Raw genomic sequence first — 55027 nt, forward strand, 5'->3', positions numbered from 1 at the left:
GGTGACCTCGGTGGTCTGCCCGGCCGGCTGATCCTGGTGGACCCGCGTGGTTCGGACGGGCAGGGCGATCCGGAGAGCTGGCGATGCGACCGGCAGGTAGCGGAGCTGGAGGCCGTGCGCGAACACCTCGGGCTGGAGCGGATGACGCTGCTGGCACATTCGGCCGGCGCGAGTCTGGTGACTCAGTACGTCGTGCAGCATCCGGAGCGGATCGCGAGACTCGTGCTGGTGACGCCGAGCCCGTCCTCGGTCGGCATCCAGCTGACCGCCGAACGACGCCGTCGAGTGCTCGAACTACGCAAGGACGAGCCCTGGTACGACGAGGTCGCGGCCGCGTTCGAAGCGCTGCAGACGGGTGGTGACGTGGAGCGGTCCGCGCTGAACCCGATCGGGTATGCCCGCTGGGATGAGGAAGCGCAAGCCCAGCAGGCGTTCGAAGACGGGCTGGCCGTTCCGGGTGCGCTGGGTGCGTACTACGCCGACGGGGCGTTCGACCCAGTCGAGACCCGGGCTGCGCTGGGGCGACTCGACGTACCGGTGCTTGTCATCGCCGGGGCGCTCGACCTCGCGCTGGATGCGGCCGCTGGTGCGGAGTTCGCCGGGCTGTTCCCGCGAGGGGAGGCGGTCGTGCTCGAAGGCGCCGCGCATCATCCTTGGCTGGACGAGCGCGACGCCTTCGTGGGGACCGTCGAGAGGTTCCTGACTACGGGTTGACGCCGTGCTTGCGGAGCCACGGGTCGGGGTTGATCGGGTTCTGACCGTCGGGCAGGACCTCGAAGTGCACGTGCGCACCGGTCGTGTTGCCGGTCAGGCCGATCGCGCCGACCTTCGTACCGGCGGAGACGCTGTCGCCGACGGAGACGTCGAACTCGGCCATGTGGCTGTACGACGTCACGGTGCCGTCGGCGTGCCGGATCTTCACCTGGCGGCCGTACGCACCCTCGAAGGCGGCCTGGATGACCTCGCCGGCCATCACCGCGCGGATCGGAGTCCCGTACGCCGCGGCGAAGTCGAGGCCGGTGTGGTTGCGGGACCAGCGTCCGCCCGCCTGGCCGAAGCGAGCGGTCAGGTGGTAGCCGGTGGTCGGCAGGACGACCTTCGGGGCGGCGGCCCGTGCCTTGGCCTCCGCTTTGGCGAGCGCGGCCTCCTTGGCGATCGCGGCGGCCTTCGCTGCCGCGACGGCCTTGGCATTCGCGGCGGCGTTCCGCGCAGCCTTCGCCTTGGCGGCGGACAGCGCCAGGGCGCGGCGCGAGGTCAGGGTGCCCCTGGCCTGGCGCTCTTGGTACGCCTTGGCCTCGGCCAGCGACAGGTCGATCCGGTTCGCGTCCCGGGAGCCGAGGTCACGACGCTCGACACGGGCTGCGGTGAGAGCGTCGGCCTGTGAGGGGCTCAGTCCGGTGCTCGCGGTGGAGGCCTCGCCCAGGGAGGCGGTGAAGCCGATGGTGCCCGCGGTCGCGGCGAGGGCGGCGGTGAGACCGACCAGCTGCGTCCGGCGGCTGGTACTTCGTTGCTTGTTACGGGCCTTTGACCGGTGTCTGGCCACAGGGTGAGAGGACACGATGGCCTTTCAGAGGGGGATAGCCACCGGGCGGAGTCCTCGGCAGCTCATCGACCATAACGACCAGATCACGGTGGCCTCAAACGCGGATTGCAACCGGATCTCGGAATTCGGTGACACTGAGCGACTGCCGTCCTCCGCCTTGTACGCGCTCAGGCGTGGCCGCAGGTGCTTGAAAGGGCGATCATCGCGTGACCGGGATCACCCGTGAAATGGCGCGGAGGGACCCTCCGGAGCCGCTATAAGGCGTCCACATAATGAGAGGTTTGTCGACCAACTTACTGATCTTTCAAGTTCGTCCCATACTGGGTGAGACCGCAGATCCAGTGGCAAAAGGAGGCGACGGAGATGACGCGCGCACTGCCGTACTACCGCCTCCACATCGACCTGCTGCGGGTCTCCAGCGCACTCTGTCGGCGCTGACCGCTCTCTAGTACCGCCGTTCGGCGTCCGGTTCCGGACGTCCGCGTCAGCCTGCCCACCGCCAGGGAGAACACGTGTCGACCACCTCACTCACGTCCGCACAGGACACCGCCGATCCACCGGCATCCGGCGCGCCGGCCGATGCCGATCTACCCGTCATCGCCCGGCGCCACCCGTGGCGCTGGGTCGGTGTGGTGGTCGTCCTGACCCTGCTCGCGATGTTCGTGCATGGCCTGGTCACCAACCCTGGCTGGGATTGGCCGACGTTCTTCCAGTTCTTCACCACCCGGACGATCTTCTCCGCGCTCTGGGTGACCATCCAGCTGACCGTGTACGGGACCGTGCTCGGCTTCGCGCTCGGTGCCGTGGTGGCCACGATGCGCCTGTCCAGCAGTCCGTTTCTGCAGGTCGTTGCCTGGGGCTACATCTGGGCCTTCCGGTCGATCCCACTGATCGTGCAGCTGCTGTTCTGGTTCAACATCGCTTACCTGTATCAGGAACTGAGCCTGGGCATCCCGTTCGGGCCGGAGTTCGTCCACTTCAGTACGAACAACCTGTTCGGTCCGCTGGGCGCCGCCGTACTGGGGCTGGCGTTGCACCAGGCGGCCTACGCGGCGGAGATCATTCGGGGCGGGATCATCTCGGTCGATGCCGGTCAGGTGGAGGCCGCCGCAGCGCTGGGGATCCCGAAGCTGCGGCAGTTCTTCCGGATCGTGCTCCCGCAGGCGATGCGGTCGATCCTGCCGAACGGCGCCAACGAGGTGATCAGCCTGTTCAAAGGAACGTCGATCGTCTCGGTGATGGCGATCCCCGAACTCTTCTACCAGGTCCAGGTGATCTACGGCCGGAACAGCCGCGTCGTCCCGCTGCTGATGGTGGCGACCGTCTGGTACATCGTCCTGACCACGCTGCTGTCGATCGCCCAGTTCTACGTCGAGCGGCACTTCGCCCGCGGTACGGCGAGATCGTTGCCGCCGACACCTATCCAGCGGGTACGACGGCTGCTGGCGGGGGTGACGCGATGAGCGCGATGGTCGATATCAAGGGTGTGCACAAGAGCTTCGGGGAACTCGAGGTTCTCAAGGGAGTGGATCTCGAGGTCCGGGCCGGCACTGTCACGGTGATACTGGGCCCCTCCGGTTCGGGCAAATCCACTTTGTTGCGGTCGATCAACCATCTGGAGAAGGTCGATCGTGGGCTGATCCGGATCGACGGCCAGCTGATGGGTTACAAGCGGCGTGGCGACAAGCTGTACGAGCTGCGTGAGCGGGAGATCCTGCATCAGCGTTCGCAGGTCGGGTTCGTGTTCCAGAACTTCAACCTGTTCGGTCATCTGACCGCTTTGCAGAACGTCGTCGAGGCGCCGGTGTCGGCGCAGCGTCGCAAGCGCAGTGAGGTCGAGCCGTTCGCGCGCGAACTGCTGGAGCGGGTCGGCGTCGGCGACAAGGCCGACGTGTATCCACGGCAGCTGTCCGGTGGTCAGCAGCAGCGGGTCGCGATCGCCCGGGCGCTCGCGCTGCGGCCGAAGGTGCTGCTGTTCGACGAGCCGACGTCGGCGCTGGATCCCGAGCTGGTCGGCGAGGTGCTTGATGTGATCAAGGAGCTCGCCCGCGACGGTTCCACGATGGTCGTCGTCACCCACGAGATCGGCTTCGCCCGGGAGATCGCCGACACGGTGGTCTTCATCGACGGCGGCGTGATCGTCGAGTCGGGCCCACCGCACCAGGTGCTCGACAACCCCGTCCACGAGCGCACGCGCGCCTTCATCTCCAAAGTCCTCTGAGGAAGTTGCCATGAAACATCGTTTCTATGCCGTTGCCGTCTTGTTGCTAGCGGCAACCTCCTGCACTGCCGACCCGACGGCCAAGGTCGCGGCCGAGACCGGTGGGGTGAACACCTCGGCCGATCAGAAGCGGGTCGAGGTGAAGAAGAACGAGGCCGCGGCCGCGCTGCTGCCGGCGAAGGTCCGTGAGCGCGGCACCCTGATCGTCGGTGGTGGCTACGGCAGCGGGAGTGTGCCGCTCGGCTTCTACGCCGACGACAACAAGACGCCGATCGGGCTCGAGGTCGACATCGCCTACCTGGTCGCCGGCGAGCTCGGGCTGAAGCCGGAGATCGAGGTGACGAGCTGGGAGAACCTGTTCGTCGGGATCGACTCGGGCAAGTACGACGTCGGGTTCAGCAACATCACGGTCACCGAGAAGCGCAAGCAGAAGTACGACTTCGCGACGTACCGCAAGGACGACATCGCGTTCGAGGCGAAGAAGGGTGGGACCTGGAAGGTCACGTCCGGTAAGGACATCGCCGGGAAGACGATCGCGGTCGGGTCCGGGACGAACCAGGAGAAGATCCTGGTCGACTGGAACGAGGAGAACGTCAAGGCCGGGTTGCCGGCGGCAACCATCAAGTACTTCCAGAAGAACACCGACACCTACCTGGCGCTGAGCTCGGGCCGGATCGACGGCTACTTCGGGCCGAACCCGTCGATCGCGTACCACATCAAGACGTCCGGGGAGACCGAGTCGATCGGCAAGTTCTCCGGTGCCGGGCCGACGCTGCAGGGGCTGATCGCGGCGACGACCAAGAAGGACAACGGACTCGTCGAGGCCTACCAGGCGGCGTTGAACGCGGCGATCGCCGACGGCAGCTACGCCAAGGTCCTGGAGCGCTGGAACGTCTCCACGGAATCGGTCGAGAAATCCGAGATCAACCCGCCCGGCCTACCGATTACCGATTGAGAGCAGTCCATGGTGAAGAAGATTCTGGTGGGCATTGCGTTCCTCTCGCTGGCTGCGTGTGCCGATCCGGTTGCCGAGGCGCCGAAGAACGACGCCTCGGTGGTGTCGTTCGATACGTCGGGCAAGCAGGCGCACATCACGTCGACGAAGGTGGACGCGATCGCGGGTGAGCTGCCGGCGGATGTGAAGGCCAGCGGGAAGCTGGTGGTGGGCAACGGGTCTGCGGGTGGTGGGCAGCCGCCGCTCGGGTTCACGGCGGACGACAACAAGACACCGATCGGTGTCGAGATCGACATCGCGTACCTGGTCGCGAGTGTGCTCGGGCTGCAGGCCGAGGTGCAGACGACCAGCTGGGAGAACCTGTTCCTCGGGCTGGACTCCGGCAAGTACCAGGTCGGCATCTCCAACATCGGCGTTTCCGAGCTGCGCAAGGAGAAGTACGACTTCGCGACGTACCGGCTCGGTCTGCATGCGTTCGAGGCGAAGACGGGGTCCGGGCTGAAGATCACCGGCCCGGCCGACATCTCCGGGAAGAAGGTCGCGGTCAGCTCGGGCACGCTCCAGGAGGCGATCTTGCTGGAGTGGAACAAGCAGAACGCGGCCGCCGGTCGTTCGGCGGCCGATCTCAAGTACTACCAGCAGTCCGCCGACACCTTCCTCGCGCTGCAGTCCGGCCGGATCGACCTGTACCTCGGGCCGAACCCGAACGCGACGTACCACGTGGCCACTCAGCGCAAGACCGAGATCGTCGGCACGGTGTCGTCCGGCTACCCGATCCAGGGGCTGGTCGGGATCACCACCAAGAAGGACAACGGCCTGGTCAAGCCGCTGGCCGACGCCCTGAACGCGGCGATCGCCGACGGCAGCTACGCGAAGGTGCTGGCCAAGTGGGGCCTCAGCGACGAGGCCGTTCCGAAGTCGTTGATCAACCCTCCCGGCCTTCCCAAGCCTCCAGCCAAGTAGTGCACGAGTAGGAGAAACATGGCGACCATCGCAACGATCTCCAGCAGCCCGTCGGTACCGTCCCGGACCGACGCCGTCCTCGACTACGTCACCAAGCGTCTGATCAGTCACGGGCACGAGGTCACCCCCATCGTGCTCCGCGACCTCCCGGCCGAGCCGTTGCTGCACGGCGATGCCGACGACCCCGGTATCGCGGCCGCGGTCAAGACCCTGGAGTCGGCCGACGCGGTCGTCGTCACGACTCCGGTGTACAAGGCGGCGTACGCCGGTCTGCTGAAGGTGTTCCTGGATCTGCTGCCGCAGTACGCGTTGAAGGGCAAGACTGTGTTGCCGTTGGCAACGGGTGGGACGCCGGCGCACGTGCTGGTGATCGACTACGCGTTGCGACCGGTGCTGTCGAGTCTCGGTCCGAGTGCGATCACGCAGGGGTGGTTCGTGCTGTCGTCGCATATCAACCTGTACGACGGCGGCGGCGTACTGCTGGATCAGGTCGCGTCGGTGCCGCTGTATCAAGTCACCGAGGCGTTTCTGACGACTGTCGAAGGCGGTGAGCCGGTCGACAGTCCGCCGGTGCAGGCCGCGGCGATCGAGGTGCTCCGGGCCCGACCCGAGGACCCCGAGGCTGCGCCGCTGCTTGCGGATCTGGTGGTTGAGTACAGCACCCGCTACGGACGCACGAACGAGAACACCCAGCTCACCGAGGTTCCACCGACCGACTTCCACGCCGACAGCGGCGGCGCCTTCGTCCTGCTCCGGTACGGCGGTCAGACCGTGGCCGGCGGTGCCATTCGCCGGTACGACGACCAGACCGCCGAGGTGAAGCGGATGTGGACGTCGCACCTGCATCGCCGCCAGGGCCTCGGTCGCCGGGTGCTCGCCGAGTTGGAGCAGGCGGCGGTCGATCTCGGCTACCGCAAGCTCTACCTCACCACCGGCCCACGCCAGCCGGAAGCCGCCGCCCTCTACCAAGCCGTCGGCTTCGAACCGCAGTTCGACGTCGACGCCGACCCAGAGTCGATCGGCCCACTGCCCTTCACGAAAGACCTAACTCTCGCTCTCAAGGTGGCCTCATGAGTCGACTGATCACCGCTGTCGAGATCGACGGCGCCGGTGGACACCCTGGTGCCTGGCGAGGAGCGGACGTTGATCCGGGAGCGATCCTCACGGGCTCGTTGGCTCTGCGCGCCGTCCAGCGTGCCGAAGCCGCGGGCATCGACATCGCCACCTTCGCGGACACGTTGGAGGCGCCCGCCGACCACGCCGGCGCGGTGAGCGTGCGGCTGGACGCCCTCGGCCTGGCGGCCCGCATCGCGCCCGCCACCTCACGCATCGGCCTGCTGCCGACCATCACGGTCACCCACACCGAGCCCTTCCACGTCCAGGCCTCGGTCGCCACCCTCGACCACGTCTCCTCCGGCCGAGGCGGCTGGATCGCCGACGTCTCCACCTCCGCCGAAGCCGCCGCCGTCATCGGCCGCCGCGAACCAGCCCCCGCCACCGACCTCTGGCGCGAAGCCCGCTACGTCGTCGACGTCAGCCGCCACCTCTGGGACTCCTGGGACGACGACGCCATCATCCGAGACGCCCCCACCGGCCGCTTCATCGACCGAGACCGCCTCCACTACGTCAACTACCAATCCCCCACCTTCACCATCAAAGGCCCCTCCATCGTCCCCAGACCCCCACAAGGCCACCCGGTCACAGCAGTGCGGGTGAACACCCCGGAGGCACTCGAAGCAGCTGCTGGCGCCGAACTCGTCCTCCTGCCAGGACCCGAGAACCTGGCGGAACGAGTGGAGACGATCCGAGCGGCGGCCCGTGGCGAAGCTGTTGGGCGACGAGGCGCGGCAAGCTCCAACCGAGCGGGGGCTGCGGTGCTGGTGTCGGTCGGCGTACTGCTTGATGAGGATCTGGCTGCGGCTGAGCGGCGGGCGGAAGGGGGGTCTTTCGATTACGTGGGTGGGGTTGACGGCCTGGCGGAGCTGGTTCGGGAGTGGCAGGCGGCTGGGGTGGATGGGGTGCATTTCCGGCCGGCCTCGTTGGAGGTCGACGTACCGGTGATTGCGGAGAAGCTGATGCCGTTGCTGCGGGCAAGTACGTCGGAGTGGGTGACGACTTTGCGGGGCCGGTTGGGATTGGGGCGGCCGGCGAACAGGTATGCGGAGGGGGCTCGATGACGAAGGAGATTCATCTGGCGGCGCACTTTCCGGGGGTGAACAACACGACGGTGTGGGCTGACCCGGAGTCCGGTTCGCAGATCGACTTTGCGTCGTTCAGGCATCTGGCGACGACGGCGGAGCGTGGGACGTTCGACTTCTTCTTCCTGGCCGAGGGATTGCGGCTAAGAGAAGTCAAGGGGCGGATCCACGACCTCGACGTGGTCGGGCGGCCGGAGTCGCTGACGGTGCTCAGTGCGCTGGCCGCGGTCACCACTCATCTCGGCCTCGCGGCGACCGTGAACTCGACGTTCAACGAACCGTACGAACTCGCCAAGCGGATCGCCACCCTCGACCACCTGTCCGGCGGTCGCGCCGCCTGGAACGTCGTGACCTCCTGGGACGCGTTCACCGGCGAGAACTTCCGGCGTGGCGGCTACCTGGCGAAGGCCGACCGTTACGTCCGGGCGCAGGAGTCGCTCCGGATCGTCCGGAAGCTGTGGGACTCCTGGGCCGACGACGACCTCGTACTGGATCAAGAGGCGGGCGTGTTCGCCCGTGAAGGCACTGGGGCCTTTGCGGACGAGGGTGCGCACTTCGGGATCCACGGCCGGTTCGGATTGCCGCCGTCGCCCCAAGGGCGGCCGGTGGTGATCCAGGCCGGTGACAGCGATCAAGGCCGGGACTTCGCGGCGGCCGGCGCGGATGTGATCTTCAGCCGGCACGGTTCGTTCGCGGCTGGGCAGACCTTCTACAAGGACGTGAAGGACCGCCTGGCCAAGCACGGCCGCACCGAGGAGTCGCTGAAGATCATGCCCGCGGTCACGGTCGTCGTCGCCGACACGGACGCTGAGGCGGTTGACAAGGCGAGGTACATCCGCGAGCAGCAGGTCTCCGGTCCGACCGCGATCGTGCTGGCCGAGCTCATCTGGGGACGCGACCTCTCGTCCTACGACCCGGACGGCCCGCTCCCCACGGAGGATCCGGTCATCGGTTCGAACGTGACCCAAGGCCGGACCGGCTTCAACGATCCGGCGGCGATCATCAAGGAATGGCGCGAGGCCGCCGACGCGAACGGCTGGTCCCTGCGCCAGACGGTGATCAACCAGCAGAACCGCCAGACCTTCATCGGCTCCCCGGAGACCGTCGCCACCGAGATGAACCGCCACGTCCAGGAGAACGCGGCCGACGGCTTCGTCCTGGTCCCGCACCTGACCCCAGGCGGCCTCGACGACTTCGTCGACCGCGTCGTCCCGCTGCTCCGCGAACGCGGCGTCTTCCGCTCCGAGTACGCCGGTACGACGCTCCGCTCGCACCTCGGGCTAGCCCAATGAGCGTCAGCACGATCCACCGCAGACCGACCGTGGTTTTCGTTGGCGGGGGACCGCGGACGGTCGGCCTGCTCGAGCGGTTCGCAGCCAACGCGGATGAGCTGCTCGCCGACGGGCCGGTCGAGATCCATGTCGTGGATCCGTTCCCCGCTGGTGGCGGCCGGATCTGGCGGCGGGAGCAGTCCCGCCTGCTCTGGATGAACTCGATGACCTCGGACGTGACGATCTTCACCGACGAGTCGGTCGAGTGCGAAGGCCCGATCCGGCCAGGCCCCGACCTCGCGACCTGGGCCGCCGGTGCGGGCGCGACCATCCTGGAGCGAGCCGGGATCGAGCAGCCCGGCCCGATGGACTTCCCGCCGCGACTGGTCCAGGCGGAGTACCTGTCCTGGGTGTGGGAACGAGTCGTCCGTGACCTACCGGCCACGGTGACCACGCATCTCGAACGAGCGGTCGAGCTCACACCCGACCAGCGAGTGATCCTGGCGTCGGGCCGGGAGATCCAGGCGGACCTCGTCGTACTGGCTCTCGGGTATCTCGATCGGTTGCCCACGGCATCGGAGGCCGCCTGGGCCGCGCGAGCTGCGCAAGCTGGTCTCACCTACATCCCACCCGGCTACACGGCCGACGTCGACCTGGGCGGCCTGCAACCCGGTGAACGCGTCATCGTCCGCGGCTTCGGGCAGGCCTTCATCGACCTGATGGTCCTGCTCACCGAGGCCCGCGGTGGCTGGTACGACGAACACGACGGCCTGCTCACGTATCACCCGTCCGGCGCCGAACCGATCCTGTACGTCGGCTCCCGGCGCGGCGTGCCGTACCACGCGAAACTCGGCTACACCGTGGCCGGAACCAAGCCGGTGCCGACCCGCTACCTGACCAAGGCTGCGCTCGACGCCCTCGGTGACGGTGTGCTCGACTTCGACAGTCAGCTGCAGCCGTTGATCGACAAGGAACTGGCCTTCGCGCATTACCAGCAGCTGTTCACCGCGCACCCCGAACGGACCCGCTGGGAGTGGACGCTCTTCCGGGACGTCCTCGACCGATCGTTGCCCGACGCACCGGATTTCGTGGCTGCGGTGGAGACCGCCGTACCGGATCCGTTGGATCGGTTCGTCCGGTCGGCCGTGGATCGGCCGCTGCACGGGCGGTTCTTCGACGACTGGTACACGTTCGAGCAGTTCCTGACCGAGCTGATCGAGAACGACCTGCTGCGCCGCGCCAGCCCGGAGTACTCGGCCGATCTCGCCGTCTTCAACGCGTTGCTGAGCATCTACAGCGTGCTGTCGGTCGCGATCACCGAGGGCAGGTTGTCGGACGAGGACCGGGTTCGCCGGGTCGAGACCGAGTGGCACGGGTTCTTCTCGTTCGTCGCCAGCGGTCCGCCGCCGCGCCGGCTCGAGGAGCTGCTCGCCTTGCATCGCGCCGGAATCGTCCGATTCGCCGGGCCCGATCTGGAAGTTGCCATCGACAACGATCACTTCGTGGCGCAGTCCCCGGCAGTGGCCGGCAAGATTCAGGCCCGCGCCTTTGTCGAGGCACGGTTGCCGCGGCCCGACGTACTGGCTGCGACGGATCCCTTACTGCGTGGGCTACTCGCGGACGGAACGCTGGCGGCCGACGAGTTGTTCGCCGCGGACGGGACGAGTCTCGGCGGCGGTCAGCTGAAGGCGGATGCGCAGAGTCGTGCGATCCGCGCTGACGGTTCGGTCCATCCGCGGCTGTTCCTGCTCGGGCCGTCGGTCTCCGGTTCAGCCGGCTCGTCCGGCTTCTCCCGCCCGCACTTCAACGGTCCCGGCTTCCGGCAGAACGACGCCGTCGCCCGGAATCTGCTCGCCCTGCTCGCACCCGCCGTACGGAAGGAAGAACGTCATGCCAGTTGAGTTCCTGGGCATCGCCGGGACCAACCCGGCCAGTGAGGTCGAGCCGCGCACAGGTGGTGCGCTCGATCTGGAGTACACCGCGAAACTGGCCCGCGCTCACGAGGACAACGGCTGGGACCGGATCCTGTTCGCGTACCACTCGGGGTCACCCGATCCGGCGCAGGTCGCGGCGTACGTCGCCGGCCGGACCGAGCGGATCAACCTGGTCGTCGCGCATCGGCCGAACGTCGCCTACCCGACGCTGACCGCCAAGACCTTCGCGACGCTGGACCACATCAGTGGTGGGCGTTTCGAGGTGCACGTCATCACTGGCGGGTCGACCGCGGATCAGGCTGCCGAGGGTGACTTCCTGAGCAAGGACGACCGGTACGGGCGGACGCAGGAGTTCATCCAGATCCTCAAGCAGGCTTGGACCTCCGACGAGCGGTTCGACTATGCGGGCAAGCACTACCAGTTCGAGCAGTTCGTCGCGGATATCAAGCCGCTGCAGCAGCCCCGGCCGCGGATCTCCTTCGGTGGCTCGTCGGCCGCCGCGTACGCCGTCGGTGCGGCCGAGGCGGATATCTTCGCGCTCTGGGGTGAGCCACTGGCCGGGACGCGCGAGCAACTGGCCACGATCGACGCCGAGGCTTTGCGTTCTGGACGGGTTGATCGGCCGACCATCCAGATCGCCTTCCGGCCGATCATCGGCGCGACCGACGAGCTCGCGTGGGAGAAGGCCGAGCGCATCCTGGGCCGGATCAAACAGGTCCAGGCTGGTACGCCGTCGCCCAAGGCCCGACTGCGCTCGCGGACCAGCCCGGAGAACGCCGGTTCGCAGCGGCTGCTCAAAGCCGTGGCTGAGGGGGAGCGGCACGACCGTGCCCTGTGGACCGGGCCGACCGGTTTGACCGGCGCCGGCGGTAACTCGACCGCACTGGTCGGCACGCCGGACACGATCGCCGCTGCGCTCCTGGACTACTACGACCTGGGCATCCGGATCTTCTCCGCGCGTGGCTACGACATCTACGACGACGCGGTCGACTTCGGCCGCTACGTCATCCCGCTGGTCCGCTCCGAAATCGCCCACCGTGAATCCCGGAAGGACCTGGCCTCATGACTGTCGTCTCTGACTTGGAGCAGGACTGGCACACGTGGCATGCGGCGCGTGAGCAGGACCTGAACACGGACTACGGCTGGCTGACGATCGTCGGGTTCGACTGGCTTCCTGCTGAGCCGGGGGAGCTGTCCGGACTACCAGGGAAGTGGTGGGCGGCCGATGGCCGTGCGCACGTGGTGGCTGACGGCTCGTTGACGCTGAACGGTGAGCCGGTGCACGAGACCTCGGCGACGGTCGCTGAGGCTGGGTCGCTCAGCTGGCTGCTGTTCGGCAACCGCCTGGTTGAGCTGGTGCTGCGGGGCGGCCGGTACGCCGTCCGCCAGCGCGACCCGGGCGCTGCGACACGACAGGGGTTCACCGGAGTACCGACGTACCCGCTGGACCCGGAGTGGGCGGTGCGCGGCTGGTACACGCCGTACGGCGCTCCGGAGCGGGTCGAGGTGTCCACTGCGCGCGATGACCTGCGTCAGCACGTCACTGCGGTCGGTACGGTCCACCTGGCGCTGGGCGACTCGGCGTACGAGCTCGTGGCGACGGCTGCCTCGGACGGACGGCTCTCGCTGTCGTTCCACGACGCCACGAACGGCTCCGAGACTGCACCCTGGCGCACTGTGACCACTGGGGTGGTGGAACGCGACGGGTCGGTCCTGATCGACTTCAACCGCGCAATCAACCTGCCATTCGCCTTCACCGCCTTCGGCACCTGCCCGGCACCGGTGACAGGCAACCGCCTCGGAGTGCCAGTCGCCGCCGGCGAGAAGAAGGTCCGGTGAAGTTCTGTACCTACACGCTGATCGACAACTCCCCAGACCCGATCAGCGGCGTGCAACTGACGACGTACGAGCGTTTTCAGCACGTGGTTCGGCAGGCGCAGTGGGCCGAGGAGCTCGGGTTCGACGGGTACGGCGTGGGGGAGCGGCATGCACAGCGGTTCATCTCGTCGTCCCCGCCGGTGGTGCTGTCGTACCTCGCCGCAGTGACGTCGCGGATTCGGCTGTTGACGACAGTGACCGTGCTGTCGTTGCTGGACCCGGTGCGGGTCGCTGAGGACTACTCGACGCTGGACCAGCTGTCCGGCGGGCGTCTGGACATCATCATCGGCAAGGGGAACGACCCGGACCAGAACGCACTGTTCGGGTACGACCTGGATGGGCAGTGGGACCGGAACCGGGAGAAGTACGAGCTGCTCCGGCGACTGCTGCGGGAGACCGGGGTGAGCTGGTCCGGGACGTATCGGCCGGAGCTGGTGGAGGCGACCACGCAGCCACGGCCGTTTCGCACGGACGGCATTCCGTTGTGGCACGGGTCTGCGTCGTCTGAGGAGTCCACCGAACTTGCCGCGCGCTTTGGCGACCCGCTGTTCTCGGCCAACGGGTTCCACCCGCTGGCGAAGTACGCCGGTCTGATCCGGCACTACCGGGAGCGCTGGGAGGCGTACGGCCACGATCCGGCCGATGCTGTGGTTGGGGCAGGGTTCAACGGGCTCTACGTCCGCAAGAGCTCCCAGGATGCGCTGGACGGCTACCGGCCGATCTTCGACGCCTTCATGGACTCACCTGGCGCGCGCCACAACCAGCTCCCGTTCAAGACACTGGAGGAGTTCCTTGAGCAGGGGTCGGTGCTGGTGGGGTCGCCGGAACAGGTGATCGACAAGTTCGGCCGCTACCAGGAGGCGTTCGGGCATGAGTTGTCCGGCGTCTCGCTGGAGGTGCCGGGTCTCCCCGAGGCCGAGAACCGCGCCTCGGTGGAGACCTTCGTCACAGACGTGATGCCGGTACTGCGTTCGTCGTACCCGTCCCGGGTCTGGGACTAGCCGTAGGTCGGGTGCTGTGGCCAGCCGGCGGGGGAGTCCTCCCACTCCTCCTGCCGGCCGTACGGCGCCAGGTCGAGGATGTTGTTCTCGAACAGCAGGCGGTCGACGCCACGCGAGTAGGTGGAGTACGTGCGGTAGACGGTGTCGCCGTCTCGGAGGAAGACGCTGAGCAGGAAGCCGCCCCCGGCGCCAGAGTCGGCGGAGAACGTCGTACCGGCCGATGAGGCGTACGGGACGCTCCAGCCCATCTGCTCCCAGTAGCCCGTCATCTGGGCCAGTGGCATGTCCGAGACGGTCGCCCAGGCCACTCCGCGCTTGGCCAACCCGGCCAGGTTGGCCACGTTCTTGGTGAAGCCCGTGCAGCCGGGGCAGAAGTGATCCGGGCCGTTGTTCATGAACTGGTAGAGCGCGAGCTGCTGCTTGTCGCCGAACAGCTCCAGCAGCGTCACCGGGCCAGTGGGCGACTCGAACGTGTAGTCGTCGAACCGGACCATCGGGAGCCGGCGGCGTTGGGCCGCCAGCTTGTCCTGGGCCCGGGTCGCCGCCTTCTCGGCCGTGAGTAGCTCAGCTCGCGCCTTCTCCCACTCCTCGGCCGAAACCACTGTCGGTAGTGCGGTCATCTCGTCGTCCTCTCATCGTGCCGGTGTCTACCTGTACGACGGAGCCGGGTCGCTGTTCTCGACATCGGGGACCTGGTCAAAACCACTACCCAGGACCCGGTATGATTTCCGGGTCGGACAGAGGGGGGCACACAGTGCGCCCGGCTCGATTTCACATCGAGGCGGCAGACCGTGTAATCTCTCTCCTCGGCCCGCCCCTTTAGCTCAGTCGGCAGAGCGTCTCCATGGTAAGGAGAAGGTCTACGGTTCGATTCCGTAAAGGGGCTCTGAGATCGACAACTCATCCGGTTCGCCGGATGAGTTGACGAACTCTCCTGGCGGGGTAGCTCAGGTGGTTAGAGCACACGGCTCATAATCGTGGTGTCGCGGGTTCGACTCCCGCCCCCGCTACCACGCGACGCAGTATTCGAGAGTGCGATCACCCAAGTTGCGCACTCATGAGGTAAAGAGGCAGCAGTGGCCAAGTCGACCGACATCCGCCCGAAGATCACGCTGGCGTGCACGGTGTGCAAGGAGCGCAACTACATCACCAAGAAGAACCGGCGTAACGACCCGGACCGTCTGGAGATGAAGAAGTACTGCGCACGTTGCAACGACCACACGGACCACCGCGAGACCCGCTGACCTCAGCCAGTCTTTCGCGAGGGCCGCTCCGGGTGACCGGGGCGGCCCTTTCGCTGTTTCAGACCGAGACGATCGGCCGGCCGGCTTCGTACGCCGCCAGTCGCTCGTCGCGCGGCGTCAGACAGCAGGAGCCGCAGAGCGCCCCGTCGCCGGACTCGCTCGTGTAGTAGAGACAGCAGGTCTTCCGTAGGTAGACCAGCTTCCCGCCGGCCAGCTCCACGTCCCCCAGCTTGGCGAGCCCGGCCGGAGCCTTCGCGACGAACGTCTGCCAGCGCTCCAGCAGGAAACCCGGGTCAATCGACTCCTCCTCCCGCGTCGCGGCGCAGAATGCCATGGCGCAGCCCGCCGCCACTCCACCGTGCACCTGGCGCAGACCGGCTCTGGTCCGGCGGTGCAGCTCCTCCGAGAGCGGGAGCAGGTGCTGACGCAGGACTACGTCGTACAGGGTCTCCAGACCGCCGGGGAGGTAGTCGGCGGACCCGATGGCGACTGCGGCCAGCCCGTGGCCGTCGTGTGGCCTTACCCACAGGTTCTGCGGCCGGATGTCCAGGACGTGGCCTTCGAGGGCCCACAGGAGCAGCGCGGCCGCTGGTGCGCGGCCTGCGTAGAAGGACATCAGGCTCAGCGCGTTCGCATGCGCCGAGACATGCCCGCTCGCGTCGTTGTCCCGCTTGAGCAGCTCGGTCAGCTCCGGACCGTCCGGCTCCAGGAGGTGGTCAACCCGCAGCCATTCCGGGCCGCTCGGCGTACCGATCTCCAGCTTGTAGCGGGGCGCGTACCTGGCCAGCGCCGTTACTGCCGTCACGTTCGACCTTCCCCAGTCGGGTCTCAGGGTTTGCTGGGTGGCGGCTTCCCGGAGATCAGTCTGCCAGTAGGCTCTGACGATATGACGATCGACGCCACGATGGTCGGCCGGAGCTACGCGGCCGCCGAGAGCTACCAGGTCGGCCGGGAGAAGATCCGGGAGTTCGCCGCCGCGATCGGCGACGACAACCCGGCGTACACCGGCGACGACGCGGTGGCACCGCCGACGTTCGCGTTCATGCTCGGCAGCCGGGCGCTGGAGCAGCTGCTGAACGACGAGGAGCTCGGGCTGCGGCTCGACCGGATCGTGCACGGCGCGCAGAAGTTCAGCTACACCCGCCCGATCAAGGCCGGGGACGACATCGCCGCGACCGCGACCATCACCACCGTCCGCAAGGCCGGTGACGTCGAGGTGATCATGTACGAAACCGCCCTCACCACGGTCGACGGCGAGCCGATCGCCACCTCGACCTCCACGATCTCGCACAACCGGGCGGATTCATGAAGTCTGTTGAGGTGGGCACCGAGCTGCCCGCGCTGACCGTGACGTTCCGCCGCGAGGACCTGGTCCGGTACGCCGGTGCCAGTGGCGACTTCAACCCGATCCACTGGAGCGACCGGATGGCGGCCGCCCTCGGTCTGCCCGGCGTGATCGCGCACGGCATGCTGACGATGGCCTCCGCGGTCCGCGTCGTCACCGACTGGCTCGACGACCCGGCCGACCTGGTCGAGTACGGCGTACGGTTCACCAAGCCGGTCGTCGTACCGGATGACGCCGACGGCGCCGAGGTGACGTTCTCCGCCAAGGCGGACAAGGTCGCCGACGGGCTCGCCGAGTTCGACATCACCGCGATCTTCGGTGGCGAGAAGGTCCTCGGCCGGTCCCGGGCGGTCGTGCGCGTCTCGTGAGAACCCAGGTACCACTGGCCGGCTTCACCACCCTGCGGATCGGCGGGCCGGCCGACAAACTCGTCGAGGTGACCACCGAGGACGAGCTGATCACCGCCGTCCGCGACGCCGACGCGGCGGGTGAACCCGTCCTGCTGCTCTCCGGCGGCAGCAACGTCGTGATCGGCGACGACGGCTTCCGCGGCACCGTGATCAAGATCGCCACCAAGGGCATCAAGGCCGACGCCGACGCCTGCTCAGGCGCGATGGTCCACATCCAGGCCGGCGAGGACTGGGACGCCGTCGTCCAGCGCGCGATCGCCGAGGAGTGGAGCGGCCTCGAGTCGATGTCCGGCATCCCCGGCCTGACCGGCTCGACCCCCGTCCAGAACGTCGGCGCCTACGGCCACGAGGTCGCCGAAACGATCGCCTCGGTCCGCGTCTGGGACCGGGCCGAGTCCCGGATCCGCACCATCTTCGCCGCCGACTGCGGTTTCGCCTACCGGTCCTCGATGTTCAAGTCCGCGCCCGAACGCTTCGTCGTCCTCGAGGTCGCCTTCCAGCTGAAGCTCGGCAACCTCTCCGCCCCCATCGGGTACGCCGAACTCGCCCGCGTCCTCGACGTCGACCCCGGCACCCGCGCCCCCATGACCGAGGTCCGCGAAGCCGTCCTGGCCCTGCGCCGCAGCAAAGGCATGGTCCTCGACGCAGCCGACCACGACACCTGGAGCGCCGGCTCCTTCTTCACCAATCCCCTCCTCGCCACCCCCGCCGAGGTCCCCGCCGGCGCCCCCCAATGGCCCCAGCCCGACGGCCGCACCAAAACCAGCGCCGCCTGGCTGATCGAACACGCCGGCATCCCCAAAGGCTTCACCCTCGGCGCCGCCGCCGTCTCCACCAAACACACCCTCGCCCTCACCAACCGAGGCACCGCCACCGCCAAGGACCTCCTCTCCCTGGCCACCCACGTCCGCTCCCAGGTCCACCAAGCCTTCGCCATCACCCTCATCAACGAACCAGTCCTGGTGAACTGCACCCTCTGAGCGGCAGTTGGACAGCGTTCAGGTGCCTTAGTAAGCTGGTGACAGCAAAGGCTTCGGCTTCTCACCCTCGGTGAGTGAGCCAGGTTGGCCCTCGGTGTAGCTACGGCAGCCGGGGGTTTGCTGTTTCTAGGGGAGCTGTACGACGTGTGCGAGGTCCTCGATCACCGCGAACAGGTCGCCGCGTCCGCCCACCGTCTTCTGGCGGTAGGCGCTGCAGGCCAGGTCGGGCAACCACAGCAGGTGCTCCGAACCAGGGGAGATCGACACCAGCGCCATCGACTGAGCGATCGCCCCAGAACCGATCAGGTCCGCTCGGACAGCGCGGTCGTAGTTGTTGATGCGCGCCACCCGATGCTCCTCGATGACCGCGAGCTCCACCGGCGGGTGACTTCCGCTCTCGGCGGTGTGCAGCGCAGTCAGGAGCCGTCCCAGGACGCTCCCGCGAGCACGCGTCCCGTCCTTGTCGTCATCGTCGGCGACTGAAGCTTTGTCGACGATCAAGCACGTCTCCTCCGGAAACCGAAGGGTCTCCAGCAGGGTTCGGACGTGTGCCCGGCCGCTTGTGGAGCGCAGCTCGTTGGTGGTGTGCCACCAGCCAGTGGGGACGAGGTCGTCGAGTTCGTTGCGTAGGGCATCGCGATCGGGCTCGAGCACGACGACGGCTGCCATGACGTAGAAGCGAGACCGGCCGTCCTTCTCGACGTGGTAGGTCTCATCGAGGTATGCGACCGGACCGGCGCCGATCTGCTCGTAGTGTGCCTTCAGGACGCCGCGTTGTCCCGGCCCGGCCGGCGGCGTCATCGGACTGGGCCAGGCGTCGTCGGGGTCAGTAGCGCCATTCGTAGAGGTGGTTGTGCATCCAGTTGTAGAGGTGGGTGGATGGGGGTGTGGGGTTGCCGTTTGCCTTGCTGAGGAGGTCGGCGAGGACTTGGGCTGGGGCGGCTAGGCGGAGGCCGGTGGGGGTGCTGCGGCGGCGGAGGTAGACGACGTCGATCGGGGGTTCGGCGAGGACGACGTTGCCGGTGGGGGTTGGGGTGAGGCCCCAGGCGGTGGCGGCGGTTTGGGCTTCTGGGGTGTAGATGAGGGTGTCGTCGTCGGCTGGTGTTCTGGTCCAGAAGGCGGCTGCGTGTGCGCCGGTGAGGGCGTATCTGAGGGGGCTGGTGGCTAGGCGGTCGGGAAAGTTGCCGGGGGCCTTCCAGCGGGAGAGCTGGCTGGTTGTCGGTATGGGGTAGTTGGTGGCCCAGCGGCTGAGCAGGAGGGACCAGTCCGGTACGCCGATGATGCCGCCGCGGCGACGGTCGACCAGGGACTGCGACTGCAGGTCGTCGACGACGCGGCGTACCTCGAGGGCAGGGGCCTGGCTGAGTTCGACGAGGTCGTGGGTGGTCCAGATGGAGCGGTAGTCCAGGAGCGCGCGGATGATGCGGGCTGCGCTTTCCTCGGCTGACATCGGCGCGTCAGTCATGTGGGCGGCCGAGGGTGACGGTGACGTACGGCGTCCATTGGTAGCAGAGGTGGTCTCGGTTCAGGTCGATCAAGGTGACCTCGTTGAGGTAGAGCTGGGTGGACTTGTCGCCGAACTCGGCGACGCGCTTCCGGAGCGGTTCTGCCGGTGCGGACTGGTTCCAGTAGCCCAAGGAGATGTGCGGATCGAGGTCGGGGAACGCGGGGAGCGAGTCTTCGCCCCAGATCTCCTTGATCGCGTCGCGGAGCAGGATCCGGAGCTTGCGGAGTTCGTTCGCGGGGCGGACCGGTAGCTGAAGGCTCTCGAGTTCGACGACTGCTGGGCCGACGGTCACGCTGAACGGATCCATTGACCCGAGCCGGCGGCGAGTGGCGTCGACGATCGGCGTCAGGTCCTCAGGGGTGAGCTTGTCGGCGAAACCGACGCCCTGCACTGTCAGGTGCAGCCATTGGCGGGGGACGGGCGTGAGCTCGGGGAGCGAGGACAGGAGGGGGTCGTAGCTGCTGCGTAGGGCCGCGAGTGCTGACGCGTAGCGGAAGGTGATGTGCCAGGTGTAGAAGGATCGTCCCTGTCGCCAGCCCGGACGCCAGTACCAGTGATCGCGGACGTCGTCGATCATGTGGCTAGGACTCCTTTGCGGTGAGAGAGGGCGGTCGGTAGGCGGTTCGCCGGCCGGGCAGGTCGGGGCGATAGATGAAGTCCCGGATGCGTTCGCGGAGCTGCCGCGCTCTTGCGACCCGGGTGAACGGCGCGGTCAGGGCGGCGACCTCACCCATCCGGTGGATCAATGGCCGGACCCGATACTCCAGGGCCGTGTCGAGGACGGGCTCGACAGCGGCGATGGCACCGTCGAGCTCCCCGAGCGTCAGATGCGCGATCGCCTGCTGGAGCCTGACCATCCGCTCGGAACCTGGATTGCGCAGGACGTGCGGTCTGGACTCGAAACACGCCACCGAACGGTCGGCGTGGACGAGCGTTTCGTGAGCATCACCCAGCGCCAGTTGGGCATGCGCCCACAAGCCCTCGGCGCGTTCCGGGGTACACAGCAACGGTCCGCCGAGCTCGGGAACCGACGGCATGCCCGGAACCTCCTGGGCAGCGGCCAGCGCCGTACGGGCCTCGCTGATCTGTCCGGATCGCGCGAGGTCGACCGCCAGGGCACTGGACAAGAACAGGCGGGACGTCCCCGCGGCGTACCGCAGGCCGTCCTGGGCATGGTCGGCGGCCCGGACGAACTCGTCCTGCCAGAACGCGGCCGTGTGCTGGGTCGCGCGGATCCAGCCGCGGAGCTCGTTGTGGTCGGCCGCTTCGGCACAGGCCCAGGCCGTCCTGGCGTGGCTCTCGGCCACTTCGGGGCGGCCGAGGTCGACCGACATCCAGGCCAGCAGGGTGATCGCCCAGCCCGCGGCGGCGTACAGGTCCCGGGACTGCTTCGGCGACTGGCGGCCCTCGAGCAGGACGAAGGCGCGGTCCCGGACGGCCCGGCTGCGTTCGAACAAGGGCTTCGTGGGGGTGTGCAGGTAGAGCTGGGCGATTCGCTCGATGTCCGCGTGCAGTTGCTCGACCGTGAGCTCACCGACGTTCGACTCCTCGGCGAAGGTCAGGAGCGCGATCGACTCGTCGCCGGCGCGCCCGACCTCCTCGTCGATCCCGAGGGTCGACGGTGGCTCCAGCTCCGGCTCGGTCGTCGGTGTGCCGGGCGGCGGCACGAAACCCAGTTCGTTGTCGGAGGCAACGTTCAGGATGTAGCGCAGGCCGGAGCGGTAGGCGGCGCCGGGCCAGCGGACCGCGCCCCGCTCGAGCTTCGCGATGTAGTGGCCGTCGAGTTCGTAGCGGACCTCGGTCGTCTCCCAGAGCCACGCGCAGACGGCGTCCGCGAGCTCGACGCGGGACATACGTTCGCCGGGTGCGCGCCGAGAGGGGGTGCGCTCTCGTGCGCTGCGCAACAGGTCATTGGCGGCTGGCATGGCGGTAACTGTAGGTGTGCGAACACCCTCCGCAACGACGGAAAGTGCGGCTGCGGACGATCTGCCCCTGGATGCCCCGGAATGCCCCAGGATGCCCCAATTTTCATCGATGGAAATACGGTCGCGGCCGAAAAACGCGACGTTCCGACGGGCCGGCGGGGCAGTTCGGGGCAGCTGTATCGGTCGCTGAGCGTGAACACCCGGGGCATCCCGGGGCAGATGAGGGCTTCCCTTCGTGAATTAGGGTCGTGGCGTGGCTGAGGAAGCTGTGACGACGTTGCGTGCCGGGTTGGGGCGGTTCGGGCGAGGTGAGGAAGGGTTCGCCTTGCTGGAGGTGTTCTTGGAGGTGGCGGAGCCTTGGTTGGGGCCGGTGGTGCTTGATCCGGTGGGGTTGCGGTTGCCCGACGAGATGACGGATGACCGGGTGCTGGTGCAGGGGCTGATCGAGGCGATCGAGGCGGAGCCGCCGGTGTCCGGGATCTTCCGGTCGGCGGAGCGTGAGTACGACATGACGGATCCGCAGGCGCGGTGGGACTACGTGCGGCTGGCGCACTGCTCCAAGCTGGCGACGGTGTGGGGCGAAGGGCGCCGTACGACGTACTTCGAGGCGGCGGACGGCGTCACCGCGACCTATTGGTTGCCGGAGAGCCTGAAGCTGGCGTTCTTCGAGGCGATCCAGGCCAAGGGCTGGGCGGTACCGGCCGATTGGTTGGCGGCGGTCGGCAAGCAGCCCAAGCCCTGGTGGAAGCGCGGCAGCTAGTTGACTGCCGGGAGACGGGTGAGTGCTTGGGCGACGGCGGCCTGGAGGTCGGCGTCGTCCCAGTTGCGGTCTGTCATGCTGCCGCTGAGGTAGGCGTCGTACGCCGCGAGGTCGAGGTGGCCGTGGCCGCAGAGGGCGGTGAGGATGACCTTCTCCTCGCCGGACTCCTTGCAGAGCAGGGCTTCCTCGATGGCGGCTGCGAGCGCGTGGGTGGGCTCGGGCGCCGGCACGATTCCCTCGGTGCGGGCGAACTGGAGACCGGCCGCGAAGCACTCCGACTGCGGTTTGGCCACCGCTTCGATCTCGCCGGTCTCGTAGAGATGACTGATGATCGGACTCATCCCGTGGTACCGCAGGCCGCCGGCGTGGATCGGGTCCGGGACGAAGTCGTGGCCGAGGGTGTGCATCTTCATCAGCGGGGTCAGGCCGATCGTGTCGCCGAAATCGTAGGCGTAGGTGCCCTGCGTGAGCGACGGGCAGGCGGCCGGCTCGACCGCGCGGACCACCGGGGACATCCGGCCGGCCCACTTCTCCCTCAGGAACGGGAAGGCGAGACCGCCGAAGTTCGACCCGCCGCCGGTGCAGCCGACCAGCAGATCCGGTGTCTCGCCGACCATCGCGAGCTGGATCAGCGCTTCCTCGCCGATGATCGTCTGGTGCAGCAGCACATGGTTGAGCACCGAGCCGAGCGCGTAGTGGATCTCCGGCGACCGGACCGCGGCCTCGACCGCCTCGCTGATCGCGATCCCGAGTGAGCCGGTGGAGGACGGATCCGCGGCCAGGATCTTCCGCCCGGCCTCGGTCAGGTCGGAGGGGCTCGGGTGCACGGTCGCACCGAAGACCTCCATCATGGTCCGCCGGTACGGCTTCTGGTCGTACGACGCACGCACCTGCCAGACCTCGCACTCGAGCCCGAACTGCGCACAGGCAAAGGCCAACGCCGTCCCCCACTGCCCGGCACCGGTCTCGGTGGTGAGCTTCCGGACGCCGGACTTGGCGTTGTAGTACGCCTGCGGGACTGCCGTGTTCGGCTTGTGCGACCCGGCCGGCGAGACCCCCTCGTACTTGTAGTAGATCCGCGCCGGCGTATCGAGCGCCTTCTCCAGCCGATGTGCCCGGTACAGCGGACTCGGCCGCCACAACCGGTACACATCGAGCACCTCACCGGGGATGTCGACGTACTGCTCCTGGGAGACCTCTTGCATGATCAGGTCCATCGGGAACAACGGCGCCAGATCCTCTGGCCCCACCGGCTGCCCTGTCCCCGGATGCAGCACCGCGGGCGGCGGTGTCGGCAGGTCGTGCAGCACGTTGTACCACCGGGTCGGCAGCTCGTCCTCGGGTAACAAGATCTTGGTAGCCGTCATGCGGCAATCTTGGCCGCCCCCGACACCCCTCACAATGCCCTGAACCCGAACCCACGAGGCATTTGTCCGGCACTCTGCAAGCGGTCGATCCGGCCGTCCGCGGTCACCCGGAAAACCACGTCCGACGGATGATCCCGGCCCATCGCCGCATCCACATCGAGCCCGGCCAGCCGCCGTACCAGCAGTCGCCCCACCATCTCGTGCGAAACGATCAGGGCACGCCGTACCTCAATGCTCGCCAGCACCTGCACGATCCGTACGTCGGCATCCGCGTAGCTCTCACCGCCGGGAAACCGATAGGTGTACTTCGACAGTGCCCGCGCCGCACGTTCACCCGGCCAGCCGGCGTCGATCTCGGCCGAGGTGAGGCCGGACCACTCACCGTGGTCGAGCTCGGCTAGGTCCGGCAGCACATGTACGCCGAGGCCGAGGGCGTCGCCGATGACGTGAGCGGTTCGCTGGGCGCGGCCGAGTGGGCTGCTGTAGATGGCGTCGATGTGCTCGGCACGCAACAACTCGGCGTTGCACTGGGCCTGTTGCACGCCGAGTGGGGTCAGTGGTGAGTCCAGGCGGCCTTGGCGGCGGCCGGTGAGGTTCCACTCGGTCTGGCCGTGGCGGGCCAGGTAGGTCGGCACTAGTACGACGCGAGTGTGGCGGGGGTGTTGAGCCAGTCGTCGATGTCGGTGAGGAGCGACTTCTGGACGTCAGGGGGAGCGGTGGCGGCGAGGATGGAGGAGCGGGCCAGGTCGGCCAGCTCTTCGTCGGTGAAGGCGTGCACGCTACGGGCGGTCTCGTACTGCTCCGCCAGGCGCGAGCCGAACAGGAGGGGGTCGTCGGCGCCCAAGGCGATCCGGGCGCCCGCTTCGTACAGGTGACGGAGGGGGACGTCCTCCGGGTGCCGGTAGACGCCGAGAGAGACGTTGGAGGCTGGGCAGACCTCTAGGGCTACCTGGGCGTCCACAACGCGCTTGAGCAGCTCTGGGTCCTCGACAGAGCGGACGCCGTGGCCGATGCGGCCGGCGCCGAGCTCGTCCAGGCAGGTGCGGACGGTAGCGGGGCCGCAGAGCTCACCACCGTGCGGTGCTGCGAGCAGGCCGGCGTTGCGGGCGATCCGGAAGGCCGGGGCGAACTCCGACGTCGTACCGCGGCGTTCGTCGTTCGACAGGCCGAAGCCGACCACGCCACGGCCGGCGTACTGGGCGGCGAGGCGGGCCAGGATGCGGGCGTCGAGGGGATGGCGGGTGCGGTTCGCAGCGATGATCACCTGGACGGCGATGCCGGTCGAGGCCGCAGCGTCCCGGGCCGCGTCCAGCACCAGGTCGGTGAACTCGGTGATGCCGTGGAAGCGGTTCGCATACCCCGACGGGTCGACCTGGATCTCCAGCCACCGGGAACCGTCGGCACGGTCGTCCTCGGCCGCCTCCCGGACCAGACGCCGTACGTCGTCCTCCGTGCGCAGCACCGAGCGCGCGATGTCGTAGAGCCGCTGGAAGCGGAACCAGCCCCGCTCGTCGGCCGCGGACAGCTCCGGAGGCCATTCGGTTCGTAGTGCGTCGGGCAGCCGGACCCCGTGTTTGTCCGCGAGCTCGACCAGCGTCAGATGCCGCATCGAGCCGGAGAAGTGGAGATGCAGATGTGCCTTCGGCAGCACCCGCAGGTCACGCTGCGTCATTACCGAAGGTTACAGAGTCCCTACCCGCCCGGTGAAATCCGGGCGGGCAGGACCCCGAGGTGATTCAGCTCAGCAACTTCGCCATCCGGCCGATGCCCTCGGCCAGGTCCTCGTCGCCGAGCGCGTACGACATCCGCAGGTACCCGGGCGCACCGAACGCCTCACCCGGTACGACGGCCACCTCGGCCTCGTCCAGGATGATCTCGGCCAGCTCGGCGGACGTGGCCGGCGCCCGGCCGTTGATCTCCTTGCCGAGCAGGCCCTTCACCGACGGGTACGCGTAGAAGGCGCCGGTCGGCGTCGGGCACTCCACACCGGGGATCTCGTTCAGCAGCCGCACCATGGTCCGGCGCCGGCGGTCGAAGGCGACCTTCATCTCCTCGACCGCGCTCAGGTCGTTGGTGAGGGCGGCGATCGCGGCCCGCTGGGCGATGTTGCCGACGTTCGACGTCTGGTGCGACTGGAGGTTGGTGGCCGCCTTGATGACATCCTTCGGGCCGATCATCCAGCCGACCCGCCAGCCGGTCATCGCGTACGTCTTGGCGACCCCGTTCAGTACGACGGTCCGGTCCGCCAGCTCCGGCACGACCACCGGGATCGACGTCGACCGGACGCCGTCGTACGTCAGGTGCTCGTAGATCTCGTCGGTGATCACCCAGATGTCGTGCTCGAGCGCCCAGCGGCCGATCGCCTCGATCGACTCCCGGCTGGCGACCGCACCGGTCGGGTTGGACGGTGAGCAGAACAGCAGGGCCTTGGTCTTGCCGGTCCGAGCGGCCTCCAGCTGCTCGACGGTGACCAGGTAGCCCTGTGACTCGTCCGCGAGCACCTCCACCGGCACGCCACCGGCCAGCAGGATCGCCTCCGGGTAGGTCGTCCAGTACGGCGCCGGCAGCAGCACCTCGTCACCTGGGTCGAGCAGGGTCGCGAAAGTGTTGTAGACCGCGTGCTTGCCGCCGTTCGTGACCAGGACCTGGGCAGCCTCGATCTCGTACCCGGAGTCGCGCTTGGTCTTCTCGACGATCGCCTGCTTCAGCTCCGGCAGACCGCCGGCCGGGCTGTAGCGGTGGTTCTTCGGATCCCGGGCCGCCTCGACAGCCGCCTCGACGATGTAGTCCGGCGTCGGGAAGTCCGGCTCGCCCGCGCCGAAGCCGATGACGGGCCGGCCGGCGGCCTTGAGCGCCTTGGCCTTGCTGTCGACCGCCAGGGTTGCCGATTCGCTGATGGCGCCGATCCGCGCCGAGATCCTGGAACTCATACCGCCATCCTGGCAGCACCGCCCGGGAGGCGGCCCGGCAATATCGGGACCCGGACCGGTGTGATCCGGGGAACACGCAGGGGGTGCGGTCCGTTGTGTCCGAGTGCAGGCTGTATGGTTCTGGTCGCGGTACGGCGCCCGGTTCGGGGGCTGTGCGGGTCAGGAGCAGGCAGGACGACGCCGACAGGCCGAGTTCGACCAGGTGGCTCCGAACCCGTACACTCTTCTAGTCCGGGCGTTGATGGCCCTGACTCGGCATGCCCGAGTTCAGGTCCTGTGCGGCGTCCGGATGGATTGCAGAGGGCACTAGCTCAACTGGCAGAGCATCGGTCTCCAAAACCGAAGGTTGGGGGTTCAAGTCCCTCGTGCCCTGCACATCCTGACCGGCGCAGGGCCGGTCAGGCCGCCGCTAGCGAAAGAGGTAGGTCGTGACGGAGACGCGCACCCCGGCACCGTCCGGCGCCGGTCAGCCTGCGGAAGGCAAGCAAGGCAGAGGCCTGCTGCGTTTCTACCGCCAGGTGGTCGCCGAGCTCCGCAAGGTCGTCTGGCCCACCCGCAAGCAGTTGTCCACCTACTTCGTGGTGGTGCTGACCTTCGTGGTGTTCGTCATCGCGATCGTCTCGGTCCTCGACCTCGCCTTCGGCTGGGCAGTACTCAAGATCTTCGGCTGAGGCCGACACCGCCCACGCAGGCCGGGGAGCCGGGCCACCGCCCGTCCCCGACGCCAGATCCAGAACCGATCCACAGATGACGGAGTACGACGTGTCAGAGCGCGACGACGAGGTCCTTGAGCTCAAGGACGAGTTCGACGTATCCGACTCCGACGACGACCTGGATCTCGACTTCGACGAGACCACTGTCGTCGAGGACGACGACCTGTTCGCCGACGACGGTGACGACCCGTTCGCGGGCCTCGACGACGAGGACTCCGACGACGAGACCGACGAGGTCGTGGTCGAGGAGCCGGAGTACTCCGCCGACGACGAAGCCGAGGAAGGCCCGGCCGAGACCGACGACTCCGACGACGAGCCGGTCGTCGTGGTCGCCGCCGCGGACGACGCCGAAGCGGCCGAGGTCGTGACGCAGTCCGATGTCGAGGACGCCGCCGAGGAGCTGGCCGGCGAGACCGGCCAGACCGCGGCCGACGACAGCACCGAGTCGGAGCCGACCGTCGACGCGGTGGTCTTCTCCAGCGCGGACGACGACGCCGACGACGCGGCCCTGGCGGTCGCCGCCGCGGCTGCGCAGGCCGACGAGGACGAGGAGCCGGGCGACCCGCTCGAGGAGCTGCGCAGCCGGCTCCGCTCGCAGATCGGCGACTGGTACGTCGTACACACGTATTCAGGGATGGAGAACCGGGTCAAGGGCAACCTTGAGAACCGGATCAACTCCCTGAACATGGAGGACTTCATCTTCGAGATCGTCGTGCCGACCGAAGAGGTCGCCGAGATCAAGAACGGTCAGCGCAAGATGGTCAAGCGCACCGTCCTCCCCGGTTATGTCCTGGTCCGGATGGATCTGACCGACGAGTCCTGGTCGACCGTGCGGCACACGCCGTCGGTCACCGGTTTCGTCGGCAACAGCCAGAAGCCGGTCCCGCTCAGCCTCGAAGAGGTCGAGAAGATGCTCGCTCCGGCCGTCGTTGCGGCGGCCGAGGCGGCGGCAGCCGAAGCAGGTGCCGCACCCGCCAAGACGGCGGCCAAGAAGAAGGTCGAGGTGGCCGACTTCGGGGTCGGCGACTCGGTCATGGTGGTGGACGGGCCGTTCGCGACCCTGCACGCCACGATCACGGAGATCAATGCCGACGCACAGCGGATCAAGGCGCTGGTGGAGATCTTCGGCCGGGAGACCCCGGTGGAACTCAGCTTCAACCAGATCCAGAAAGTCTAAGGACCCGACAGAATGCCTCCCAAGAAGAAGATCGCTGCCCTGGTCAAGGTGCAGCTCCAGGCCGGCGCAGCGACGCCCGCCCCGCCGGTAGGTACGGCGCTCGGCCCGCACGGTGTCAACATCATGGAGTTCTGCAAGGCGTACAACGCCCAGACGGAATCCATGCGTGGCAACGTGGTCCCGGTCGAGATCACCATCTACGAAGACCGTTCCTTCACGTTCGTCACCAAGACGCCGCCGGCGCCCGAGATGATCAAGAAGGCCGCTGGTCTGCAGAAGGGTTCGGCTGTCCCGCACAAGGACAAGGTCGGCAAGATCACCAAGGACCAGGTCCGCGAGATCGCCACCACCAAGATGCCGGACCTGAACGCCCGTGACATCGACGCCGCGATGAAGATCATCGAGGGCACCGCCCGTTCCATGGGTGTGACCGTCGAGGCCTGAGCGCCGCGGCAGCACCAGCACCACGAGTAGTTGTGGCAGGGCGTAGCGCCGCCCGGAGACCACACCCCAGAGAGGAAACAGCAATGGCACTGCGCAGCAAGGCATACCGCGCAATCGCGGACAAGATCGACTTCGATCACCTGTACTCCCCGCTCGAGGCGATCCGGCTGGCCAATGAGTCCGCCGGGACGAAGAAGTTCAACTCGACCGTGGACGTCGCGATGCGCCTCGGGGTCGACCCCCGTAAGGCCGACCAGATGGTGCGCGGCACCGTCAACCTTCCGCACGGTACCGGCAAGACGGCACGGGTCCTCGTCTTCGCCACCGGTGACAAGGCCGAGGCCGCGAAGGCCGCCGGCGCCGACTTCGTCGGTGACGACGACCTGATCAAGAAGGTGACCGACGGCTGGCTGGACTTCGACGCCGTCGTCGCCACCCCTGACCTGATGGGCAAGGTCGGCCGGCTCGGTCGCGTCCTCGGCCCGCGTGGCCTGATGCCGAACCCGAAGACCGGCACGGTCACCCCGGACGTCACCAAGGCCGTCACGGACATCAAGGGCGGCAAGATCGAGTTCCGGGTCGACCGGCACGCGAACCTGCACTTCATCATCGGCAAGGCGTCGTTCGACGAGGCCCAGCTGGTGGAGAACTACAGCGCGGCGCTCGAGGAGATCCTGCGGCTGAAGCCGGCCAGCTCCAAGGGCCGCTACATCCGCAAGGCGGTGTTCTCGACGACCATGGGCCCCGGTGTCCCGGTCGACCCGAACGCCACCCGCAACCTCCTCGAGGAGAACGCGGACGCCTGATCCACAGGTTCCACACAGCAAGGCCCCGGGATTCCTCCCGGGGCCTTCTGCTTTGGCGGGGTACTGCGGCTACAGCCGCAGCTGGGACTCGCCGTACCAGGCGGAGCTGTCGGTGCTGCTGCCGCCGGGCCGGATCGACCAGACCTGTACGCCGGTGGTGTCGTAGAACCGGGCGGTGTAGGGCGTGTTGTTGACGTAGGACATGACGCCCCAGCTCCGGGGCTGCTCGTTGAGGCCGTACCTGCTGAGACTGTATACGCCGCCCTTGGACGAGAACTTCCGCTGAGTGAAGTTCGTCCCGGCGTAGAGACACAGATAGTTGTCGGGGCATCCACCGAGGCCGACCATCGGCACGGCTACCGACGAGGCGGTCTGGGCAGGGGCCGGTGCGGCCTGCGCGACTGCAGGCGTCCCGAGCGCTGCCAGGCCGATGAGCCCGAGGGCGGCCGTCAGTTTCTTGACCACGATGTTCGCTGCCTTTCGTCGATGCTCCGCTACTTACGGAAAACAAGCGTTTCAGGCAGGCAGGCGGCGCGCCAGGTCCACACGCCGAATTGCACGTTGTTGCAATTAGGTGCGCTGGGCAACCAAATCCGGGGTGAGGTCGGCCAGGCGGGGGACGCCGACCAGTTGAAGGGTGTGTTCGAGCTCTTCGGCGAGCTCGGTGAGCAGGCGCGTGACACCGGACTGGCCGTCGACGGTGAGGGCCCAGAGGGCTGGGCGGCCGACGAAGACGGCGCGAGCACCGAGCGCCAGGGCGGCGAGGACGTGTTCGCCGCGGCGGATACCACCGTCGACGTACAGCTCGGTGGTCGTGCCGGCCAGGGCCTCGGCGACCTCGGGGAGCGCCTGGGCAGTGGGGATCGAGCCGTCGAGCTGGCGACCGCCGTGGTTGGAGACGATGATGCCGGCGGCACCTGCGTCCGAGATGCGTTTGGCGTCGTCGCCGCGTAGGACGCCCTTCACCACGACCGGGAGTCCGGTGCGCTCAGCCAGCCAGCCGATCACGTCGGGCGTCAGGTCATCAGCCTTGTCGAGATCCTCGTCGGTCCAATCACCCTCGGGGACGTTGATCCGCAGCTGACCCGGCTGGACGTACGACCACACCACCGGACCGTCGTCCTCCTTGCGCCCGACCACCGGGGTGTCGACCGTGAGGACGATCGCCTTCGCGCCACCGGCGACGGCCGCGTCGAGCATCTGCTCGGTGATACTGCGATTCCGCACGATGTAGATCTGCAGCCACCACGGGACCCCGGTCGCGCCGAGGTCGGCGAACCGGGTCCCGGCATTGCTGGACACACCGAGCAGCGATCCGGCATCGCGGACACCGTTCGCCATCGCGATCTCCCCGTCGGGATCCGCCAGCCGCTGCAGCGTCGACGGCGCAACGAGCACCGGCGACGAGACCGGCGTACCGAGCACGGTGGTGCCAAGCTCGATCGACGACACATCCTGCAGAACGCGCGGCCGAAACCGGTACGACGACCAGGCCGCAACCGCCTCCCCAACGCTGATCCCGCCGGCGGACCCCTGCCGGTAGTAACGATGCACAGCCTCCGGCAACTTCTCCGCGGCCGTCCCCTCCAACGCATCAATCCATCGCATGCGGCCCATCGTCGCACCCGGTTCGCAGGAACGACACCCGGATTCAGCTGCTGATCCGCTCGCGCAGATCCGGGTGCCGTCAGCGCAGGCTGAGGCGAATCAGCGCGGTAACGACGATGCCACCCGCGACGGCCAGCAACATCGGCACCTTCGCCAGGCACAGTCCACCGGCGGCCCCGACACCGACCAGCTTCGTCCAGTCGACCGCCTGCCAGTGCTCGCCGCCCAGCTCCGTGACGATCAGTCCGGCCAGCAGAACCGGTGCGGTGAGAGCAGTCAGCCTGAGCACCGGCGGTGGGAGCTTGCGGCCGCCGATGATCAGCGGGGCGCTCGCCTTCAGGAGCCAGTTGATCACGGTCACCACGGCTACGGACAACCAGAGCCTCATGCCTGTTCGCCCTCCTTCTCGGGAAGAATGCCGAGCAGGGCCGCGGCGATGGCGCCCAGCAAGGCGTAGCTCGGAGTGGTGACGAAGAGCAGCGCGGCGGCGACCGAGGCGCCCAGCAGGCCGGCGACCAGGGCACGCTTCGATCGGCGCAACTCGTCGAGCGCGAGGATCAGGAAGAAGGCTGGGAACGCCACGTCGAGACCCAGCCGCTGCATCAGATCAGGAGAGGGCGCAGTCAGTGCGCCGACCGCGGTCCCGGCGGCCCAGAGCACCCACTGCGGGATACTCGCGCCGACGAGACGAACGATGTCGTAGCCACCTTTGGTGCTGTGGGCAACGACAAAGGATGCGTCGCAGAGCGCTTGCACCTGGAGCGCGCGGGACAACCGACTGCCACTGAGGCTGTCGTTGAGGGCGAGACTCATCATCAGATAGCGGGCGTTGATCAGGACTGCCGACGTCACCGCGACGACTGCTGAGCCACCGGCGATCGAGGTCAGCAACGCGAACTGCGCCGATCCCGACCACGCGAACATCGAGAACAACACCGGCAGCCCGAAACCCCAGCCGCGCGCCACAGCCTCGGCCCCGAAGCTCAACGCCAGCACGAAGGCGGCGGCGCCGGGCCCGACGCCCAGTCGCATGCCCTCGAAGAACTCCTGCCGCCGATCGAGCAGCGCAGCAACTGCTGCGGAGCCCCTCACGATTCCCGCCCGGCGCGAACCCGTTCGTAGTGCCGCTTCGCGCGGGCCCGATTCCCACAGTCACCCGAACTGCACCACCGTCGGGACCCGTTCTTGCTGCGATCCAGGAACAGCCACCCACAGCCGTCGTCCTGGCACTCCCGCAGCCTGCCCAGGTCCTCCCGCTCCAACAGCCGGCCGCCCGCCAGCACCAACTCGTCCACGAGATCGGCGCCAACCCAGTCCAGCGGCCGCACACCCGCTGGGGTCGCACGCCCCAGGGCGCGTGTCAGCAAGACCTGCAGCTCCCGCGGATCTCCCGGCCCGGTCCTGCGCGCGATGGGCACCAGGACGTCATAGAGGGTCCCACGCACACTGGCCACCCTCTCGGGCGTGCTGTCTCCGCTGAGACCCACCGCCGCACACCACGTAGCCAGCGCCTCCGGCGTCGCGATCCGGTCGACGGTACGCGACGGCTCCAGCCGCCAGGAAACGGTGTTCAGCAGGTCCAGCGCGACGTGACCACCGATCAGTTCCGGCTGATAGAGCATCGGTATCACCTCTCATCTAACAACCTAAAGTACTTTTGCATGTTAGACAAGGAGTGGAGGCGGTAGGGTGTCCGTATGACGCAGTATGGGTGGCGATTTTTTTGCCCCGGCCGGCGCGATGGTGCCGACGGGGTGGGCTGCTGCTGCGCTCTCTCCTGAGGTGACCGTGGCTGGTCGGGGTGTGAAGAGTCCCCCGTCGAGACCGTCACCTTTGGAGATATCTCATGTCTGTCCTCACTCTTGAGGAACTGCATTCCGCTCTGTCGCTGCGCGATCTGACTGATCCGGCGCAGGGTCCGCATGCTGTCCAGCTGATCGTTGACTCGATCCGGACGGCATTGGGTGCTGCTTGGCCCTATACGGAGGTTTGGACCCGGCGCGACCATCCGGTGGTCAGCCTGGCCGACAACTACGACAACCTTGGGTACGCCGCTGGTGCGGTGACCCGGGAAGCTCGCTACACCCGCTATGCGTCGGAGGGTGAGGTGCTGCGTAGTCACACGTCGGCGATGATCCCGCCTGCGTTGCGTGAGCTCGCCTGCTCCGAGGCATCTGATGTGCTGATGGTGTGTGCTGGGATCTGCTACCGCCGGGACTCGGTGGACTGGCAGCACACTGGCACGCCGCATCAGCTCGACCTCTGGCGGCTCAGTCGCAATGTCGCGCTCGGAGAGCCCGAGCTGGAGGACATGATCGCCCGGTTGGTCGAGACTGTGCTGCCCGGGCAGACCTACCGGACGGTGCCTGCGGTGCACCCCTACACGATCCATGGCCGGCAGATCGATGTCCTGCTGGACGATCAGTGGATCGAGATCGGTGAATGCGGGGTGGCCGCGCCGGCTGTCCTGCGCAAGGCCGGTCTGGACGACAGCTGGACCGGACTGGCGATGGGACCGGGGCTGGACCGGTTGCTGATGTTGCGGAAGGGCATCCGCGACATCCGGTTGCTCAGGTCGACGGATCCGCGGGTGGCCGGCCAGATGCGTGACCTGCAGCCCTACCGATCGGTGTCGACGATGCCACCGGTCCGCCGGGATCTCTCGGTTGTGGTGGGTGCGGAGGCGGATGTGTCGCCGGAGGTGCTCGGCGACAAGGTGCGGGATGCGCTCGGTCCGGATGCGGATGCCGCGGAATCGCTGGAGGTGCTCGGCGAGACGACGTACGACGAGCTTCCGGCGGCTGCGCGGGCGCGGTTGCAGATCACCGCAGGACAACGGAACCTCCTGGTCAGGCTGGTCCTCCGACCGGTCGATCGAACCCTGACCGATGCCGAGGCCAACGTGTTGCGCGACAAGGTCTACCGAGCGCTGCATGAAGGTCCCGTCCTCGAACTGATCGGCTAGCGCCGGAGCTCGCGGGCGGCGACGACCCAGGCGCACACGGCCAGTGGGACCTCCAGGAGGAAGGCCTCGGCCAGGGAAAGCGTGCGGTCGAAGCCTGCGCCCGCGGTGCTGACGTCGAACCAGGCGTCAGCCAGGAGAAGGGTCCCGGCGGCCATCGCGGTCAGGACGGCGTATCTGTTGCGAGTGTGCAGCAGGTACGCCGTCAGGCCGGCGGCGACCGCGGTCAAGACGTCGAGGCCGATCCAGGTGAGCCTCCAGTGGTTGGCCTGGTAGGTGCTCGGCAACGTCGCCGCGAGGATCAGGCACCACGGCAGCAGCACCGCCGCAACGACGCCCGCGACCAGCGCGGCCAGACCGCCGGGGGAGCGGCGCGGGCGGATCCGGCCGTCGAGGCGGCCCTCCGCGATGTAGTCGTCGAGAGCCTCGGCGACGCGGTCGTCGATCGCGTCACCGAGTTGCACGGTCAGCTGCCGCCCGGGCGGCGCGGCTACGGGAGCCTGCGGGAGTGTCGTCGTCATGGCTACGAGCATTCCGTCGCGGCGGCTTCGGCACATTGAGGACAACCCACGAATCGGAGGTGGGGTTAACCCGAACTCGATACGGGGGATGTCCTCATATCGGCACCCCTCGGCCGCGACGTAGGTTTGAGCCCGTCCCGCACAAACCAGCACAGCGGCACAGACACGGGAGGTGGTTCGGGTGACGACGATCGCGAGTCCGGTTCCCCGGCGACCATGGCGGCTGTGGCGTTCTCCGTACTTGTGGCTGGCAACGGTCCATCTGCTCGGTGATTCCGTCGTGGTGCTGACCTCCGGGCTGCTGGCCCTGGTCTCCGTCTGTGTGGCCGTGCTCGGGTGGCCGCTGGCCTTCGTCGGGGTGCCGGTGACGACGGCTGCGGCCCGAGCGGTCTACGCGCTGGCACGGTGGGAGCGGGCCCGGGCCCGGATCACCCGCGGGCAGGAGGTGCTGCCTCTCGAGCCACCGGAGCCGTCCGGCAGCCGGATCGTCGACGCCCGCCGGGCGATCACCGATCCGAATCTGTGGCGCCAGTTCCTGTACTACGTCCTGCTGTTGCCAGCAGCAATGTTCTGGCTGCTGCTGATCGTGGTCGCCTGGTCGATTCCGCCGGTGCTGATCGGGCTGCCGTTCTACTTCTCGAAGTTCGCGGCGCAGCAGGCTCAGTTCGGGCCGTTCGTGGTCGACACCGAGAACAAGGCCATCGCCGCAGCGGTGTTCGGCGCGGTGTTCCTGGTGCTGGTCTCCCCGGTGCTGATGCGGACGGCGTCCGCCTTGGACGGACATCTCGCCCGGATCTACCTGGGCGGAGACGAGACCGGGGCGCTGACCGAGCGGGTGAGCCGGCTGGTGACAAGCCGGCAGCAGGTGGTCGACTCGGCGGAGGCCGAGCGGCGGCGGATGGAGCGCGATCTGCATGACGGTGCACAGCAGCGGCTGGTCTCACTGGCGATGACCCTGGGCCGCGCGAAGAACCGGCTGACCGACAAGGATCCGGCGATCCGCTCGCTGATCGAGGAAGCGCACTCCGAGGCCCTGCAGGCGATTGCGGAGCTTCGGGATCTGACCCGCGGTCTGCATCCACCGGTGCTGACCGACCGCGGGCTCGATGCCGCGATCTCCGCGGTCGCCGCGCGGTCTCCGGTGCCGGTGCGCGTGAGTGTCGACGTCGACCCGCGGCCGTCGCTGACCATCGAGTCCATCGCCTACTTCGTCGTCACCGAGGCACTGACCAATGTGGCCAAACATGCCGACGCGGCCCGGGCCGAGGTCCGGATCGTGCGGGTGGGCAACCTGCTCCGGGTCGAGGTGACCGACGACGGCCGGGGCGGTGCGCGTCCCGAGGGCGGGACCGGCCTGCAGGGCCTGTCCGACCGGGTGGCCGGGGTCGACGGCCGGCTCAGTCTCAGCAGTCCACCGGGCGGTCCGACCGTCCTCACCGCGGAGGTGCCGTGCGAATGACCAGTCTGCGAGTCGTGATCGCCGAGGATTCGGTGCTGCTTCGCGAGGGCATCGTGCGGCTGCTGGAGGAGCAGGAGTGCACGGTGGTCGCGGCAGTCGGCGACGGTGACGAGCTGCTCAAGGCGGTCGCCCAGCACCGGCCTGATGTCTGCGTGGTCGATGTGCGGATGCCGCCGACGTTCACCGACGAAGGGCTGCGGGCGGCGCTGGTGCTCCGCGAGCAGTATCCGGACACCGGTGTGCTGGTCCTGTCCCAGTATGTCGAGGAGCGGTATGCGAGCGAGCTGATCGGCAGCAACCCGGGCGGCGTCGGGTATCTGCTGAAGGACCGGGTGGCCGACGTGGACCAGTTCCTCGACGGACTGCGCCGCGTGGCCGATGGCGGTGCGGCGCTGGACCCGGAGGTGATCTCGCAGTTGCTGGTGCGGTCCAGCAAGGCGGATCCGTTGGCCGCACTGAGTCCGCGTGAGCAGGAGGTCCTGCGGGCGATGGCGGAGGGCAAGTCGAACACCGGGATCGCGCAGGCGCTCGTGGTCGGGGAGGGTGCTGTGGAGAAGCACATCAGCAGCATCTTCCAGAAGCTGAAGCTGTCGTCGACCGAGGGCGAGCATCGCCGGGTCCTGGCCGTGTTGCGGTTCCTGGACAGCTGATGGCACTCACTTCAGCGCAGCGTCGGATGCTGCTGATCGGCGTGGTGCCACTGCTGGTGCTGGTAGTCGCGGGCGCCGCGGTCACGGTTGCGACGATCCGCGGCAAGCTTCCGTTCGACTATTCGTCCAGCTTCGCCAACGCGCCGCAGGGGGTGCGGATTTTCTCGGAGATTCCGGCCAACGTGATCGGTAGTGCGAGCAACCAGGTGCGGGTCAGCGTCGACGGGACCTATGCGAAGCAGGAGCCGAAGGTCGACGTCCGGACCGTCGACGGCGTGCTGGACATCCGGACGACCTGCCCGGACACACACTGCGAGGTCGAGCTCACGGTCGAGGTCCCAGCTGCTCTTGCCGTGCAGGCCAAGGCCGAGGGGGTCTCCATCACCGTCTCCGGCCTGGCGGCGAAGGTGCAGGTCGACGCCAGCGAGGGGACCGTCTCGATGAACCGGATGCGCAGTCCACAGGTCTCCGTCGACGCCCGTCGGGGCTCACTGTCCCTGCAGTTCGACGAGCCTCCCGAGCAGGTGACGGCCACGGTCAGCGATGGCTCGCTCAACGTCCGGGTGCCCGGCACCACGACGTACGCCATCGATGCGGTCGCGGCGCAGGGCTCCGTCGACATCGGTCCGAACAACGACCCGACCGCGAAGCATCGTCTCTTCCTACGGACCAGCTATGGCAGCATCACGGTCAGCTGATCGCGGCCACGAAGGCCTTGGCCTTCGCTGTGATGGTCTGCCAGTCGGCCGCCGCGACGTCGGCGGGGGAGACCACATCGGTGCCCGCGCTGACGGCCAGCGCTCCGGCATCCAGATACTCCCGGGCGTTCCCGGCGTTGATGCCGCCCGACGGAATCAGCGGCACCCCGGGGAACGGGCCGTTCAGATCCTTGAAGTACTTCGGACCGAGCTGGTGGGCCGGGAAGATCTTGACCGCATCCGACCCCAGCGCGAGCGCAGTCATCACCTCGGACGGTGTGAAAGCACCGAGCACCACCGGTACGCCGGCCGCCCGCGCGGCCTCGGCGATCGCCGCTGCCTCCGGGCCCTGACCAGGTGTCACCAGGAACTGTGCGCCCGCGTCGATCGCCTGCTGAGCCTGCTCGCCCGTCTGCACGGTCCCGGCGCCGACCACCGCGTCCGTCTCGGCGGCCGTCGAGGCTGCGCGCTCCAGGTGCCGGGGCAGGTCCGGAGTCGTGAAAGTCAGCTCGACGACGTGGATTCCGCCGGACACCAGTGCCGCGCACAGATCCCGGGCGTCAGCGATCTCCGGTGCCCTGACGACAGTCAGCACGCGGTCGGCTCGCAGCAGGTCCAGGGTGGTCATAACGGGGTCCTCTCAAACGTCAGTACGGCGGATGGCCCGGCCAGGCAGCGCATCGGTCCGATGACCGTCGTCGATGACGGGAACACCGTTGACGAAGACGTACGGGATGCCTTCGGCCTGCTGCCGGGGGTTGTCGAAGGTGGCGGTGTCGTGGACGGTGTCCGGATCGAAGAGGACCAGGTCCGCCTGGTATCCCTCCCGGACCAGGCCCCGGTCGGTGAGCCGCAGCCGGCGTGCCGGTCGGCCGGTGAGGTGGTGGATGCAGTCGGCCAGTTCCAGGACGCCGAGTTCGCGGACATACCGGCCCAGGTAGCGCGGGAAGGTGCCCCACGAGCGTGGGTGCGGTTTGCCGCCGACCAGGATCGCGTCCGAGCCGCCGGTGTGGCTCGAGTGCTGCATGATCGTTCGCACGTTCTCCTCGTGCCCGACATGCTGCAGGATCGAGGTGCCCAGATCGTCCGCGATCAGCAGGTCGAAGAAGACATCGGCGGCCGGCTTACCGCTTCTGGCGGCGAGGTCTTCGACTGTCCGGCCGACGGCATCGCCGAGGGCGGGGTTGCGGACGCCGCCGATCTCGATGGTGTTCCACTCGATCACACAGCCGTGGCAGCCGTCGGAGCCGACCTGCTCCATCTCGTGCGCGATCCTGGCCCGCGTCGCCGGATCCCGCAACCGGTCCAGCTGAGCGTCCGGGCCGCCCTCGGCCGTCCAGCTCGGCAACGTCGCCGCAAGAGTTGTTGCCCCAGGCAAGTAGGGATACGTGTCGGTGGTGACGTCGAGACCATCGGCGAGTGCCTTGTCGATCATCGCGATCAGGTCGGCGCCACGACCCTGGTTCGGGCCGAAGTTCATCACCGCGTGGGTCAGGTGCAGTGGGCAGCCGGAGCGGCGGGCCACTTCGACCATCTCGGCGTACGCGTCGAGAGCGCCCTGGCCGTAGGACCGTTGATGGGGGGAGTAGTAGCCGCCGTGCTGCGCGACGACGCGGCACAGCTCGACGAGTTCCTCGGTGGTGGCGAACATGCCCGGCGTATAGGTGAGGCCACTGCTCATCCCGACCGCGCCGTCGCGCATCGCCTGCGTGAGCAGGTCGATCATCTGCGCCAGTTCGGTCGGGGTGGCCGGGCGGTTCTCGGTGCCGACGACCATCATCCGCAGCGTGCCCTGCGGGACCAGGTAGGCCGCATTGCACGCGATTCCCTGATCGAGGCGATCCAGATAGCCCGCGACCGTCGACCAGGAGAAGTCGAAGTCGTCCGGTTCGCCGTTCCAGCCGGCGATCTGGCGGCGGATCGCGGCCCGGGTCGGGTCGTCGATCGGCGCGAACGACAATCCGTCCTGGCCGAGGACCTCCAGCGTGACGCCCTGACTGACCTTGGCGGTGTGGTCCGGCGTCGCCAGGATCTGCAGGTCGGAGTGCGCATGCATGTCGATGAATCCGGGGCAGAGGACGAGCCCGGAGGCATCGATCGTGCGGGTGGCGGTCGGCAGGTCGTCGCTGGTCCGGGATCCGTTGGCCGAGCTGGTGGACACTGCCACGATGCGGCCGGCGTCGACGGCGACGTCCGCGGTGAAACCGGGGGCGCCCGTGCCGTCGAGGACGGTGGCGCCGGCGATCAGCAGGTCGGCCATCTCAGAAGTACGTCCGGATCAGGTCGACGACGACGGGATCGGCTGCATCCGGGTCGTCCACGACCGGGATCAGGCCCCACTTGTCGAACGCGGTACACGGATGCGAGAGGCCGACCCGGAGTTCGTCACCGATCACCACCGGTTCGTCGCCGAACCGCAGATAACCGTGCTGGTCGTTCAGCTTGGTCACCGTCATGCCGGTCGCGGGGAGCACCGGTTCGCCGACTGAGCGAGGCCGGATCAACTGCGGTTCGGGCATGTCCTGGTCGACCGGGAAGTCACGCCGCCCGGCGTCGAAGATCGCCAGCCCGGGCTCGGGTTGCGAGGTGATCCGCATCCAGCCGTGCATCGCCGCGACGAGCTGTTCGCCGTCGGTCCGCGGCGACTGACCCAGTGGCGACACCCGCCGGTAGAGCCCGTCATCGTGCGAGATGTAGGCGCCGGACCGCAGGACGACCCGTGCGTCCTCGATCGGGCCCAGGACCTCGGCGACCAGCTCGAAGTACTCGCTGCCGCCTGCGGTGACGATCGGTTCGACGCCCTCGTCGTACAGCTTGCCGAGTCGCGAGTGCAGCTCAGCCATGTCGCGCAGAAACGCCCGTACGGCGGTCAGTCCGGCCTCGTCGACGCCAGATCCGACCGCGCCCTCGTAGCCCGCCACCCCGACCAGCCGTAGCGTCGAGGCCTCTGTCACTGCCGAAGCGACCGCCTCGGCAGTCTCGAAGTCCCGAGCACCGGTCCGGCCGCCAGGTGCACCTAGCTCAACCAGTACGTCGAGCGGCCGCGCATCCGGACCGATATGCGCCGACCGCGCCGCCTCCATGATCTCGACAGTCCGAACGGAATCTGCCCAGACCATCACCTCGAACGACGGATCCCGGGCCAGCTCGTCGGCGACCCAGCGCAGTTGGAGCGGGGAGACGACCGAGTTCGCGATCAGCACCCGGCGGACGCCGAACTGGCGAGCGATCGCGAGGTGGAAGACGTTGGCCAGCGTGATCGCCCACGCGCCGGCGTCCAGCTGCTGCGCCCACAGTGCTGGCGCCATCGTGGTCTTGCCGTGCGGCGCGAGATCGACGCCGTGGTGTGCGCACCAGCGAGCGAGCGTGTCGATGTTGTGCCGTACGCCGGGCGCGGACAGCGTCATCAACGGGGTCGGCAGCTCGGAGAGCCGCGGGCCCGCGGCCAGGACCTCGGCGACGGTCCGGCCCCAGAAGGCGGGCGGCAGTACCCGGTCGCGTCGGCTCACCCGCTCGTCGGCAAGCGCGGCGACGGCGGCGGCATCGTAAGCAGGCATCGAGTCCCCTGGGAGTAGTTGCAGAATACGCAACGTTCATTGCACATTCTGACCTGACGGTTGTAGCATCGCGCTCGAAGTTGCGTCAACGACCGCTGTTTCACACCTATCCCATCACCCCGGACCCAGGAGCGCAGATGCCCGACCCGCGCACCGAGACGGAAGCCAGGGATGGGCACGGGGATGTTGTCTGTGTCGGCGAGGCGATGATCATGCTCGCGGGTGCCGCCGGACCGCTCGAGGACGTCGAGACGTTCCGCCGGTCGGTCGGGGGCGCGGAGTGCAACGTGGCCGGCGGCCTGGCCGGTCTCGGCGTACCGACCAGCTGGGTGTCCCGGCTCGGCGACGACGGCTTCGGCCGGCAAGTACTGCGTGATCTGCGCGGACGTGGAGTCGACGTCGGCGGGGTAGAGGTCGATCCGGATCGGCCGACCGCGCTGTACGTGAAGGAGTCGATCGACGGCCGGTCCCGGATGCACTACTACCGGAGCGGTTCGGCGGCCTCGGCCATGAGCCCCACGTTCCTGCAGCGTCCTGAGGTGGCCGCCAGACTCGGCAGTGCCCGGATCGTGCACACCACTGGCATCACCGCCGCGCTGTCCGACGACACTGCGCGAATGCTGGACGAGCTCCGCGGGGACTTCATTCTGAGCGTCGATCTGAACTGGCGGCCGGTGCTGTGGCGCGACAAGAACCCGGAGCCGCTCTGGCGGTTGCTCCGGGCAGCTGACGTCGTACTGATCGGTGCTGATGAGGCGCTGGTGTTTGCAGGCACCAACGACCCGGCTGAGCTGCACGAACGGTTCGGCAATGACTGCACGCTGGTCGTGAAGAACGATGCGCACACCGCAGTCGCACTGGAGCCGGACGGTCGCCGTACCGAGGTTCCGGCGCTCACTGTCCAGGTGGTTGAGCCAGTAGGTGCGGGAGATGCGTTCGCGGCCGGATTCCTGGCTGGGACGCTGCAGAACCTGCCGATGAAGCAGCGGCTGCGACTCGGGCATCTGAATGCGGCAGCGGTGCTCGCCGTACCGGAAGACCATGCTGCGCCTCCGGAGAGTGCGCTGCGAGACAGACTGCTCGCCGCCACCGAAGAAGAGTGGGCGGCGACGCGGGTATGAGCCAGAGCCTCGCGAGAGCCCTGCAGATCCTGGCCAGCCTGGGCGAGGGGGAGCGGTCGCTGGATCAGCTCGCGGCCGAGCTCGGCGTCCACAAGACCACAGTGCTCCGGCTGCTGCGCACTATGGAGGCAGACCGCTTTGTACGGCGGGATGAGGCGCATCGCTATCGGCTGGGATCCCGGTTGTTCGCGCTAGCGGATACGGCGCGCGAACAGCACGTCGTACGGGGGGTGGCTGCGCCACACCTACGTCAGCTGAATCAGAAGACCGGTCAGACCGTTCACCTGGCAGCGTGGGAGAACGGCGAGGTCATCTACATCGACAAGCTCGACAGTGTGCGCACGTTCCGCATGTACTCGCAGATCGGCGTACCGGCGGCTCTGCACTGCACAGCGGTCGGGAAGGTCCTGCTGGCGGCGCAGCCCAAGCGGCAACGCGAAGCAGTGCTGGCCTCGCTGGACTACCACGCGTTCACTCCACAGACCCTCACCGATGCCGAGGCCCTCCGCGACGAGCTGGACACGGTCCGGGTGCGCGGCTGGGCGCAGGACAAGGCCGAGCACGAGCCCTTCATGAACTGCATCGGTGCACCGGTCACTGACCAGGCAGGCCGCGTTGTCGGGGCCGTGTCGGTCTCCGTGCCGGATGTGCTGCTGAACTACGAGCAGGTGCTCGAACTCCTGCCTGAGCTGCTCGCCACCACCCAGGCGATCAGCGCCGACTACAACTGAAAGGTGTCCGACCTGATGTCCGACAAGACCGCCGTCTCCACCACTGACGCACCCGCTCCGCTGCCGGTGTTCTCGCAGGGCGTCCGCAAGGGCAACATCCTGCAGGTCTCCGGCCAGGGTTCGGTCGACCCGGCGACCGGCGAGTTCGTGTTCGTCGGCGACGTGAAGGCCCAGACCACCCGCGTCTTGCAGAACATCGAGGCGATCCTCAAGGCCGGTGGCGGCAGCCTGGACGACGTACTGATGCTGCGCGTCTACCTGACCACCCGCGACGACTTCGCCGCCATGAACGAGGCCTACGCCGAGTTCGTCACCACCCGCACCCCCAGCGGCGTCCTGCCCTCCCGCACCACCGTCTTCACCGGCCTCCCCCTCCCCGACATGCTCGTCGAGATCGACGCCCTCGCCGTCCTGGACTAACCTGCTGCGTCCGGCGCCCAGGGGTGCCGGACGCACCCCTGGGCGGTAGGTATCCCGTATTGCGGGATATGATTCTGCGATGCAGGAAACGATGCCCCGGGGGTCTGTGCAGTCGATCGATCGGGCGGTGGCGATCCTGCGGTGTTTCGATGCTCGTACGCCGGACCTCGGGATCAGTGATCTGTCGCGTGCGACCGGGTTGTCGACGAGCACGGTGCATCGGTTGCTGCTGGCGATGGTGGAGAACGGGTTGATCCGGCAGACCGCGCAGCGGCGGTATGCGATCGGACCGTTGGTGGTTCAGCTCGCGCACACCAGTGGGATCCCGGCGACGTTGCGTGATGCCGCGCAGCCGGTGCTGCGGTCGCTTCGGGACGTCACGGGGGAGACCGCGGCTGTGCATGAGCTCCTGGCGAGCGGGCACCGCGTGGTGCTCGATCAGGTGGAGAGCCGGCACCAACTGCGTCGTACGTACACCGAGTTCGGCGTACCGCTTCCGTTGCCGCAGGGCGCCCCGGGCAAGGTGTTGCTCGCATTCGCGCCGTGGGAGCGTCAGGTCGAGGTGCTGTCCGCGCCACTCGAGCAGGTGCTGCCGGACACCATCACGGATCCCGACGTACTGGCCGCACAGCTCGCTGAGATTCGCGAGCGGGGGTTCGCCACCTCTATGACTGAGCGGACGCCGGGGATCTGCTCGGTTGCGGCTCCTGTCTTCGACTACTCCGGTCAGGTTGTCGGATGCCTGTCGATCTCCGGTCCGGAGTTGCGGATGCCCGCAGAGGTTCTGCTGGAGTTCGGTGCGCGCATCGTGCCGGCCGCCTGGGAGGTCTCGGAGTTGCTGGGGGCAACGACAGCCGGGCGAGAGCAGGCCAAAGAACAAGCGAGCGCTCGCTGATGGCCGGCCCGGCCGCCCTGCTCAAGATCGCACCGTCGGTCTACCTCCCCGCACTGCTCTACGGCATCGGCCAAGGCGCGATCGCCCCAGTGATCGCAGTGTCGGCCACCCATCTGGGCGCATCACCTGCCATCGCAGGTGTGGTCGTCGCAGCGGCCGGACTCGGTCAGGTCATCGGCGACATCCCGGCCGGTGCGCTCACCACGAAGATCGGCGAACGCCGGGCGATGCTCGGCGCGACCGTCCTGGTCTCACTGGCACTGGTCGCGTGCCTGCTGGCGCCGACGGTCTGGGGGCTTGCCCTGGCGATCGGCGTCACCGGACTGGCTGGCTCGGTCTGGGGTCTGGCCCGCCAGGCCTACCTCAGCGAGGCAGTGCCGATCGAGCTCCGCGCCCGCGCCCTGTCCACCCTCGGCGGCGTGCAGCGCATCGGCTCCTTCATCGGTCCGTTCCTCGGCGCCCTGGCGATGCGTTTCCTCGGCACCGACGGCGCCTACTGGGTGCACCTCGTAGGCGCAGCCCTGGCGTGCGTAGTGCTCGTGAGCCTCCCCGACATCGAGTCGGTACGTCGGGCGCGCGGCAGCAGGCCCGTCGCGGCGCAGTCCACGCTGGGCGTGATCCGCGACCACCTGCCAGTACTGCGAACTCTCGGCACCGGCGCGCTCCTGGTCGGCGCGGTCCGCGCTTCCCGCCAGGTCGTCGTACCGCTGTGGGCCCTGCACATCGGACTGGACGCTCAAACCACCAGCATCATCTTCGGACTCTCCGGTGCGGTGGACATGCTGCTCTTCTACCCAGCCGGCTCAGTCATGGACCGCCTCGGCCGCAAGTGGGTCGCCGTACCGTCGATGCTCGTGCTCGGGCTGGCTCACCTGCTCCTCCCGCTCACCCACAGCACCACCACTCTCACAGCGGTCGCACTGCTGATGGGTGTGGGGAACGGACTCGGTGCCGGCGTCATCATGACGCTCGGCGCGGACGCCTCTCCGCCGGTGGGCAGAGCTCAGTTCCTCGGTGCTTTCCGACTCTTCGCCGACACCGGCAACGGTGCGGGTCCACTACTGCTGGCCGGAGCCACAGCTCTGTTTGGATTGGGGCCTGCGGTCGTGGTGATGGCAGGCACCGGGTTCGCCGCCGCGGCGGCGATGCGACGCTGGATCCCGCCGCACCCGGTCAAGGCAGCCCAGCCTTCCTGAGGCGAGAGGAGAGCGTGGCGTTGAGTGACGACGGATGCTGCGCGCCTGCAAGGGCCGAGGCCGTGCACAGACCGGTGGCGGAGCGGGGAGCGAGCGGGGCGCCGGCCGGAGCGATCGAGCGGGTGCGGATTGAGGCCGGTGCCTTTCGGATGGGGGCCGAGGACGCCGACGGGTTCCCGGGCGATCTGGAAGGGCCGGTCCGCGAGGTATCGCTGGCGCCGTACGAGATCGGTGTGACCGCGGTGACGAACGACCAGTTCGCGGCCTTCGTCACCAGCACCGGCTACGTGACCGAGGCGGAGCGGTTCGGGTGGAGCTTCGTGTTCGCCGGGTTCCTTCCCGCGGCGCTGCGCAAGGTGAGCGAGCGGCCGGCGGCGACACCGTGGTGGTGCGGCGTCCATGGTGCGACCTGGGATCACCCGGAAGGCCCTGGCTCGGAGCTGACCGAGCGGGGCGACCATCCGGTGGTCCACGTGTCCTGGGCCGACGCAGTGGCCTTCTGTACCTGGGCGGGCGGTCGGTTGCCGACCGAGGCCGAGTGGGAGCGGGCGGCCCGTGGTGGTCTCGACCAGCGTCGCTATCCGTGGGGCGACGACCTCACTCCGGACGGCGAGCATCGCTGCAACATCTGGCAGGGCAACTTCCCCACGAAGAACACCGAGGCCGACGGATACCGGGGTACGGCGCCGGTCCGCAGCTATCCGCCGAACGGCTTCGGTCTGTACGAGGTGGTCGGCAACGTCTGGGAGTGGACCTCCGACCAGTGGGGTACGAACCGCGTCATGCGTGGTGGCTCCTACCTGTGCCATGCGTCGTACTGCAACCGCTACCGCGTCGGTGCGCGGAGCTCGAACGAAGCGTCGAGCAGCTCCGGCAATCACGGTTTCCGCTGTGCCTGGTAACGAGAACAGAGGAGTGGTTCCCGAGTGACCGCACGCAACGTGGTGATGATCTGCGTCGACCAGTGGCGGGGCGACGCTCTGTCCGCGGCTGGGCACCCGGTCGTCCGTACGCCGTACCTGGATCAGCTCGCCTCCCAGGGCACCCGGTTCTCGCGGGCGTACTCGGCGACGCCGACCTGTGTGCCTGCTCGGGTTGCCTTGATGACCGGTCAGTCGCAGGAGCGGCACGGCCGAGTCGGCTACCGCGATGGGGTGACGTTCCAGGAGGCGCATCCGGTGACGCTGCCCGGCACACTGCGGGACGCGGGCTACCAGACGCAGGCGATCGGGAAGCTGCACGTGTATCCGGAGCGGTCGCGGATCGGGTTCGACGACGTCCGCCTGCACGACGGCTACCTGCACTTCGCCCGCCGACGCCAGCAGCGGGACCTGCGTGAGGTGGACGACTACCTGCCCTGGCTGCAGTCTCAGGCCGGTAGCTCCCCGGTGGCCGACTACACCGACAACGGACTGAACTGCAACAGCGTGGTCGCCAGACCCTGGGACAAACCAGAGGCACTACATCCGACGAACTGGGTCGTCACCGAGGCCATCTCCTGGCTCTACCGCCGCGACCCGACCACGCCCTTCTTCCTCTACCTCTCCTTCCACCGACCCCACGCGCCACTCGACCCACCACAGTGGGCCTTCCACCAGTACGTCGGGATGCCCCGGACCGATCCGGTGGTGGGGGACTGGACATCGGCGTACGACGAATTCCGGAACGACGGCGCACACGACACGGTCATCGGGCGACTCGACGCCGAGACGCATCACCGGGCCAAGGCCGGGTACTACGGTCACCTGTCGCACATCGATCAGCAGGTCAACCGGTTCCTGGACACACTGGCGGAGTTCGGGCTGCGCGAGGACACCGTGGTGCTGTTCACCTCCGACCACGGCGACATGCTTGGCGACCACGACATGTACCGGAAGGGCCAGCCCTACGAAGGGTCGACGCACATCCCGCTGTTGATCTCGGCGCCTGCGGCCCCACGTGGCCAGGTGATCGACGACGTGGTCGAGTTGCGCGACCTGATGCCGACCGTGCTCGACCTGGCCGGGGTGCCGATCCCCGAGACCGTCGACGGGCGCAGCCTGGCGCCGCACCTCCGAGGCGAGGCTGTCTCGGAGTGGCGGGACCATCTGCACGGAGAGCACGTGCTGCTCGGCCAGTCGCTGCAGTGGGTCACCGACGGGAAGCGCAAGTACGTCTGGATGTCGGGCCGCGGTGACCAGCAGTTCTTCGACCTTGAGGCGGATCCGCAGGAGACCCGCAACCTGGTGGCCGATCCCGCCCGGGCCGACGAGGTACGGCGCTGGCGGCAGAAGCTCGTCGACGACCTCCGCGACCGGGAGGAGGGGTACGTCGACGCCGGGGAACTCGTCCCGGGCCGGCCGGTGGTCACCGAGCTCCGAGGGCCGATTTGGTCCCAGCGTGACAGTCAGGCACAATGAACCTTGCCGAAGACCGCTGGTGGCTGCCTAGGTAGCTGAAAGTCCCACTCAGGTGGGCGGCCCGCGCAGGTGATGAGAAGTGTGAGTGTAGTTCGTATGTTCACGCCCTTGCCGCCTGCGCAGGGGCGTTTTTCTTTGTCCGGGGGTCAGAGGCGAGAAAGCCAAACGAAGGAGACCCCATGGCGAGGCCGGACAAGGCAGCCGCTGTCGCAGAGCTGACGGACGAGTTCCGTAGCTCGAACGGCGCCGTGCTGACCGAGTACCGCGGACTCACTGTGGCGCAGCTGCGGAATCTGCGCACTGCGCTCGGTGACGACGTGAACTACGCCGTGGTGAAGAACACGCTGACCAAGATCGCGGCCAAGGACGCGGGTGTCGAGTCGTTCGACTCGCTGCTCGAGGGTCCGTCGGCCATCGCCTTCATCAAGGGCGACCCGGTGGTTGCGGCCAAGGGTCTGCGTGACTTCGCCAAGGCGAATCCCCTTCTCGTCATCAAGGGTGGAGTGCTCGACGGTAAGGCACTCGGCTCGGACGAGATCAGCAAGCTCGCTGACCTGGAGTCGCGTGAGGTCCTCCTCGCGAAGCTCGCAGGTGCGATGAAGGCGGCCCCGCAGCAAGCGGTGTCGCTGTTCGCTGCTCCGCTGTCGCAGGCCGCGCGCCTGTTCGCGGCGCTGCAGGACAAGCTGCCGGCGGACGGGGCTTCGGCTCCCGAGGCGGCGGCAGAGGAGGCCGTGCAGGACACGGTCGACGCACCTGCCGAGGCGAGCACCGAGGAGACCGCCGCAGCTGACAGCTGAGGCCGATCTCACTGCACCACCCCATTTCAGTGATCCACAGTTAAGGAAGGACCGCCACCATGGCGAAGCTCAGCACCGAAGAGCTCCTCGGCCAGTTCAAGGAACTGACCCTGCTGGAGCTGTCGGAGTTCGTTAAGGCTTTCGAGGAGGAGTTCGGCGTCACCGCCGCCGCCCCGGTTGCCGTTGCCGCCGCCGCAGGCCCGGGCGCCCCGGCCGAAGAGGCCGAGGTTCAGGACGAGTTCGACGTCGTCCTCGAGAGCGCCGGCGAGAAGAAGATCCAGGTCATCAAGGAGGTGCGCGGTCTCACCAGCCTTGGTCTGAAGGAGGCCAAGGACCTGGTTGAGTCCGCCCCGAAGGCGATCCTGGAGAAGGTCGACAAGGCTGCCGCGGAGAAGGCCAAGGAGGCCCTCGAGGGCGCCGGGGCCACCGTCACGCTCAAGTGACCTCTGTTACGTTCCGTCAAGGGACGTAACGAATGTGTAGAGAAGGGCGGTCTCCTGCGGGAGGCCGCCCTTCTGCCATTGCACTCTGACTAGGATCTCAACCGCTTGACTTCGAGGGGTTACGCAAAACCGTACTCGTGCGTAACCTAGGCCACTGCCCCCTCGTTAGGACCGGAGTACTCGTCGGTTCGGGGCAAGCAATGATGATCCCGTGAGGAGGACCGGTGGGCGTAGAAGTCCGCGTCGAAGGTCTCACCAAATCCTTTGGTAGCCAGCTGATCTGGGGCGATGTGTCCCTGACCCTGCCGGCCGGTGAGATCTGCGTGATGCTGGGCCCTTCCGGTACGGGGAAGTCCGTATTCCTGAAGACCCTGATCGGTCTGCTCAAGCCCGACCGCGGCCACGTCCACATCGAGGGCACCGATATCGCCACCTGTAGCGAGCGGGACCTCTACGAGATCCGCAAACTGTTCGGGGTGCTGTTCCAGGACGGCGCGATGTTCGGCTCGATGAACCTGTACGACAACGTCGCGTTCCCGCTGCGTGAGCACACCAAGAAGTCCGAGGCCGAGATCCGCTCCATCGTGATGGAGAAGATGGAGATGGTCGGTCTGGTCGGTGCCGAGCGCAAGCTTCCCGGCGAGATCTCGGGCGGTATGCGCAAGCGCGCCGGGCTGGCCCGGGCGCTGGTGCTGGAGCCGGAGATCCTGCTGTTCGACGAGCCCGACTCGGGGCTGGACCCGGTCCGGACGGCGTTCCTGAACCAGCTGATCATCGATCTGAACGAGATGACCCAGGCGACCTGCCTGATCGTCACCCACGACATCAACACCGCCCGCACGGTCCCGGACAACATCGGCCTGCTGTACCACCGGCACCTGGCCATGTTCGGGCAGCGCGAGATGCTGCTGTCCAGCGAGGAGCCGGTGGTCCGTCAGTTCCTGAACGCGCAGCGCGTCGGCCCGATCGGCATGTCCGAGGAGAAGGACGCCGACGAGCTGGCACGCGAGGCCGACCAGGAGCTGCCGCCGCTGCCGCCGATCCCGATCCAGCAGTTGCCGAGCAGCGGCGTACTGCGTCCGACGCAGCGGCCGCCAGGTGATTGGTGCCGTGAGAACGGCGTGACTCCGCCGCCCGGTTCCTTCGCCACTGCTGTGGTGGGGGTTCCGTGACCCTGAGCGCCACCGCCCCGCTGAAACATGCAGGCTCACTGTTCGCCTTCGCCCTCGACACACTGCGGGCGTCGGTACGGCGGCCTTTCCAGCTGAAGGAGTTCCTGCAGCAGGCGTGGTTCGTCGCGAGCGTGACGATCATCCCGACCGCGCTCGTCGCGATCCCGTTCGGTGCCGTGATCGCGTTGCAGGTCGGCGGACTGATCAAGCAGTTCGGCGCGCAGGCCTTCACCGGGTCGGCCGCCGTACTGGCCGTGGTCCGGGAGGCGTCACCGATCGCGACCGCCCTGCTGATCGCCGGCGCCGGTGGTTCGGCGATCTGCGCCGATCTGGGTGCACGGAAGATCCGGGAAGAGCTCGACGCGATGATGGTGCTCGGGATCGATCCGATCCAGCGGCTGGTGGTGCCGCGGGTGCTGGCGACGATGATGGTCGCCTTCTTCCTGAACGGGTTCGTCAGTGTCGTCGGCGTGATGGGCGGCTACGTCTTCAACGTCGTCCTGCAGGACGGCACACCAGGCAGTTACATCGCCTCGTTCACCGCGCTCGCCCACCTGCCGGACCTGTGGCAGGGCCAGGTGAAGGCGCTGGTCTTCGGCTTCATCGCGGCGGTCGTCGCGTCGTACAAGGGAATGAACGCGGGCGGCGGGCCGAAGGGTGTCGGCGACGCCGTGAACCAGTCGGTCGTCATCACGTTCATGCTGCTGTTCGTCGCGAACTTCTCGATGACCGCGATCTACTTCCAGCTCGTCCCGCCGAAGGGGGCGTGACGTGTCTGCCTTGATGGACACCCTGGTGAAGAAGCCGCTGAACTCGCTGGACCGGCTCGGCGAACAGCTGGCCTTCTACATCAAGGCACTGGCCTGGTCCGGCAAGTCGATCACCCGGTACCGCAAGGAGATCCTCCGCCTGCTGGCCGAGGTGACGCTCGGTACCGGCGCGCTCGCCGTGATCGGTGGCACCGTCGGCGTGATCACCTTCCTGGCCTTCTTCACCGGTACCGAGGTCGGCCTGCAGGGCTACTCGGCGCTGAACCAGATCGGCACGTCGGCCTTCGCCGGCTTCGTCAGCGCCTATATCAACACCCGTGAGATCGGCCCGCTGATCGCCGGTATCGCGCTGGCCGCGACCGTCGGCTGCGGTTTCACCGCCCAGCTCGGCGCGATGCGGATCAGCGAGGAGATCGACGCGCTCGAGGTGATGGCGATCCCGTCGCTGCCGTTCCTGGTCACCACCCGGATCATCGCGGGCCTGATCGCGGTGATCCCGTTGTACGTCGTCGGTCTGCTCTCGTCGTACTTCGCGACCCGGTTGACCGTGACGACGTTCTACGGGCAGAGCACCGGGACGTACGACCATTACTTCCATCTGTTCTTACCACCGGGCGACGTGTTCTGGTCGTTCGGCAAGGTGCTGGTGTTCTCGGTCCTGGTGATCCTGGTGCACTGTTACCACGGCTACCACGCGAGCGGCGGCCCGGCGGGCGTCGGCGTCGCAGTAGGGCGCGCGGTCCGTACGTCGATCGTCGTCATCAACGTGGTCGACCTGCTGCTGTCCATGGCCATCTGGGGTACCACGACCACAGTGAGGTTGGCCGGATGATCAACAAGATTCCTCACAAGGCGTACGGCGTCGCCTTCATCGGCGTGCTGTGTTTCCTGCTGTGGCTGACGTACGCCTTCTACGCGAAGGTGTTCACCGACACGGTCGACGTGGAGCTGAAGACGAGCCACATCGGTCTGCAGCTCAACGAGCATGCGGATGTGAAGCTGCGCGGCATCATCGTCGGCGAGGTCAGCGGGGTATCCACGGACGGTGGCGAGGCGACGGTGCACCTGTCGCTGAAGCCCGACCAGGTCAACGAGATCTCCAGCGCGGTCAGTGCGCGGATCCTGCCCAAGACCCTGTTCGGCGAGAAGTACGTCGCCCTGGTGCCGCCGACCGGCGCCGAGGGCCGGCACATCCGGGCCGGTGACGTGATCGCCCGCGACAAGACCGCGGTCGGCATCGAGATCGAGAAGGTGCTGAACGACGCCCTGCCGTTGCTGCAGGCGGTCGACCCGGCCGACCTGAACGCGACGCTGAACACGCTGGCCACCGCACTGGAGGGCCGCGGCGCCGAGATCGGCGGGACGTTGACCCAGCTCGACGGCTACCTGAAGAAGCTGAACCCGAACGTCCCGAAGCTGATGGCCGCGCTGACCAAGCTCACCCAGGTCTCCCAGCTGTACGGCGACGCGACGCCGGATCTCGTCCGTGCGCTGCGGAACCTGACGATCACCGGGAACACGGTGGTCGAGAAGGAACAGCAGTTGCAGAGGTTCTTCGTCGACGTCCAGACGCTCTCCTCGACCACGGACACACTGCTGAAGCAGAACGAGGACCGGATCATCCGGCTCGGTGAGGTGAGCCGGCCGGTGCTGGACCTGCTGGAGCGCTACTCGCCCGAGGTGCCGTGCTTCCTGAAGGTGATGACGGACACCGCCCCGATCCTGAACGACACGTTCCGCGACGGGCGGCTGAACATCAACCTCGAGATCATCACCAACCAGCCGACGCCCTACGAGCCGAACGAGCTGCCGAAGTACGCCGACCACCGGGGCCCGACCTGCGTGGGCAAGAACTACAGCCACCCGGGCGCGAAGCCGGGGCCGTACACCCAGCAGAACCCGGCGCCGTACATCACCGGCGCGGACGGCGTGATCGGTGATCACAACAAGACGACCAAGTTCCCGCTGAACCTCACGCTGAACCGGGCCATGCCCGGATTCGCGATGGACACCCAAGGGGTCGGTACGCCGGCCGAGCAGAAGGTCGTCGACGCGGTCGTCGCGCCGTCGATGGGTGTCCCGGCGAGCGACGTACCCGACTTGACCACGCTGCTGGTCGGACCTCTGCTGCGCGGGGGGCAGGTGAATCTCAAGTGACCAAGCTCTTGGACAAGAAGACCTCGCTGGACATCGTCCGGCTGTCGATCTTCGTGGTGGTGACCACGGTCGCGACCGCCCTGCTGGCGGTGACGATCGGCAACATCACCTTCAACGCGACGACGAAGTACCGGGCCGTGTTCACCGACGCGGTCGGGCTGAACAAGGGTGACGACATCCGGATCGCGGGCGTGAAGGTCGGGCAGGTCGACAAGATCGCGCTCTACCAGGCTGCTGCCGGTGATGGCGGCTTGGCGATGGTGACCTTCAGCGTCGACTCCGACCAGGTCCTCGACACCTCGACCAAGGCGACCCTGCGCTACCGCAACCTGGTCGGCAACCGGTACGTCGCCCTCACCGACGGCGTCGGCGGCGGCGAGCGGCTGAAGGCGAACGGGCTGATCCCGAAGGAGCGGACGGCGCCGGCGCTCGACCTGTCGGTGCTCTTCAACGGCTTCAAGCCGCTGTTCACCGCGCTCACGCCGGCGGACGTGAACCAGTTCGCGTTCGAGGTGATCAAGGTGCTGCAGGGCGAGGGCGGCACGATCGAGTCGCTGCTGGCCAAGACCGCCTCGCTGACCACCACCCTGGCCGACGCGGACGAGGTGATCGGCAGCCTGATCACCAACCTGACCTCGACCCTGCAGATCGTCTCGCAACGCCAGCAGAACTTCTCCCAGCTGCTGGTCAACCTGCAGCAGTTCATCACCGGTCTGAGCCAGGACATCAACCCGATCCTGAGCTCGCTCGGCTCGATCAACTCGCTGAACACCAAGACGGCCGGCCTGCTGCAGCAGACCCGGGTCCCGATCAAGGCCGATCTGGACCGGCTGCGCACGGTCGCGACCACCCTCGACGACACCCAGGGCATCTGGGTGAAGACGCTGAACTACATGCCGGAGAAGCTCAACACGATGAGCCGCACCGCGTCGTACGGCTCCTGGTTCAACTTCTACCTGTGCAACTTCGACGGCAACGTCACGCTGCCGCTGGGTACCCGCATCCCGGTCAGCTACGACAACAACTCGGCGAGGTGCAAGAAGCCGTGAAACCTTTCCGGGAACAGAACCAGGTGACGATCGGCGTCATCGGCCTGACGGTGATCGGGCTGATCATGCTGGCCGCGTTCAAGGCACAGGACCTGCCCCTGATCGGTGGCGGGACCAAGTACTCCGCGCAGTTCTCCGAGGCGGGTGGCCTGAAGCCGAAGGACGAGATCCGGGTGGCCGGCGTACGGGTCGGGCAGGTGCGCAAGGTCGAGCTCGACGGGACCCACGTCCGGGTCGACTTCGTCATCGACAAGGGTGTGAAACTCGGCGACCAGACCGGCGCCGAGATGAAGATCAAGACGCTGCTCGGCCAGAAGTACCTGAAGCTGAACCCGGCCGGTGATGGCCGGCTCAAGGCCGGTGCCGAGATCCCGCTGGCCCGGACGGTTTCGGCGTACGACGTCGTCGACGCGTTCTCGGATCTCGCGAACACGACCGAGCGGATCGACACCGCGCAGCTGGCGAGGGCCCTGGACACCCTCTCGACGACGTTCAAGAACACTCCGGAGGAGGTGCAGGCCTCACTCACCGGCCTGTCCCGCCTGTCCCGGAACGTGGCGAAGCGCGACGAGCAGCTGAAGCTCCTGCTGCAGCACTCGAACACGGTCACCAAGGTGCTCGCCGACCGCAACCAGCAGCTGATCAAGCTGATGAAGGACGGCAACACCGTCTTCCAGGCCGTGCAGGCCCGGCGGGCGCTGATCCATTCGCTGCTGGTCTCGACGCAGAAGCTGTCCGCGCAGATCACCGCGCTGGTCCGGGAGAACCGCAAGGACCTCGGCCCGACCCTGCAGAAGGTGAACGCCGTCCTCGGCGTGCTGCTGAAGAACCAGAAGGACCTGGACGCGAG

Annotated in this window: 61 protein-coding genes and 3 tRNA genes (2 of these 64 running past the window's edge); 44 read left to right on the forward strand and 20 right to left on the reverse strand. The window is 67.7% G+C overall.

What is annotated here, in order from left to right; translation table 11 throughout:
* Nucleotides 1-714, forward strand: the 3' portion of a protein-coding gene (locus tag ACFCV3_RS16450) for an alpha/beta fold hydrolase (RefSeq protein ID WP_376030847.1). It extends 78 nt beyond the left edge of the window; the window shows 714 of its 792 coding nt (coding positions 79-792); the start codon falls outside the window, past its left edge; its stop codon occupies nt 712-714.
* Here ACFCV3_RS16450 and ACFCV3_RS16455 read toward each other — a convergent pair.
* Nucleotides 704-1543 carry a M23 family metallopeptidase gene (locus ACFCV3_RS16455; RefSeq protein WP_376030848.1) on the reverse strand — a complete coding sequence of 280 codons (840 nt, stop codon included), beginning with the start codon at nt 1541-1543 and terminating at the stop codon, nt 704-706. The two genes, ACFCV3_RS16450 and ACFCV3_RS16455, sit on opposite strands and share 11 nt — an antisense overlap.
* Nucleotides 1544-1906: 363 nt before the next feature.
* On the opposite strand from ACFCV3_RS16455, the gene ACFCV3_RS16460 reads away from it, so the two are divergent.
* From ACFCV3_RS16460 to ACFCV3_RS16515, 12 genes are all read left to right on the forward strand, one after another.
* Nucleotides 1907-1981 (forward strand): putative leader peptide, encoded by a 75-nt coding sequence (locus tag ACFCV3_RS16460; protein WP_355460830.1) that lies wholly within the window; start codon nt 1907-1909, stop codon nt 1979-1981.
* Nucleotides 1982-2055: 74 nt separating this feature from the next.
* Nucleotides 2056-3006, forward strand: coding sequence for an amino acid ABC transporter permease (locus ACFCV3_RS16465; protein ID WP_376030849.1), 951 nt, complete (start codon nt 2056-2058; stop codon nt 3004-3006).
* Entirely contained in the window at nt 3003-3764 is a 762-nt protein-coding gene (locus tag ACFCV3_RS16470) for an amino acid ABC transporter ATP-binding protein (RefSeq protein WP_376030850.1), read from the forward strand. Before ACFCV3_RS16465 ends, ACFCV3_RS16470 begins: the two co-directional genes overlap by 4 nt.
* 10 nt (nt 3765-3774) lie before the next feature.
* Nucleotides 3775-4719, forward strand: a complete 945-nt coding sequence (locus ACFCV3_RS16475) for an ABC transporter substrate-binding protein (RefSeq protein ID WP_376030851.1) — start codon at nt 3775-3777, stop codon at nt 4717-4719.
* Nucleotides 4720-4728: 9 nt separating this feature from the next.
* Entirely contained in the window at nt 4729-5682 is a 954-nt protein-coding gene (locus tag ACFCV3_RS16480) for an ABC transporter substrate-binding protein (RefSeq protein ID WP_376030852.1), read from the forward strand.
* Nucleotides 5683-5700: 18 nt separating this feature from the next.
* Nucleotides 5701-6756: an NADPH-dependent FMN reductase gene (gene ssuE, locus ACFCV3_RS16485; RefSeq protein WP_376030853.1), complete on the forward strand. Its 1056-nt coding sequence runs from the start codon at nt 5701-5703 to the stop codon at nt 6754-6756.
* Nucleotides 6753-7859 (forward strand): LLM class flavin-dependent oxidoreductase, encoded by a 1107-nt coding sequence (locus tag ACFCV3_RS16490; RefSeq protein WP_376030854.1) that lies wholly within the window; start codon nt 6753-6755, stop codon nt 7857-7859. Before ssuE ends, ACFCV3_RS16490 begins: the two co-directional genes overlap by 4 nt.
* Entirely contained in the window at nt 7856-9172 is a 1317-nt protein-coding gene (locus ACFCV3_RS16495) for an NtaA/DmoA family FMN-dependent monooxygenase (protein WP_376030855.1), read from the forward strand. The genes ACFCV3_RS16490 and ACFCV3_RS16495 overlap by 4 nt, the downstream gene beginning before the upstream one ends.
* The gene (locus tag ACFCV3_RS16500; protein ID WP_376030856.1) at nt 9169-11052 is read left to right on the forward strand and encodes an FAD/NAD(P)-binding protein; all 1884 of its coding nucleotides are present in this window, start codon (nt 9169-9171) and stop codon (nt 11050-11052) included. The genes ACFCV3_RS16495 and ACFCV3_RS16500 overlap by 4 nt, the downstream gene beginning before the upstream one ends.
* Nucleotides 11042-12151, forward strand: a complete 1110-nt coding sequence (locus tag ACFCV3_RS16505; RefSeq protein ID WP_376030857.1) for an LLM class flavin-dependent oxidoreductase — start codon at nt 11042-11044, stop codon at nt 12149-12151. Before ACFCV3_RS16500 ends, ACFCV3_RS16505 begins: the two co-directional genes overlap by 11 nt.
* Nucleotides 12148-12924: a DUF1684 domain-containing protein gene (locus ACFCV3_RS16510; protein WP_376030858.1), complete on the forward strand. Its 777-nt coding sequence runs from the start codon at nt 12148-12150 to the stop codon at nt 12922-12924. The genes ACFCV3_RS16505 and ACFCV3_RS16510 overlap by 4 nt, the downstream gene beginning before the upstream one ends.
* Nucleotides 12921-13964, forward strand: coding sequence for an LLM class flavin-dependent oxidoreductase (locus tag ACFCV3_RS16515; protein ID WP_376030859.1), 1044 nt, complete (start codon nt 12921-12923; stop codon nt 13962-13964). The genes ACFCV3_RS16510 and ACFCV3_RS16515 overlap by 4 nt, the downstream gene beginning before the upstream one ends.
* Here the strand turns inward: ACFCV3_RS16515 and ACFCV3_RS16520 are convergent.
* Nucleotides 13961-14584: a DUF899 family protein gene (locus ACFCV3_RS16520; protein ID WP_376030860.1), complete on the reverse strand. Its 624-nt coding sequence runs from the start codon at nt 14582-14584 to the stop codon at nt 13961-13963. The two genes, ACFCV3_RS16515 and ACFCV3_RS16520, sit on opposite strands and share 4 nt — an antisense overlap.
* A gap of 193 nt (nt 14585-14777) precedes the next feature.
* Here ACFCV3_RS16520 and ACFCV3_RS16525 point away from each other — a divergent pair.
* The 3 genes from ACFCV3_RS16525 to rpmG all read left to right on the forward strand — a co-directional run bounded on the left by ACFCV3_RS16525 (nt 14778) and on the right by rpmG (nt 15208).
* A tRNA-Thr gene (locus ACFCV3_RS16525) sits at nt 14778-14850 on the forward strand.
* Nucleotides 14851-14900: 50 nt separating this feature from the next.
* A tRNA-Met gene (locus tag ACFCV3_RS16530) sits at nt 14901-14977 on the forward strand.
* 63 nt (nt 14978-15040) lie between these two features.
* Nucleotides 15041-15208, forward strand: a complete 168-nt coding sequence (rpmG, locus tag ACFCV3_RS16535) for a 50S ribosomal protein L33 (RefSeq protein WP_012923742.1) — start codon at nt 15041-15043, stop codon at nt 15206-15208.
* A 58-nt stretch (nt 15209-15266) separates the two neighbouring features.
* Here rpmG and ACFCV3_RS16540 read toward each other — a convergent pair whose 3' ends face one another.
* Nucleotides 15267-16013 carry a hypothetical protein gene (locus ACFCV3_RS16540; protein ID WP_376030861.1) on the reverse strand — a complete coding sequence of 249 codons (747 nt, stop codon included), beginning with the start codon at nt 16011-16013 and terminating at the stop codon, nt 15267-15269.
* An 81-nt stretch (nt 16014-16094) separates the two neighbouring features.
* On the opposite strand from ACFCV3_RS16540, the gene ACFCV3_RS16545 reads away from it, so the two are divergent.
* The 3 genes from ACFCV3_RS16545 to ACFCV3_RS16555 are packed head-to-tail and all read left to right on the forward strand — an operon-like array spanning nt 16095 to nt 17943.
* Nucleotides 16095-16517 carry a MaoC family dehydratase N-terminal domain-containing protein gene (locus ACFCV3_RS16545; protein WP_132172869.1) on the forward strand — a complete coding sequence of 141 codons (423 nt, stop codon included), beginning with the start codon at nt 16095-16097 and terminating at the stop codon, nt 16515-16517.
* Nucleotides 16514-16921, forward strand: a complete 408-nt coding sequence (locus ACFCV3_RS16550) for a MaoC/PaaZ C-terminal domain-containing protein (RefSeq protein WP_376030862.1) — start codon at nt 16514-16516, stop codon at nt 16919-16921. Before ACFCV3_RS16545 ends, ACFCV3_RS16550 begins: the two co-directional genes overlap by 4 nt.
* Nucleotides 16918-17943 (forward strand): UDP-N-acetylmuramate dehydrogenase, encoded by a 1026-nt coding sequence (locus ACFCV3_RS16555; protein WP_376030863.1) that lies wholly within the window; start codon nt 16918-16920, stop codon nt 17941-17943. Before ACFCV3_RS16550 ends, ACFCV3_RS16555 begins: the two co-directional genes overlap by 4 nt.
* A gap of 126 nt (nt 17944-18069) precedes the next feature.
* Here ACFCV3_RS16555 and ACFCV3_RS16560 read toward each other — a convergent pair whose 3' ends face one another.
* The 4 genes from ACFCV3_RS16560 to ACFCV3_RS16575 are packed head-to-tail and all read right to left on the reverse strand — an operon-like array spanning nt 18070 to nt 21375.
* The gene (locus ACFCV3_RS16560) at nt 18070-18744 is read right to left on the reverse strand and encodes a hypothetical protein (protein ID WP_376030864.1); all 675 of its coding nucleotides are present in this window, start codon (nt 18742-18744) and stop codon (nt 18070-18072) included.
* 25 nt (nt 18745-18769) lie between these two features.
* Complete coding sequence (locus ACFCV3_RS16565; protein WP_376030865.1) at nt 18770-19408, reverse strand: type IV toxin-antitoxin system AbiEi family antitoxin; 639 nt, start codon at nt 19406-19408, stop codon at nt 18770-18772.
* On the reverse strand, nt 19401-20027 hold the full coding sequence (locus ACFCV3_RS16570; protein ID WP_376030866.1) for a 2'-5' RNA ligase family protein: 627 nt from the start codon (nt 20025-20027) through the stop codon (nt 19401-19403). Before ACFCV3_RS16570 ends, ACFCV3_RS16565 begins: the two co-directional genes overlap by 8 nt.
* A gap of 4 nt (nt 20028-20031) precedes the next feature.
* A complete protein-coding gene (locus tag ACFCV3_RS16575; RefSeq protein WP_376030867.1) occupies nt 20032-21375 on the reverse strand; it encodes a hypothetical protein in 1344 nt (447 codons plus the stop codon).
* Nucleotides 21376-21628: 253 nt separating this feature from the next.
* Between ACFCV3_RS16575 and ACFCV3_RS16580 the strand changes: the two genes are divergently transcribed.
* Complete coding sequence (locus ACFCV3_RS16580; RefSeq protein WP_376030868.1) at nt 21629-22135, forward strand: hypothetical protein; 507 nt, start codon at nt 21629-21631, stop codon at nt 22133-22135.
* Here ACFCV3_RS16580 and ACFCV3_RS16585 read toward each other — a convergent pair.
* The 4 genes from ACFCV3_RS16585 to ACFCV3_RS16600 form a co-directional block, all read right to left on the reverse strand.
* Entirely contained in the window at nt 22132-23502 is a 1371-nt protein-coding gene (locus ACFCV3_RS16585) for a TrpB-like pyridoxal phosphate-dependent enzyme (protein WP_376030869.1), read from the reverse strand. The two genes, ACFCV3_RS16580 and ACFCV3_RS16585, sit on opposite strands and share 4 nt — an antisense overlap.
* A gap of 29 nt (nt 23503-23531) precedes the next feature.
* On the reverse strand, nt 23532-24137 hold the full coding sequence (locus ACFCV3_RS16590) for a histidine phosphatase family protein (RefSeq protein WP_376030870.1): 606 nt from the start codon (nt 24135-24137) through the stop codon (nt 23532-23534).
* Nucleotides 24137-25174, reverse strand: a complete 1038-nt coding sequence (locus ACFCV3_RS16595; protein ID WP_376030871.1) for an adenosine deaminase — start codon at nt 25172-25174, stop codon at nt 24137-24139. The genes ACFCV3_RS16590 and ACFCV3_RS16595 overlap by 1 nt, the downstream gene beginning before the upstream one ends.
* 64 nt (nt 25175-25238) lie before the next feature.
* Complete coding sequence (locus ACFCV3_RS16600) at nt 25239-26432, reverse strand: pyridoxal phosphate-dependent aminotransferase (protein WP_376030872.1); 1194 nt, start codon at nt 26430-26432, stop codon at nt 25239-25241.
* Nucleotides 26433-26732: 300 nt separating this feature from the next.
* Here ACFCV3_RS16600 and ACFCV3_RS16605 point away from each other — a divergent pair.
* From ACFCV3_RS16605 to rplA, 5 genes are all read left to right on the forward strand, one after another.
* Nucleotides 26733-26805: transfer RNA gene (locus tag ACFCV3_RS16605), tRNA-Trp, on the forward strand.
* 55 nt (nt 26806-26860) lie between these two features.
* Complete coding sequence (secE, locus tag ACFCV3_RS16610; RefSeq protein ID WP_376030873.1) at nt 26861-27103, forward strand: preprotein translocase subunit SecE; 243 nt, start codon at nt 26861-26863, stop codon at nt 27101-27103.
* 76 nt (nt 27104-27179) lie between these two features.
* Entirely contained in the window at nt 27180-28322 is a 1143-nt protein-coding gene (nusG, locus tag ACFCV3_RS16615) for a transcription termination/antitermination protein NusG (RefSeq protein WP_376030874.1), read from the forward strand.
* Nucleotides 28323-28334: 12 nt separating this feature from the next.
* Nucleotides 28335-28766 carry a 50S ribosomal protein L11 gene (rplK, locus tag ACFCV3_RS16620; protein WP_132411459.1) on the forward strand — a complete coding sequence of 144 codons (432 nt, stop codon included), beginning with the start codon at nt 28335-28337 and terminating at the stop codon, nt 28764-28766.
* A gap of 83 nt (nt 28767-28849) precedes the next feature.
* Complete coding sequence (gene rplA, locus ACFCV3_RS16625) at nt 28850-29572, forward strand: 50S ribosomal protein L1 (protein ID WP_376030875.1); 723 nt, start codon at nt 28850-28852, stop codon at nt 29570-29572.
* A gap of 69 nt (nt 29573-29641) precedes the next feature.
* Here rplA and ACFCV3_RS16630 read toward each other — a convergent pair whose 3' ends face one another.
* From ACFCV3_RS16630 to ACFCV3_RS16650, 5 genes are all read right to left on the reverse strand, one after another.
* Entirely contained in the window at nt 29642-30037 is a 396-nt protein-coding gene (locus tag ACFCV3_RS16630) for a peptidase inhibitor family I36 protein (protein WP_376030876.1), read from the reverse strand.
* A gap of 105 nt (nt 30038-30142) precedes the next feature.
* Nucleotides 30143-31180: an alpha-hydroxy acid oxidase gene (locus ACFCV3_RS16635; RefSeq protein ID WP_376030877.1), complete on the reverse strand. Its 1038-nt coding sequence runs from the start codon at nt 31178-31180 to the stop codon at nt 30143-30145.
* Between the two features lie 79 nt (nt 31181-31259).
* Entirely contained in the window at nt 31260-31568 is a 309-nt protein-coding gene (locus ACFCV3_RS16640; protein ID WP_376030878.1) for an AzlD domain-containing protein, read from the reverse strand.
* Nucleotides 31565-32272, reverse strand: coding sequence for an AzlC family ABC transporter permease (locus ACFCV3_RS16645; protein ID WP_376030879.1), 708 nt, complete (start codon nt 32270-32272; stop codon nt 31565-31567). Before ACFCV3_RS16645 ends, ACFCV3_RS16640 begins: the two co-directional genes overlap by 4 nt.
* Nucleotides 32269-32802 (reverse strand): CGNR zinc finger domain-containing protein, encoded by a 534-nt coding sequence (locus ACFCV3_RS16650; protein WP_376030880.1) that lies wholly within the window; start codon nt 32800-32802, stop codon nt 32269-32271. Before ACFCV3_RS16650 ends, ACFCV3_RS16645 begins: the two co-directional genes overlap by 4 nt.
* A 224-nt stretch (nt 32803-33026) precedes the next feature.
* On the opposite strand from ACFCV3_RS16650, the gene ACFCV3_RS16655 reads away from it, so the two are divergent.
* Nucleotides 33027-34145: a hypothetical protein gene (locus tag ACFCV3_RS16655; protein ID WP_376030881.1), complete on the forward strand. Its 1119-nt coding sequence runs from the start codon at nt 33027-33029 to the stop codon at nt 34143-34145.
* Here ACFCV3_RS16655 and ACFCV3_RS16660 read toward each other — a convergent pair.
* Nucleotides 34142-34663 (reverse strand): hypothetical protein, encoded by a 522-nt coding sequence (locus ACFCV3_RS16660; protein ID WP_376030882.1) that lies wholly within the window; start codon nt 34661-34663, stop codon nt 34142-34144. The genes ACFCV3_RS16655 and ACFCV3_RS16660 overlap by 4 nt on opposite strands.
* 181 nt (nt 34664-34844) lie before the next feature.
* Between ACFCV3_RS16660 and ACFCV3_RS16665 the strand changes: the two genes are divergently transcribed.
* From ACFCV3_RS16665 to ACFCV3_RS16675, 3 genes are read left to right on the forward strand one after another with little or no spacing between them, the layout of a single operon-like run.
* Nucleotides 34845-36122, forward strand: a complete 1278-nt coding sequence (locus tag ACFCV3_RS16665; protein ID WP_376030883.1) for a sensor histidine kinase — start codon at nt 34845-34847, stop codon at nt 36120-36122.
* Between the two features lie 5 nt (nt 36123-36127).
* Entirely contained in the window at nt 36128-36772 is a 645-nt protein-coding gene (locus tag ACFCV3_RS16670) for a response regulator (RefSeq protein WP_376031353.1), read from the forward strand.
* On the forward strand, nt 36772-37470 hold the full coding sequence (locus ACFCV3_RS16675) for a DUF4097 family beta strand repeat-containing protein (protein WP_376030884.1): 699 nt from the start codon (nt 36772-36774) through the stop codon (nt 37468-37470). Before ACFCV3_RS16670 ends, ACFCV3_RS16675 begins: the two co-directional genes overlap by 1 nt.
* On the opposite strand, the gene ACFCV3_RS16680 is transcribed toward ACFCV3_RS16675, so the two are convergent.
* Genes ACFCV3_RS16680 through ACFCV3_RS16690 form a run of 3 tightly spaced genes read right to left on the reverse strand, consistent with a single transcriptional unit; the run spans nt 37463 to nt 41027 of the window.
* Nucleotides 37463-38098, reverse strand: a complete 636-nt coding sequence (locus ACFCV3_RS16680) for a bifunctional 4-hydroxy-2-oxoglutarate aldolase/2-dehydro-3-deoxy-phosphogluconate aldolase (protein WP_376030885.1) — start codon at nt 38096-38098, stop codon at nt 37463-37465. The two genes, ACFCV3_RS16675 and ACFCV3_RS16680, sit on opposite strands and share 8 nt — an antisense overlap.
* Before the next feature lie 12 nt (nt 38099-38110).
* The gene (locus tag ACFCV3_RS16685) at nt 38111-39730 is read right to left on the reverse strand and encodes an amidohydrolase family protein (protein ID WP_376030886.1); all 1620 of its coding nucleotides are present in this window, start codon (nt 39728-39730) and stop codon (nt 38111-38113) included.
* Nucleotide 39731: 1 nt separating this feature from the next.
* Nucleotides 39732-41027 carry an amino acid deaminase gene (locus ACFCV3_RS16690; protein WP_376030887.1) on the reverse strand — a complete coding sequence of 432 codons (1296 nt, stop codon included), beginning with the start codon at nt 41025-41027 and terminating at the stop codon, nt 39732-39734.
* Nucleotides 41028-41164: 137 nt separating this feature from the next.
* Between ACFCV3_RS16690 and ACFCV3_RS16695 the strand changes: the two genes are divergently transcribed.
* From ACFCV3_RS16695 to ACFCV3_RS16765, 15 genes are all read left to right on the forward strand, one after another.
* On the forward strand, nt 41165-42148 hold the full coding sequence (locus tag ACFCV3_RS16695) for a sugar kinase (RefSeq protein WP_376030888.1): 984 nt from the start codon (nt 41165-41167) through the stop codon (nt 42146-42148).
* The gene (locus ACFCV3_RS16700; protein ID WP_376030889.1) at nt 42145-42879 is read left to right on the forward strand and encodes an IclR family transcriptional regulator; all 735 of its coding nucleotides are present in this window, start codon (nt 42145-42147) and stop codon (nt 42877-42879) included. The genes ACFCV3_RS16695 and ACFCV3_RS16700 overlap by 4 nt, the downstream gene beginning before the upstream one ends.
* A gap of 3 nt (nt 42880-42882) precedes the next feature.
* Nucleotides 42883-43299 carry a RidA family protein gene (locus tag ACFCV3_RS16705; protein ID WP_376030890.1) on the forward strand — a complete coding sequence of 139 codons (417 nt, stop codon included), beginning with the start codon at nt 42883-42885 and terminating at the stop codon, nt 43297-43299.
* A 79-nt stretch (nt 43300-43378) separates the two neighbouring features.
* Entirely contained in the window at nt 43379-44194 is an 816-nt protein-coding gene (locus ACFCV3_RS16710; RefSeq protein ID WP_376030891.1) for an IclR family transcriptional regulator, read from the forward strand.
* Entirely contained in the window at nt 44194-45390 is a 1197-nt protein-coding gene (locus ACFCV3_RS16715) for an MFS transporter (protein ID WP_376030892.1), read from the forward strand. The genes ACFCV3_RS16710 and ACFCV3_RS16715 overlap by 1 nt, the downstream gene beginning before the upstream one ends.
* Before the next feature lie 62 nt (nt 45391-45452).
* Complete coding sequence (locus ACFCV3_RS16720; protein WP_376030893.1) at nt 45453-46292, forward strand: formylglycine-generating enzyme family protein; 840 nt, start codon at nt 45453-45455, stop codon at nt 46290-46292.
* Nucleotides 46293-46316: 24 nt separating this feature from the next.
* Complete coding sequence (locus ACFCV3_RS16725) at nt 46317-47789, forward strand: arylsulfatase (RefSeq protein WP_376030894.1); 1473 nt, start codon at nt 46317-46319, stop codon at nt 47787-47789.
* Nucleotides 47790-47968: 179 nt separating this feature from the next.
* Nucleotides 47969-48586, forward strand: a complete 618-nt coding sequence (rplJ, locus tag ACFCV3_RS16730; protein WP_376030895.1) for a 50S ribosomal protein L10 — start codon at nt 47969-47971, stop codon at nt 48584-48586.
* Between the two features lie 59 nt (nt 48587-48645).
* Nucleotides 48646-49029 carry a 50S ribosomal protein L7/L12 gene (gene rplL / locus ACFCV3_RS16735; protein ID WP_376030896.1) on the forward strand — a complete coding sequence of 128 codons (384 nt, stop codon included), beginning with the start codon at nt 48646-48648 and terminating at the stop codon, nt 49027-49029.
* A 224-nt stretch (nt 49030-49253) separates the two neighbouring features.
* The gene (locus tag ACFCV3_RS16740) at nt 49254-50201 is read left to right on the forward strand and encodes an ABC transporter ATP-binding protein (protein WP_376030897.1); all 948 of its coding nucleotides are present in this window, start codon (nt 49254-49256) and stop codon (nt 50199-50201) included.
* Entirely contained in the window at nt 50198-50971 is a 774-nt protein-coding gene (locus ACFCV3_RS16745; protein ID WP_376030898.1) for an MlaE family ABC transporter permease, read from the forward strand. The genes ACFCV3_RS16740 and ACFCV3_RS16745 overlap by 4 nt, the downstream gene beginning before the upstream one ends.
* Nucleotides 50972-50984: 13 nt before the next feature.
* Entirely contained in the window at nt 50985-51803 is an 819-nt protein-coding gene (locus ACFCV3_RS16750) for an MlaE family ABC transporter permease (protein ID WP_376031355.1), read from the forward strand.
* Complete coding sequence (locus tag ACFCV3_RS16755; RefSeq protein WP_376030899.1) at nt 51800-53128, forward strand: MCE family protein; 1329 nt, start codon at nt 51800-51802, stop codon at nt 53126-53128. The genes ACFCV3_RS16750 and ACFCV3_RS16755 overlap by 4 nt, the downstream gene beginning before the upstream one ends.
* The gene (locus tag ACFCV3_RS16760) at nt 53125-54177 is read left to right on the forward strand and encodes an MCE family protein (RefSeq protein ID WP_376030900.1); all 1053 of its coding nucleotides are present in this window, start codon (nt 53125-53127) and stop codon (nt 54175-54177) included. The genes ACFCV3_RS16755 and ACFCV3_RS16760 overlap by 4 nt, the downstream gene beginning before the upstream one ends.
* A protein-coding gene (locus ACFCV3_RS16765) for an MCE family protein (protein WP_376030901.1) crosses the window boundary here: on the forward strand, nt 54174-55027 show its 5' portion. 157 nt of this gene lie beyond the right edge of the window; 854 of the gene's 1011 nt are visible here — the first part of the coding sequence; the start codon lies at nt 54174-54176; its stop codon lies off the right edge, out of view. Before ACFCV3_RS16760 ends, ACFCV3_RS16765 begins: the two co-directional genes overlap by 4 nt.

The sequence above is a fragment of the Kribbella sp. NPDC056345 genome (assembly GCF_042262745.1).
Taxonomy (GTDB): Bacteria; Actinomycetota; Actinomycetes; order Propionibacteriales; family Kribbellaceae; genus Kribbella.

Coding starts and splice junctions, on each gene's coding strand:
- ACFCV3_RS16470 (WP_376030850.1), top strand. CDS start 3,003: ATGAGCGCGATGGTCGATATCAAGGGTGTGCACAAGAGCTTCGGGGAA.
- ACFCV3_RS16475 (WP_376030851.1), top strand. CDS start 3,775: ATGAAACATCGTTTCTATGCCGTTGCCGTCTTGTTGCTAGCGGCAACC.
- ACFCV3_RS16480 (WP_376030852.1), top strand. CDS start 4,729: ATGGTGAAGAAGATTCTGGTGGGCATTGCGTTCCTCTCGCTGGCTGCG.
- ssuE (WP_376030853.1), top strand. CDS start 5,701: ATGGCGACCATCGCAACGATCTCCAGCAGCCCGTCGGTACCGTCCCGG.
- ACFCV3_RS16490 (WP_376030854.1), top strand. CDS start 6,753: ATGAGTCGACTGATCACCGCTGTCGAGATCGACGGCGCCGGTGGACAC.
- ACFCV3_RS16495 (WP_376030855.1), top strand. CDS start 7,856: ATGACGAAGGAGATTCATCTGGCGGCGCACTTTCCGGGGGTGAACAAC.
- ACFCV3_RS16500 (WP_376030856.1), top strand. CDS start 9,169: ATGAGCGTCAGCACGATCCACCGCAGACCGACCGTGGTTTTCGTTGGC.
- ACFCV3_RS16505 (WP_376030857.1), top strand. CDS start 11,042: ATGCCAGTTGAGTTCCTGGGCATCGCCGGGACCAACCCGGCCAGTGAG.
- ACFCV3_RS16510 (WP_376030858.1), top strand. CDS start 12,148: ATGACTGTCGTCTCTGACTTGGAGCAGGACTGGCACACGTGGCATGCG.
- ACFCV3_RS16520 (WP_376030860.1), bottom strand. CDS start 14,584: ATGACCGCACTACCGACAGTGGTTTCGGCCGAGGAGTGGGAGAAGGCG.
- ACFCV3_RS16545 (WP_132172869.1), top strand. CDS start 16,095: ATGACGATCGACGCCACGATGGTCGGCCGGAGCTACGCGGCCGCCGAG.
- ACFCV3_RS16550 (WP_376030862.1), top strand. CDS start 16,514: ATGAAGTCTGTTGAGGTGGGCACCGAGCTGCCCGCGCTGACCGTGACG.
- ACFCV3_RS16560 (WP_376030864.1), bottom strand. CDS start 18,744: ATGACGCCGCCGGCCGGGCCGGGACAACGCGGCGTCCTGAAGGCACAC.
- ACFCV3_RS16565 (WP_376030865.1), bottom strand. CDS start 19,408: ATGACTGACGCGCCGATGTCAGCCGAGGAAAGCGCAGCCCGCATCATC.
- ACFCV3_RS16570 (WP_376030866.1), bottom strand. CDS start 20,027: ATGATCGACGACGTCCGCGATCACTGGTACTGGCGTCCGGGCTGGCGA.
- ACFCV3_RS16575 (WP_376030867.1), bottom strand. CDS start 21,375: ATGCCAGCCGCCAATGACCTGTTGCGCAGCGCACGAGAGCGCACCCCC.
- ACFCV3_RS16585 (WP_376030869.1), bottom strand. CDS start 23,502: ATGACGGCTACCAAGATCTTGTTACCCGAGGACGAGCTGCCGACCCGG.
- ACFCV3_RS16595 (WP_376030871.1), bottom strand. CDS start 25,174: ATGACGCAGCGTGACCTGCGGGTGCTGCCGAAGGCACATCTGCATCTC.
- ACFCV3_RS16600 (WP_376030872.1), bottom strand. CDS start 26,432: ATGAGTTCCAGGATCTCGGCGCGGATCGGCGCCATCAGCGAATCGGCA.
- nusG (WP_376030874.1), top strand. CDS start 27,180: ATGACGGAGTACGACGTGTCAGAGCGCGACGACGAGGTCCTTGAGCTC.
- rplK (WP_132411459.1), top strand. CDS start 28,335: ATGCCTCCCAAGAAGAAGATCGCTGCCCTGGTCAAGGTGCAGCTCCAG.
- rplA (WP_376030875.1), top strand. CDS start 28,850: ATGGCACTGCGCAGCAAGGCATACCGCGCAATCGCGGACAAGATCGAC.
- ACFCV3_RS16635 (WP_376030877.1), bottom strand. CDS start 31,180: ATGCGATGGATTGATGCGTTGGAGGGGACGGCCGCGGAGAAGTTGCCG.
- ACFCV3_RS16640 (WP_376030878.1), bottom strand. CDS start 31,568: ATGAGGCTCTGGTTGTCCGTAGCCGTGGTGACCGTGATCAACTGGCTC.
- ACFCV3_RS16650 (WP_376030880.1), bottom strand. CDS start 32,802: ATGCTCTATCAGCCGGAACTGATCGGTGGTCACGTCGCGCTGGACCTG.
- ACFCV3_RS16655 (WP_376030881.1), top strand. CDS start 33,027: ATGTCTGTCCTCACTCTTGAGGAACTGCATTCCGCTCTGTCGCTGCGC.
- ACFCV3_RS16660 (WP_376030882.1), bottom strand. CDS start 34,663: ATGACGACGACACTCCCGCAGGCTCCCGTAGCCGCGCCGCCCGGGCGG.
- ACFCV3_RS16675 (WP_376030884.1), top strand. CDS start 36,772: ATGGCACTCACTTCAGCGCAGCGTCGGATGCTGCTGATCGGCGTGGTG.
- ACFCV3_RS16680 (WP_376030885.1), bottom strand. CDS start 38,098: ATGACCACCCTGGACCTGCTGCGAGCCGACCGCGTGCTGACTGTCGTC.
- ACFCV3_RS16685 (WP_376030886.1), bottom strand. CDS start 39,730: ATGGCCGACCTGCTGATCGCCGGCGCCACCGTCCTCGACGGCACGGGC.
- ACFCV3_RS16690 (WP_376030887.1), bottom strand. CDS start 41,027: ATGCCTGCTTACGATGCCGCCGCCGTCGCCGCGCTTGCCGACGAGCGG.
- ACFCV3_RS16695 (WP_376030888.1), top strand. CDS start 41,165: ATGCCCGACCCGCGCACCGAGACGGAAGCCAGGGATGGGCACGGGGAT.
- ACFCV3_RS16700 (WP_376030889.1), top strand. CDS start 42,145: ATGAGCCAGAGCCTCGCGAGAGCCCTGCAGATCCTGGCCAGCCTGGGC.
- ACFCV3_RS16710 (WP_376030891.1), top strand. CDS start 43,379: ATGCAGGAAACGATGCCCCGGGGGTCTGTGCAGTCGATCGATCGGGCG.
- ACFCV3_RS16715 (WP_376030892.1), top strand. CDS start 44,194: ATGGCCGGCCCGGCCGCCCTGCTCAAGATCGCACCGTCGGTCTACCTC.
- rplJ (WP_376030895.1), top strand. CDS start 47,969: ATGGCGAGGCCGGACAAGGCAGCCGCTGTCGCAGAGCTGACGGACGAG.
- rplL (WP_376030896.1), top strand. CDS start 48,646: ATGGCGAAGCTCAGCACCGAAGAGCTCCTCGGCCAGTTCAAGGAACTG.
- ACFCV3_RS16750 (WP_376031355.1), top strand. CDS start 50,985: ATGGACACCCTGGTGAAGAAGCCGCTGAACTCGCTGGACCGGCTCGGC.
- ACFCV3_RS16755 (WP_376030899.1), top strand. CDS start 51,800: ATGATCAACAAGATTCCTCACAAGGCGTACGGCGTCGCCTTCATCGGC.